The organism is Salinicola acroporae (assembly GCF_003206615.1).
GTDB lineage: Bacteria > Pseudomonadota > Gammaproteobacteria > Pseudomonadales > Halomonadaceae > Salinicola > Salinicola acroporae.
Map to the genome: position 1 here is coordinate 1 of NZ_PZJW01000018.1, position 54294 is coordinate 54294.

General features: G+C 59.6%; 47 protein-coding genes and 1 pseudogene. 36 read left to right on the top strand and 12 right to left on the bottom strand.

What is annotated here, in order from left to right:
- Positions 1 to 380 precede the first annotated feature (380 nt).
- Together tcuA and tcuB are read left to right on the top strand one after the other, a co-directional pair.
- Positions 381 to 1793: an FAD-dependent tricarballylate dehydrogenase TcuA gene (tcuA, locus tag DOM54_RS19140; protein ID WP_110717900.1), complete on the top strand. Its 1413-nt coding sequence runs from the start codon at positions 381 to 383 to the stop codon at positions 1791 to 1793.
- Positions 1780 to 2892: a tricarballylate utilization 4Fe-4S protein TcuB gene (gene tcuB / locus DOM54_RS19145; RefSeq protein WP_110717860.1), complete on the top strand. Its 1113-nt coding sequence runs from the start codon at positions 1780 to 1782 to the stop codon at positions 2890 to 2892. The genes tcuA and tcuB overlap by 14 nt, the downstream gene beginning before the upstream one ends.
- 130 nt (positions 2893 to 3022) lie before the next feature.
- Here the strand turns inward: tcuB and DOM54_RS19150 are convergent, their stop codons facing one another.
- The 8 genes from DOM54_RS19150 to DOM54_RS19185 all read right to left on the bottom strand — a co-directional run bounded on the left by DOM54_RS19150 (position 3023) and on the right by DOM54_RS19185 (position 12017).
- Positions 3023 to 3688 (bottom strand): GntR family transcriptional regulator, encoded by a 666-nt coding sequence (locus tag DOM54_RS19150; protein WP_162619940.1) that lies wholly within the window; start codon positions 3686 to 3688, stop codon positions 3023 to 3025.
- 199 nt (positions 3689 to 3887) lie between these two features.
- The gene (locus DOM54_RS19155; RefSeq protein WP_110717862.1) at positions 3888 to 5225 is read right to left on the bottom strand and encodes an MFS transporter; all 1338 of its coding nucleotides are present in this window, start codon (positions 5223 to 5225) and stop codon (positions 3888 to 3890) included.
- Between the two features lie 25 nt (positions 5226 to 5250).
- Positions 5251 to 6045 carry an alpha/beta fold hydrolase gene (locus DOM54_RS19160; RefSeq protein WP_110717863.1) on the bottom strand — a complete coding sequence of 265 codons (795 nt, stop codon included), beginning with the start codon at positions 6043 to 6045 and terminating at the stop codon, positions 5251 to 5253.
- Positions 6046 to 6047: 2 nt separating this feature from the next.
- A complete protein-coding gene (locus tag DOM54_RS19165) occupies positions 6048 to 6887 on the bottom strand; it encodes a MaoC family dehydratase (protein WP_110717864.1) in 840 nt (279 codons plus the stop codon).
- A gap of 131 nt (positions 6888 to 7018) precedes the next feature.
- The gene (locus tag DOM54_RS19170; protein WP_110717865.1) at positions 7019 to 8428 is read right to left on the bottom strand and encodes an aldehyde dehydrogenase family protein; all 1410 of its coding nucleotides are present in this window, start codon (positions 8426 to 8428) and stop codon (positions 7019 to 7021) included.
- Between the two features lie 17 nt (positions 8429 to 8445).
- On the bottom strand, positions 8446 to 9582 hold the full coding sequence (locus DOM54_RS19175; protein WP_110717866.1) for a zinc-binding dehydrogenase: 1137 nt from the start codon (positions 9580 to 9582) through the stop codon (positions 8446 to 8448).
- A gap of 13 nt (positions 9583 to 9595) precedes the next feature.
- Positions 9596 to 10396, bottom strand: a complete 801-nt coding sequence (locus tag DOM54_RS19180; protein WP_110717867.1) for a citryl-CoA lyase — start codon at positions 10394 to 10396, stop codon at positions 9596 to 9598.
- Positions 10383 to 12017, bottom strand: coding sequence for an AMP-binding protein (locus DOM54_RS19185; RefSeq protein WP_110717868.1), 1635 nt, complete (start codon positions 12015 to 12017; stop codon positions 10383 to 10385). The genes DOM54_RS19180 and DOM54_RS19185 overlap by 14 nt, the downstream gene beginning before the upstream one ends.
- Positions 12018 to 12366: 349 nt before the next feature.
- On the opposite strand from DOM54_RS19185, the gene pilL2 reads away from it, so the two are divergent.
- Genes pilL2 through traD form a run of 8 tightly spaced genes read left to right on the top strand, consistent with a single transcriptional unit; the run spans position 12367 to position 18153 of the window.
- Positions 12367 to 12990, top strand: coding sequence for a PFGI-1 class ICE element type IV pilus protein PilL2 (gene pilL2, locus DOM54_RS19190; RefSeq protein ID WP_110717869.1), 624 nt, complete (start codon positions 12367 to 12369; stop codon positions 12988 to 12990).
- Positions 12980 to 13894: a coiled-coil domain-containing protein gene (locus DOM54_RS19195; protein ID WP_110717870.1), complete on the top strand. Its 915-nt coding sequence runs from the start codon at positions 12980 to 12982 to the stop codon at positions 13892 to 13894. The genes pilL2 and DOM54_RS19195 overlap by 11 nt, the downstream gene beginning before the upstream one ends.
- 10 nt (positions 13895 to 13904) lie before the next feature.
- Positions 13905 to 14621, top strand: coding sequence for a TIGR03759 family integrating conjugative element protein (locus tag DOM54_RS19200; RefSeq protein ID WP_110717871.1), 717 nt, complete (start codon positions 13905 to 13907; stop codon positions 14619 to 14621).
- A 30-nt stretch (positions 14622 to 14651) separates the two neighbouring features.
- On the top strand, positions 14652 to 15398 hold the full coding sequence (locus DOM54_RS19205) for a lysozyme family protein (RefSeq protein WP_206019155.1): 747 nt from the start codon (positions 14652 to 14654) through the stop codon (positions 15396 to 15398).
- A 9-nt stretch (positions 15399 to 15407) separates the two neighbouring features.
- Positions 15408 to 15980 carry an integrating conjugative element protein gene (locus tag DOM54_RS19210; RefSeq protein WP_110717872.1) on the top strand — a complete coding sequence of 191 codons (573 nt, stop codon included), beginning with the start codon at positions 15408 to 15410 and terminating at the stop codon, positions 15978 to 15980.
- The gene (locus tag DOM54_RS20660) at positions 15977 to 16807 is read left to right on the top strand and encodes a P-loop NTPase family protein (RefSeq protein ID WP_476748604.1); all 831 of its coding nucleotides are present in this window, start codon (positions 15977 to 15979) and stop codon (positions 16805 to 16807) included. Before DOM54_RS19210 ends, DOM54_RS20660 begins: the two co-directional genes overlap by 4 nt.
- Complete coding sequence (locus DOM54_RS20665) at positions 16804 to 16965, top strand: hypothetical protein (RefSeq protein WP_425517762.1); 162 nt, start codon at positions 16804 to 16806, stop codon at positions 16963 to 16965. Before DOM54_RS20660 ends, DOM54_RS20665 begins: the two co-directional genes overlap by 4 nt.
- Before the next feature lie 12 nt (positions 16966 to 16977).
- Positions 16978 to 18153: a conjugative transfer system coupling protein TraD gene (gene traD, locus DOM54_RS20670; RefSeq protein ID WP_425517763.1), complete on the top strand. Its 1176-nt coding sequence runs from the start codon at positions 16978 to 16980 to the stop codon at positions 18151 to 18153.
- Between the two features lie 28 nt (positions 18154 to 18181).
- Here traD and DOM54_RS19220 read toward each other — a convergent pair.
- Positions 18182 to 18304: pseudogene (locus DOM54_RS19220) on the bottom strand (transposase); the annotation flags it as partial.
- 460 nt (positions 18305 to 18764) lie between these two features.
- Between DOM54_RS19220 and DOM54_RS19225 the strand changes: the two are divergent.
- The 7 genes from DOM54_RS19225 to DOM54_RS19255 all read left to right on the top strand — a co-directional run bounded on the left by DOM54_RS19225 (position 18765) and on the right by DOM54_RS19255 (position 24794).
- The gene (locus DOM54_RS19225; RefSeq protein ID WP_110717873.1) at positions 18765 to 19292 is read left to right on the top strand and encodes a TRAP transporter small permease; all 528 of its coding nucleotides are present in this window, start codon (positions 18765 to 18767) and stop codon (positions 19290 to 19292) included.
- On the top strand, positions 19289 to 20572 hold the full coding sequence (locus DOM54_RS19230) for a TRAP transporter large permease subunit (protein WP_110717874.1): 1284 nt from the start codon (positions 19289 to 19291) through the stop codon (positions 20570 to 20572). Before DOM54_RS19225 ends, DOM54_RS19230 begins: the two co-directional genes overlap by 4 nt.
- 35 nt (positions 20573 to 20607) lie before the next feature.
- Entirely contained in the window at positions 20608 to 21603 is a 996-nt protein-coding gene (locus DOM54_RS19235) for a DctP family TRAP transporter solute-binding subunit (RefSeq protein ID WP_110717875.1), read from the top strand.
- A gap of 25 nt (positions 21604 to 21628) precedes the next feature.
- Positions 21629 to 22453 carry a carbon-nitrogen hydrolase family protein gene (locus tag DOM54_RS19240; protein ID WP_110717876.1) on the top strand — a complete coding sequence of 275 codons (825 nt, stop codon included), beginning with the start codon at positions 21629 to 21631 and terminating at the stop codon, positions 22451 to 22453.
- A gap of 3 nt (positions 22454 to 22456) precedes the next feature.
- The gene (locus tag DOM54_RS19245) at positions 22457 to 23254 is read left to right on the top strand and encodes an HpcH/HpaI aldolase family protein (RefSeq protein ID WP_110717877.1); all 798 of its coding nucleotides are present in this window, start codon (positions 22457 to 22459) and stop codon (positions 23252 to 23254) included.
- The gene (locus tag DOM54_RS19250) at positions 23247 to 23942 is read left to right on the top strand and encodes an RraA family protein (protein WP_110717878.1); all 696 of its coding nucleotides are present in this window, start codon (positions 23247 to 23249) and stop codon (positions 23940 to 23942) included. Before DOM54_RS19245 ends, DOM54_RS19250 begins: the two co-directional genes overlap by 8 nt.
- A gap of 144 nt (positions 23943 to 24086) precedes the next feature.
- The gene (locus DOM54_RS19255; protein WP_110717879.1) at positions 24087 to 24794 is read left to right on the top strand and encodes a FadR/GntR family transcriptional regulator; all 708 of its coding nucleotides are present in this window, start codon (positions 24087 to 24089) and stop codon (positions 24792 to 24794) included.
- A gap of 434 nt (positions 24795 to 25228) precedes the next feature.
- Here the strand turns inward: DOM54_RS19255 and folE2 are convergent, their stop codons facing one another.
- Both folE2 and DOM54_RS19270 read right to left on the bottom strand, forming a co-directional pair.
- Entirely contained in the window at positions 25229 to 26143 is a 915-nt protein-coding gene (gene folE2 / locus DOM54_RS19265) for a GTP cyclohydrolase FolE2 (RefSeq protein WP_110717901.1), read from the bottom strand.
- Positions 26144 to 26359: 216 nt separating this feature from the next.
- Positions 26360 to 27244 carry a LysR family transcriptional regulator gene (locus DOM54_RS19270; protein ID WP_240613975.1) on the bottom strand — a complete coding sequence of 295 codons (885 nt, stop codon included), beginning with the start codon at positions 27242 to 27244 and terminating at the stop codon, positions 26360 to 26362.
- 148 nt (positions 27245 to 27392) lie between these two features.
- On the opposite strand from DOM54_RS19270, the gene DOM54_RS19275 reads away from it, so the two are divergent.
- The 16 genes from DOM54_RS19275 to DOM54_RS19350 all read left to right on the top strand — a co-directional run bounded on the left by DOM54_RS19275 (position 27393) and on the right by DOM54_RS19350 (position 44829).
- Positions 27393 to 28133 (top strand): SDR family oxidoreductase, encoded by a 741-nt coding sequence (locus tag DOM54_RS19275; RefSeq protein WP_110717882.1) that lies wholly within the window; start codon positions 27393 to 27395, stop codon positions 28131 to 28133.
- 17 nt (positions 28134 to 28150) lie between these two features.
- The gene (locus DOM54_RS19280; protein ID WP_110717883.1) at positions 28151 to 29071 is read left to right on the top strand and encodes an SDR family oxidoreductase; all 921 of its coding nucleotides are present in this window, start codon (positions 28151 to 28153) and stop codon (positions 29069 to 29071) included.
- A 68-nt stretch (positions 29072 to 29139) separates the two neighbouring features.
- Positions 29140 to 29358 carry a tautomerase family protein gene (locus tag DOM54_RS19285; RefSeq protein WP_110717884.1) on the top strand — a complete coding sequence of 73 codons (219 nt, stop codon included), beginning with the start codon at positions 29140 to 29142 and terminating at the stop codon, positions 29356 to 29358.
- A gap of 411 nt (positions 29359 to 29769) precedes the next feature.
- On the top strand, positions 29770 to 30276 hold the full coding sequence (locus DOM54_RS19290) for a DoxX family protein (RefSeq protein ID WP_206019156.1): 507 nt from the start codon (positions 29770 to 29772) through the stop codon (positions 30274 to 30276).
- Positions 30277 to 30418: 142 nt separating this feature from the next.
- Positions 30419 to 30994, top strand: coding sequence for a (2Fe-2S)-binding protein (locus DOM54_RS19295; RefSeq protein WP_240613976.1), 576 nt, complete (start codon positions 30419 to 30421; stop codon positions 30992 to 30994).
- Between the two features lie 3 nt (positions 30995 to 30997).
- Complete coding sequence (locus DOM54_RS19300; protein ID WP_110717886.1) at positions 30998 to 32002, top strand: FAD binding domain-containing protein; 1005 nt, start codon at positions 30998 to 31000, stop codon at positions 32000 to 32002.
- A complete protein-coding gene (locus DOM54_RS19305) occupies positions 31999 to 34182 on the top strand; it encodes a xanthine dehydrogenase family protein molybdopterin-binding subunit (protein ID WP_110717887.1) in 2184 nt (727 codons plus the stop codon). Before DOM54_RS19300 ends, DOM54_RS19305 begins: the two co-directional genes overlap by 4 nt.
- Before the next feature lie 436 nt (positions 34183 to 34618).
- On the top strand, positions 34619 to 34804 hold the full coding sequence (locus DOM54_RS19310; RefSeq protein ID WP_110717888.1) for a hypothetical protein: 186 nt from the start codon (positions 34619 to 34621) through the stop codon (positions 34802 to 34804).
- Positions 34805 to 35066: 262 nt separating this feature from the next.
- Positions 35067 to 36506: an arylsulfotransferase family protein gene (locus DOM54_RS19315; RefSeq protein ID WP_110717889.1), complete on the top strand. Its 1440-nt coding sequence runs from the start codon at positions 35067 to 35069 to the stop codon at positions 36504 to 36506.
- 203 nt (positions 36507 to 36709) lie between these two features.
- Positions 36710 to 37810, top strand: a complete 1101-nt coding sequence (gene bioB / locus DOM54_RS19320; RefSeq protein ID WP_110717890.1) for a biotin synthase BioB — start codon at positions 36710 to 36712, stop codon at positions 37808 to 37810.
- Between the two features lie 8 nt (positions 37811 to 37818).
- Positions 37819 to 39078 (top strand): 8-amino-7-oxononanoate synthase, encoded by a 1260-nt coding sequence (gene bioF / locus DOM54_RS19325; protein ID WP_343230615.1) that lies wholly within the window; start codon positions 37819 to 37821, stop codon positions 39076 to 39078.
- A complete protein-coding gene (locus tag DOM54_RS19330) occupies positions 39075 to 39818 on the top strand; it encodes an alpha/beta fold hydrolase (RefSeq protein ID WP_110717891.1) in 744 nt (247 codons plus the stop codon). The genes bioF and DOM54_RS19330 overlap by 4 nt, the downstream gene beginning before the upstream one ends.
- On the top strand, positions 39818 to 40654 hold the full coding sequence (locus DOM54_RS19335; RefSeq protein WP_110717892.1) for a methyltransferase domain-containing protein: 837 nt from the start codon (positions 39818 to 39820) through the stop codon (positions 40652 to 40654). Before DOM54_RS19330 ends, DOM54_RS19335 begins: the two co-directional genes overlap by 1 nt.
- A 3-nt stretch (positions 40655 to 40657) precedes the next feature.
- Complete coding sequence (bioD, locus tag DOM54_RS19340; RefSeq protein WP_110717893.1) at positions 40658 to 41359, top strand: dethiobiotin synthase; 702 nt, start codon at positions 40658 to 40660, stop codon at positions 41357 to 41359.
- A gap of 49 nt (positions 41360 to 41408) precedes the next feature.
- Positions 41409 to 42761 (top strand): adenosylmethionine--8-amino-7-oxononanoate transaminase, encoded by a 1353-nt coding sequence (locus tag DOM54_RS19345; RefSeq protein WP_110717894.1) that lies wholly within the window; start codon positions 41409 to 41411, stop codon positions 42759 to 42761.
- Between the two features lie 445 nt (positions 42762 to 43206).
- Positions 43207 to 44829: an isocitrate lyase gene (locus DOM54_RS19350; protein ID WP_110717895.1), complete on the top strand. Its 1623-nt coding sequence runs from the start codon at positions 43207 to 43209 to the stop codon at positions 44827 to 44829.
- Between the two features lie 118 nt (positions 44830 to 44947).
- Here the strand turns inward: DOM54_RS19350 and DOM54_RS19355 are convergent, their stop codons facing one another.
- A complete protein-coding gene (locus tag DOM54_RS19355) occupies positions 44948 to 49498 on the bottom strand; it encodes a hypothetical protein (RefSeq protein ID WP_110717896.1) in 4551 nt (1516 codons plus the stop codon).
- A 511-nt stretch (positions 49499 to 50009) separates the two neighbouring features.
- On the opposite strand from DOM54_RS19355, the gene DOM54_RS19360 reads away from it, so the two are divergent.
- The 3 genes from DOM54_RS19360 (at position 50010) to cysQ (ending at position 54082) form a co-directional block, all read left to right on the top strand.
- Complete coding sequence (locus DOM54_RS19360; RefSeq protein ID WP_110717897.1) at positions 50010 to 51218, top strand: aminoglycoside phosphotransferase family protein; 1209 nt, start codon at positions 50010 to 50012, stop codon at positions 51216 to 51218.
- A gap of 227 nt (positions 51219 to 51445) precedes the next feature.
- Positions 51446 to 53209, top strand: coding sequence for an SLC13 family permease (locus DOM54_RS19365; protein WP_110717898.1), 1764 nt, complete (start codon positions 51446 to 51448; stop codon positions 53207 to 53209).
- Positions 53210 to 53260: 51 nt separating this feature from the next.
- Positions 53261 to 54082 carry a 3'(2'),5'-bisphosphate nucleotidase CysQ gene (gene cysQ / locus DOM54_RS19370; protein ID WP_110717899.1) on the top strand — a complete coding sequence of 274 codons (822 nt, stop codon included), beginning with the start codon at positions 53261 to 53263 and terminating at the stop codon, positions 54080 to 54082.
- The last annotated feature ends 212 nt before the right edge of the window (positions 54083 to 54294 follow it).

The following is a 54294-nucleotide window of genomic DNA, read 5'->3' on the forward strand; positions in this document are numbered from 1 at the left end:
TTGCTGGGTAAGATCACTTGACACTTTCGCCACTCGTCCGATGACGCGGGTCGCGCTGATCTAAGTCGCTACCGAGACCACTCACCCATTGGGGTCACGCCCCGAGGGTTTCCTATCCGAATGATGAATCAAGTAGCAACCTACGAGTGACTATTTGACCTATCAGCTGGCCCCGTATGACTCGGATGTGATGGTAGCCGAGGTGAGGGGTATCGGGGCAAGGGTCTGGATATGGCTAATAGCTGGGGTCGCTTCATTGCCCGTAGTCAACTTGAAGTGACCCTGACTAGATAGCTTTGCCTACATCTTTGGGCTTATTGCCGCAGGAAATTTTATTGTATACGCTTGTGTTCAATTGCATTCCGAGGATGAGACTGACGATGGGTCTGCGTGATTTCAAGACAGGTGATCCCCTCTACACCGACATCCTGGTCATAGGTGGCGGGAACGCGGCGCTGTGCGCGGCTATCAGTGCTTCTGATGAAGGTAAGAGCGTGTTGTTGATCGAGCACGCACCAGAGTCCCTTCGAGGCGGTAACAGTCAGCACACGCGTAATTTCAGATGCATGCACGAGGCGCCAAAGGGCATTTTGGCTGGCGCCTATAGTGAGGAGGAGTATTACGAGGATCTCATGCGTGTGACCAAGGGAAAGACGGATGTCGATCTCGCTCGCAAGACGATTCGCGAATCATTCTCGGCCTATGACTGGATGGCGGAAAACGGCGTGCGTTTTCAGCCATCCTTAGGTGGAACTCTCAGCCTTTCCAAGACCAATGCCTTTTTTCTGGGTGGCGGCAGGGCGTTGGTTAACGCCTATTACAACACTGCAGAAAGTAAGGGAGTACAGTTTGTATTCGACGCTCAAGCGGTGCGTCTCAATATCGAAAAAGGGGAGTTTGGGTCAGCTATCGTTCTTTGCAAGGGTATCCGTCATGAGGTTTTTGCGAGTCGTGTCGTGGTCGCTTCGGGTGGGTTCGAATCTAATACCGATTGGCTGGAAGAAGCTTGGGGGCCTAGCGCCAAGAACTTCTTGATCCGTGGAACGCAGTTCAATCAAGGATTGATGCTGAAGGAGCTAATGCGTCATCGCGCGGTCATCGTCGGTGAACCAGATCAATGCCATGCCGTTGCGATCGATGGTCGCGCTCCGAAGTATGATGGCGGCATCGTTACACGTCTGGACTGTGTGTCTTTTGGTATCGTCGTTGATCGACACAGCCAACGTTTCTATGACGAGGGCGAGGACTTCTGGCCAAAACGCTACGCCATCTGGGGACGGTTGATCGCCAGGCAGCCGAATCAGGTCGGATACGTCATCATCGACAGTAAGGCGATAGGTGATTTCATGCCCTCGGTTTTTCCGCCGCTCGTGGCAGATTCGGTCGAAGAGCTCGCAACGACGCTGGGGTTAGAGCCCGCGTCTTTGAAGCAAACTCTCGATGCTTACAATGCGGCGATCGGAGATGCGCCTTTCGATAAGGACCGGTTGGATGGTTGTCGCACTCATGGATTGGCGGTAGACAAGACCAATTGGGCTCGCCCCATCGATACGCCCCCCTATTATGGCTATACCCTCGCGCCGGGCATCACTTTCACTTACATGGGAGTCAAAGTGACTGATCGTGCTCAAGTGATATTCGAGGAAAGCGGACCATCGAACACTATTTTTGCCGCTGGAGAAATCATGGCGGGCAACATTCTTGGACAAGGTTATCTGGCTGGTATCGGTATGGCGATAGGAACGGTATTCGGTATTACTGCAGGTAGGGAGGCAGCTCATGGAATCGATTAGTGTGCTTGATGTTACGCAGGAAGCGCGGCGCAATGTAGAAATCTGTAATTCATGCCGGTACTGCGAGGGGCTCTGTGCTGTCTTCCCCGCTATCGAGATGAAGCGGGAGTTCGACAAGTCATATATCGATCACTTGGCGAATCTATGCCATAACTGTACGGGCTGCTATCACGCTTGCCAATATACGACACCGCACGTTTTCGATATGAATGTGCCGAAAGCGCTCACACAGGTTAGGATGGCCAGCTATGAAACCTATGTCTGGCCGGCGTCACTGGGGCGTGTTTTTAAACGTAATGGAACGATTGTATCGCTTGTCAGTGCGTTGATTCTAACCTTGGTCATGCTGGCAGGTTTGCTGTTCGTCGATGCCAGCAGTCTATTTTCGGTGCAAAATGGGTCCGGGGCTTTTTATAAGATCATTCCTTACGAGCTCATGGTTGGTATTGCAGGAGCGATCGCGATTTTCGATGTGTTGGCTATTGCACTGGGGGTGCGAAAGTACTGGCGGGAGATCGGTGGAAAGTGGCATTACCTGTTTGCTTGGCAGCCGCTTAAGCGGGCGTTTCACGATGCAATGTCCCTGAAAAATCTCGGAAGTGACGGTCAGGGATGCAATGATGAAAGTAGCCGTTTCAGCAACCGTCGCCGACGATTCCATCACAGTATGATGTACGGATTTTTGCTGTGCTTTGCGGCGACATCGGTAGCGACGATTTATGATCATTTTTTTGGCTGGGTGGCACCCTATGCCTATACCAGCTTGCCGGTACTACTGGGAACGGTTGGTGGTATTGGTATTATTATTGGTACCGCCGGGCTGACCTGGGTTAAGCTTAAAATGCACGACGGGCCAATGTGGAAAGCTGTTTTCGGAATGGACTATGCATTTCTGAACTTGCTGTTCTGGGTTAGTGTGACGGGTATTGCGTTGTTGGCGCTGAGGGAAACTTCTGCCATGGGCGTTCTACTCATTATTCATTTAGGGGTAGTGGGTGCACTATTTGCAATTTTACCCTTTAGTAAGTTTATTCATGTTTTTTTTCGAATCGCCTCGCTGATCAAATATCACAATGAGAGATATGCCCAATCCGCATGATTGGTAAAGATGTTGTCGCAAAGAGTTCGAGTTTTAAGGACTTCTCCTGATCAGAAGACTCGGCGATAATGCTCGTCGAGTCTTCTGCGTGATCGCTCGGCATTTGCGGGGTATGAAATGAGTGGCGATCTCAGGACGATGAGGGTTGATAATCGTCGAGTTCATCGCCAATCATCTGGATACGTGCCTTCTGTGCTTCCAGGATATGATGGGTGGCGGCTCTCTGTGCACGCTCCTCGTCCCTCGCGGCAATGGCATCGAAAAGTTCCTTGTGCTCATCGACGACTTCCTGAGAGCGCCCAGGAACCTCGAAAGTTGTCTTGCCCAAAAGTGCCATCGAATCGCGTAGGGAGTTCAAGGATTTAAGCAGGTAACGGTTATGAGCGGCATGGAAGATGGCGTTGTGGAAAATGCGGTTCTGGCGCGCCTGCTCCGCTGCCCCCTGAGCGGACTCGTAGCGTTTCTGTATTTCGTTGAGCGAAAAGATCTCCGCGTCACTGGCGTGCCTGGCAGCGAGGCCGGCAGCAGAGGCTTCCAACACCACGCGCATGTGATAGAGCTCCATCACTTCCTGATAGCCTAGTTTCACAATCTGCATGCCGCTGTAAGGTGCCACAACCAACAAGCCGGAAGCTTCGAGGCGCTTCAGCGCCTCCCTGACAGGAGTGCGGCTGAAATTCATCCACTCGGCAATAGCGGATTCCTTGATTCGACTCCCTGGCTTCAGAGAGCCTTCACGAATGCCTTCCAGAATCTTCTGGTAGGCTTGCTCCGAACGAGAGGATTTTTCGCTCACGTCATATCTCCAACTCAAAAGCTAAGGATGATGGCAGCGTATCCTCTAACCACTTATGTGGCAATATCGATTCCTATAACCAAGACTTTTGTCTGTATTTCAACCTCATTTTGGTCTTCTTGAGATGGTGTGTGTTGTGTTTTCAAGATAATAAAAAAACACCGCGCGATTGCGCGGTGTTGTAGTCGATTAACTATTATCATTGATATCTGTCTTCTCTCAGATCTATGTGTCGAGTCTCTGGTCCGAGTATAGCTCCGATTGTGACTAATAGCCCTCCAACTACGTAGAGAGTGATAGTAGTGTATTGGAGTGGCATGAAAGCCGATAGCCAATTTTCGTAAATGTTATAAAAGGCCGGGATAATGATGGCCACGCTATAGGCAACACCATAACCAGATGATCGCACTGAGGCGGGGAAGCGCTCCGACAGATAGGAGCCAGTGCAACCGAAAGTGCAGATCGAACACGTCACGAGAGCGATCGTCAAGATCAGGTAACTGACATTGCTTTCCAAGCTTCCGCTAATGATGATGGTATAAATGATGGGTGCTGCCACCATACCTAGTATACCGGTGATGATGAAAAACGTTCTGCGTCCGACTTTTTGGCTTAGCGCACCGGCCAGCGGGTAGATAATTATCAATGCAATTTGATAAAGGACGATCAGCAGTGTCGCGCGGGTATTGCCCATGCTTTCCAATGATCGTAGCGTGCCGGGAAATGACGCACTGGTGGCGTTGGATAGCAGCCAGACACCGGTCATAAGAATAAATACCTGGCGCAGGCTTCTAGAGTTTTCCCCAGAGAATAGCTGGATAAAAGGGCTTTTTTGCTCGGTTTTTACTACTGGATTTCTGGCTTTTTCTACTACCGTCTGATGGTAATATAACGTGAATGATAGCGTGGCTATGGCTCCGATGAGGAATGGAATTCTCCAACCCCATTGATGGTAGAAGTCATCCGTTGATCCATCGGACGGTCCTGACAACGTCAGAATGATATAGGTGATGGCGGAGACGACGCAAAACGCGATAGGAAAGCCCATGGAAATCAGTCCACCGTAAAGGCCTCGCTTCTGTGGCCCCGCGCTTTCCATGGCCAATGGTACTGCGCCCGTATATTGTCCACCGAGAAAAATTCCGGTTAGAAAGCGCAAGACGATGATGCTGGAAATAGCGCCAAGGCCGATGTGTTCGTAGCCAGGAATCGTTGCCATTATCAAAGTGCCAATCCCGGAGCCAAACATGGCAATGACAGTCGCTTTTTTTCGTCCGGAGCGGTCGGCGATATTGCCGAACATCACTGCACCCAATGGGCGCCCCAACAGTGTCGCGGCGAATATCAGGCCATTGATGAGTGCAAAATCGGCAAGGCTGGTGTTTGGGGGAAGGAAGTAGGCGATTGCCGGCGCCAAGGCGATGATCGGCAGATAAATATCATAACAGTCGATCGCGAAGCCTAGCGATGCGCCTCGAACGGCTTTCCGGGCAACCGATCTGTCTTGGACTTGCTGAGAGGGTGCGGGCGTACTCATGGTCACTCCTGAGTCACTTGAGTTTTTATAGTTCACTTAGCCATTTGACGAGTTGGCTGCCAAAGTCGGCAATTTCTTCCATGGGATAATGGCCAATGCCTTCGAGTCGTGTATAGCGGCCATGGGGGATTTCTCTGGCAGTGGCCTCGACCGTCTGTGGTGAAAGCCAGAAGTCGTCGTCACCGACGATTAGGTGTGCCGGACAGGTAATACGGTCAAGCTGGCCGGAGATATCGTGACGTGCCCAGCCAATGAGGTCACGGAGGGCGACCTGCGGATCTTCTCGACGATGGCGTGCTGCGATTCGCTCGACGCGTTTTTTCGAGACGCTTGCGCCACACGCGGCGAGGGTGCCGTAATAGGTTCGATCCGAACGGCTGGGGGATACGCTGTCTTGGAGGTTCTTGCGCAACGCGCGTTCGCTTTGGCCATCATTGAGGGCATCGGCGGCCATAGCGACGATGCCCGATAGCTTGGCGGCGTAACGAACGCCTAGGCTCAAGGTGATCTTGCCACCAATCGAGCAGCCCACCACATAGGGGCGGTCAAGTTCCAGACGCTCGATGACTTCGATGATCCAACTGGCGTAATACTCCAGGTCTTCCACTGGACCGGTCGCTGGTTCCTCGGAATGACCATGCCCCGGCAGATCGGGAATGATCGCTTGGTATCCGCCCTCTACCAGCCCCTTGATGCTCTCTTGCCATTGCAATGCGCTTTGGCCGGCTGTGTGGATACAGACGACGGGCTTGCCGCTGCCGAAAGTCATGACAAAACCCGGCCGGCCATCGATATCCAGATAGTGTGCTGAGCTATTCATGGTTAGCGATCTCCTGCCGGTATAAGCGTCTTGGCGACTTCGACGAGTTGTACGATGGCGCTGGTGATCTGCAGATAGACGAACACGTTGCCCGACACATTGAATTCGCCATGAGTGGCCCTTGCGACGAAGTCGACACGATCACTACGAAACAGCTCGACCCAGGCGAGCTCTGTGCCGGAAAGCGTGAAATCCGCTCCCTTGGGTGTACGTCGGCCTACATCGATAACTCGACCTTTGTAGATACGCAATTGGGTCGTGTTGTACTCACTACTTAGCGCGATGCAGCCATCAAACAGCTGTAGGGATTCTCTGAATTCGTCGAGCGCATTTAGCTTCTCTGCCAGTACTTTGCACCAGGCCACACCCAACAAGTCCTGATCGGTCTGCTTACTGGGATCCGGCTCATGGCGTGTTCTGACCATTGCCGAGGAGGTGCCCTCCTGCATCACCTGATCGTCGGCGTCGAGCAACCGGATGCAGCGGCGGACGATGCCACGGTCGCGTTTTGATGTCAGGCGAGTACCGGTGATGACGGTTTCATAATGAAGAGGCTGATTAGGCTCTAGCGGCCGACGATAATGCCAATGCGTATCGAGCAGGGCGATGATGGATTTTTGTAGAAACCCCATCTCGTTCAGCGTGCCGAAATAGCGCGCCAATCCCAGCGGCCCATGGCCAATCAAGGGTTCACCGTTGCGATCCGCCTGTGGCATGTGCATGGGATGGCGATCACCGGATACATGGCCAAAATCGGTGAAATCCTGAGCCGAGAAGGAAAATGTATCGCTCAGGAAGCGTTGTCCAGCTCTGAAGTCTTCCCAGTAGAGCGTGTGATTCATGAGTGCATACCTTCGAACTCCGGCTTGACGGGGCTGGCGAAGTCGCTGCGACCTCACCAGCCCTGTGCATGCCAGTCACGATTGGAAAGGGCGCGTTGGCGGGCGCCTCATGGATTGCCGGTATTGATCGATCAGTAGGCGATCGTGATCAGCTTCTCGTCGGTCATGTCTCGGATCGCGTAATGCGGGCCCTCTTTGCCGTACCCGCTATCCTTGACGCCGCCGAATGGCATGACATCGAGTCTGGAACTGGAGGTTTCGTTAATATGTATGCCGCCAAAATCCAGCCGATCGGCAAGATGGAAGGGAAGATCCAGGCTATTCGTGAAAACGCCGACGGCCAAGCCGTAAGGGGTGGCATTGGCAGAGTCGATTGCCGCTTCCAGATCATCGTATTCGACCAGCGACACGACCGGGCCAAAAACTTCCTGCGAAAAGAGACGCGCGTCGGTTGGCACGAATTCAAGCACCGTTGGCTCGACCACGTTATGGTGGCGCCGACCACCGCACAATAGCGAGGCTCCGGCGTTCACGGCCTCCTCGATCCAGCTATGCACACGTTTAGCGTTGTCGAGGTTGATCATGGGGCCGACGACCGTCTCGCTTTTCTCGGGGGATCCCCAAGGCGTACTTTCGACCAAGGGTAGAAAAGTCTCTTTGAACTTTTGATAGACGTCTCGGTGGACATAGAGACGCTGGACCGAGGTGCACACCTGCCCCGCCTTGCGAAAGCAACCTGAAATCAACTTTTTGGCGGCCTTCTCTAGATCGGCATCGGCGCAGATGATGGTGCTGGCGATACTGCCGAGTTCCAGTTGGGTGCCGCGAATGCCTGCTGCGTCTCGCACCTTCTTGCCAACGGCCGTGCTACCGGTGAAGGTGTAATAGTCGATACGCGGATCTTCCAGCAGCTGTTGGCCAACCGTTTCACCAGGACCGTGAACGACGCTGATCAGCGCTGGTGGTAAGCCTGCATCAAGAAGGGCCTGGACCAGCGCCAGCGTGCTGCCCGGCGCGACCTCGGACGGCTTGACGATAACTGCATTCCCCCCGGCCAGCGCAGGGGCAATCTTGTGGGCCACGGTATTGAGCGGTGAGTTGAAAGGGGTGATGGCGCAAACGACGCCCTTGGGCACACGGACCGTGTAGCCGAAGCGAGGCGTGGGACCAGGCGTCGCCTGGATGGGCACGAGTTCACCGAGAACGCGTTTGGCTTCTTCTGCGGACAGCGCCAGCGTGCGGGCACAACGGTTGATTTCATTGATTGAGTCGACGTCGGGAAAACCGACTTCATGGCGTAGCTGCACCTGGAGCGAATCGCGCCGGCTTTCGAGAATCTCGGCGGCCTTAAAGAGAATCTCGGCGCGTTTGATCGGCGTCAGCTTGTTCTCCTGAAAACCCCGTCTGACGCCGGCGACAGCCGCATCTATCTGTTTGTCAGAGGCCACCGGAATCTCGCCGTAGGCTTGTCCGTCGTAACAATCATGCAGCGTTTGCTTTTCCTCGCCGTCACGCCATTGGCTGTCAATAAATAATTGCATGTCAGGATCTCGCAGAATCAGGAAGGAAAGATCAGCAGGTCGCGAACCGATTTGCCCTTGGCGAGGCGATCAAAGCCCTCATTGATCGTGTCCAAGGTCACCGTGCCAGAGCGAAGTTTGTTAACCGGTAGTTGTCCGGACTGATACATCGTCAGAAAGCGCACGATGTCACGGCGCGGCACACTGCTACCCATATAGCTACCAACGACTGCAATTTCGTTGGAAGCCGAAAACTCGAGCGGCAACTCAAAGCGCGTGGAGGGATCTGGCAAGCCAGCAAGAACCACCTTTCCGCCTCGTCTGACGACGCCGTATGCGGTCTCCGTTGCGGCGGGCACTCCGGCCATTTCGAACACGAACTGCAAGCCGCCCCGAGATGCCTCACGGGCTCGCTCGACGTGATCGGGGTCGGTAACGTTGAACACCTGCGTCGCCCCCAGGGTCAGGGCCAGATCCAACTTGTCGTTGCTGACATCGAAAGCAAAAATTTCTGCAGCACCCGAGGCTTTGGCGCCTAGCACTGCACTGAGACCGACACCGCCCAAACCCACTACTGCAACCGTGCTGCCCAACGCGATCTTGGCCGTGTTGACCACCGCACCAACGCCTGTCAGCACCGCGCAGCCGAAGATGCAAGCATCTTCTAGTGAAATAGCGGGATCGATCTTGACCAGCGAATTTTTTGACACCACTGCATATTCGGCGAAAGCCGAGATGCCGCTGTAGTGGTTTAGCTCTACGCTATCGCTGGCGCGCTGGATATAACGCCCTCCACCCTGCAGAGTGCCATTCTTGCGAGACTCCCACGACGAGCCGCAGAGATTGGCTCGGCCATCCTGGCAGAATTCACAGCATCCGCAGCTCGATACGAATGCCATGACGACGTGGTCGTCGGCTTTCAGCTCAGTGACGTTGCTGCCAACTTCTCGGACGATACCTGAGCATTCGTGTCCGACGACGGCTGGCAGTGTGCGTATCCGTGAACCGTTGATTGCGGAGAGGTCCGAGTGGCAAAGGCCGGCCGCAGCAATTTCGACCAGGACATCATCCGGGCCTGGCGGTGCCAGCGTAATCTCTTCCACTACCAAGGGATGCGACTCGGCGTAAGGAGCAGGTTTGCCCTGCTCATACATGACAGCAGCACGACATTTCATGATGGTTCTCGACTCAATTCGATGGGTCAGTGTCTTCGTTGCACTCGCGTTCGGCGCGATTCCATATTTTCTGGGCCGTGGGGGTCCGAGTCTCTTCAAGGATGTGCCCGACCAGACCGATTGCACGAGCCATGACGCCCAGCCCGCGGGTAATCTTCCAGTCGATGTTCATGGAGGTAGCGATAGCGCCGATGGCACCGGTCACGTTGACCGGTAACGTTTTGTCGAAGCGCCTTGATGCTTGCTCGGAGATAGCCTGCATCAGACGAATCGGGGTATCGTCGAAGCCCTGTTCCACGGCGATTGCCATCAGCTTGTCCGCGCGCGGATCGCGAGGTTTGTGCACAGGATGGCCGATTCCCGGAATGACCTTTTTCTGCTCGCGGTAGTGGGTGATGATGTGCTCGGCCGCTGCCTCGATGTCAGTTTCGGGACCGGCGCCTTCCGCCATGAATTCCTGACAGAGTCGTGCCGAGCCTTCCATCGTGCCTACGAAAGTATTACCCAGCCCTAGAAGCCCAGCGCTGACGGCGCCTTGAATCGACTCGGGGGCGCCTAGATAAGTCATTCGCGTGGCAATAGCGCTCGGCATCAGACCATGTTCTACCAGAGCCACAACAAGCGCATTGAAAACAATCGACTCCCGTTCTTCCGGCAAGCGTTTGAAAAGTTCTAGAAAGGCGAAGTCACCGAGATTGACGTTTCCCAGCATGGCGATTAGGTCGATACCATGGATATGCACGGAATCATGAGTGACTCTCGAGATATTCGAGACTGCTTTCTCATCATCATGAGATGTATCATGCTGAGACATGATCACTCCCTTCTTCGTTTAAGTGGCTGAGGATGTCGCGGGCCTGCTGCCGAAGCGAATCACGGCGAACTTTGTCGCCATTGGCGCTGGGTGTTGTGGGGTATTGCGCCACGATTTCGACATGTTTTGGCACTTTGAAACTTGCTAAATTGGCTTTGCAGTGGGTTATTATCGATGATGCATTCGGCGTGTTTACGCCTTCGGCCAAGACGAAAGCTACAGCAATATCGTCCCCGCTGCGCTCATCCTTGACGCCCACGACTTGCGCTTGCTTGACGCCGCTCATGGACTCGATGGCACTCTCGATTTCGACGAAAGCCACCGAGTAGCCACCGAGACGGAGAGTGTCATTACCTCGAGAGAGGTATTCGAAAGTACTTTCGGCCAGCAATTTGGCGGCATCGTTGGTCTTGAACCAGCCATCCTCGGTGAACGCTTTTTGCGTGGCCTCTGGATTATTCAGATAGTGCGTGAACAGACTTCCTCCCTTGAACTGGAGCTCGCCGACTTCACCCACTGGAAGTGTGTTACCGGTCTCTCGGTCGATGACGCGAATACGCATGGATGGGTTGACCACGTCGCCGCCCGGCAGACAGCGGTGCTCCCGGTCCGTGCTCACCAGCGCCGATCCAGCAAAAGCGAATACCTCGCTTGAGCCGTAGACGTTTCTGGCAGTGATGTTCAGAGCGCTTGCCTTATCCACGATGTCCTGAATAGCGAGCCCGGCGGTGATCAACTGGGCTAGGCCCCCGCAATTCTGGGGAGTCAGGGTATCGAGGAGATCGCGTAGTGACCCTTCAGCAGCAACGATGAGATGAATGGGCAACGTCGCGATACTCTCCAACACTCGCTCGGTGTTGTAGATCGGCAGTAGTGCCAAGGGGATGCCATGGAGGAGACCCGCCATGGCCGGGACGAAGCCGAAGGTGCCCGAGAGCGATAATACCGACAACTGGAAGCGACCCGGTGGTACGTCGAAGCACGCCGTTGACGCACGCAAATGCGGCAGGGTGGTTTCGTTGGTGTGGATGGCTAGCTTCGGCGCAGAGGTAGTCCCAGAAGTCCCGAACACGATTAGCGGATTTGACGTCCCGACGCTGGCCGAGCTGGACGTCGGCTCCCTGTTCAGAGGCGACGTCGACGCGTGCAACGTAATGCCTCCGGGGAGATTGTCGAGCGTATCGCTGTAATCGACTACGTGCTCGAGGCAGGATGGTAGGGAGCCATCACTCAGTGCACCATGCAGACGATCGGTGAAATCGACACTTTCGAACTGGGCCGCTGTGAACAGGATCTTGGCCTTGCTGGTCTCCAGAAGGTGGTGAATTTCATTTTCGCGATAACGAGTGTTGAGTGGCACCAAGAGTGCCCCGGTCCTGGCCGCTGCGAAAAAAACATCCAGCCAGTAAATACAATTGGGGATCAGCAAGGCAACGCTGTCGCCTGCCTTTATGCCGTTTGACTCTAGAAACGCAGCTGTTCTCAAGGCCCTGTCATGCAACTCGCGATAGCTGAAATCCTGCCCTTTACCGATATCACTGGCGTCGTGGACAGCCAACCCACCTGGATGCTTCCCCGCTTGCTCCTCCAGCATTGCCCAGACCGTTTGGGGTGTTGCCATCTCGATTCTCCATCAATATTCAGTGACTCATGCCATGCGTTGTATCCAAGAGTATGCAATCACATGCAAATAGGGGTATCCGACGTTAGTCGCAATTAAAAATTTCGGGAGAAAATGTTGACCTGAAAATTATCCAGGGGCTGATGACGAGTGCCCTCTGATCAACCAGGACTAAGCAATTACCGGATCAAGGCTTTTTTCAAATGAGTATCGTCACTAGGTAGGGCCTCGATAGAGCTAAGAAATCCCTGCTGGTGCAATTAACATTTCCCGTCGCGAGTACCCTCGGCCTTCGGCACGGTGAACCCGATCACGATCATTCAGGTTCCCCCGCGCGAGGCCAAACTCGATGTATCCCTTCCAGAAAACCCGTGTCGTCCCGTTAGCATTCTTCATTGCGCTGCTCGCCGGTTGCGCGCATCAGCAACCTTCCCAGCAGCCAAGCGAGAGCGAGCGCCTGGCCGCCGACTATCCCGACGCCGAGAAGATGGCCCTTGCGGGAAACAAGAAAGGGCATCATGCCCGCGTCGTGGCCACCGGTCTGGATCAGCCCACCCACGATGTCGAGCCTGATGTCTACCGTGATCGCAATGCGTCACGAGTCGAGGTGATGCGAGGCGGGCGCTACGCCTTGGTCACGGCCAACGCCACGTTGCAGCAGCGTAACCTCCTCGAGCAGACCGTCAATGTCTCGATCCCTGCCTCCATGAGCCCATCGGTGGGGGATGGCTTGCGCTACACCCTGCAGCACACCGGTTACAGCCTTTGTGCTCCCCAGGGTGAACCGCAGCAGATGCTCTACAGCCGACCCTTGCCGGCGGCGCATTTCCGTCTGGGGCCGATGCCGCTTCGCGAGGCCCTGCAGGTTCTCGCCGGTAGTGCTTTCGAGGTTCAGGCCGACCCCATTGCGCGAACCATCTGCTACCAGGTACGCGATCAGCGACTGATCGAGGAGACCGGTCATGACGGATGATCGCCAGCGGCCCGTCGATTCCGGTGATCCGGAGCAGGAGCCTCGATCGGAAGCGCCAGTCGATTCGGATACGGGAAGCGTCGGTCGTCGCGAACCCTCGTTCTCCCATCACGATGATGACGACAGACAGGACTTCAGTGACGCCAACCGCGAGGAAACCGGCCACGAGGTGCCAAATTACACCCCCTACGCAGAGAGTCGCAGACGTTGGAGCCCGCTACGGTTGACGCTCCTGGGGCTTGGGACTCTCGCCGTTTTGGGGCTCATCTACTTCGTTCTATTTGCCGGTTCGGAGCCGGAGGGGCCGACGCTGGAGTCTCGGTTGCAGTCTCAGCAGCAGGTCATCGACCAACTGCGCGTGCGGGTCGAAGAGCTGCAGAGCGGACAGGACGAGCGGCGTAGTCAGGCCGAGGGCACCAGCAACCGCCTTGGCGAAATCGCTTCACGCCTCGACGATCTCGAGACGAGCCGACAGGATTCGCCGCTGCAGGCATTGCCCGAGCGCGTCCAGGCGCTCTCTCAACGCCTCGATGAGCTGTCCAGCTCCGTGGACGTGCGATTCAGTGCGGCGCAGGAAAAAGAGCAGTCGCTCGAGTCGTCGATCGAGGAGGTGCGCAAGCTCCGAGCCAGCCAAAAGACCAGCACCCAGCAAAGCCAGCCAAGCCCTCAACGTCAGACACGACGTCAAACCGAGCCGCCGTCACCGCCGTTCTCGGTGTCGGGCGTCGAGCTGCGTGGCGGGCGCAGCTATCTCGCCGTGGCATCCGGGGCTGCCGGGCGCTTGAGTGATCTACGCCTGGTAGGTGAGGGGCAGAGGATCGGGCAGTGGCATCTGTCGTCGATCGAGGGTCACTCGGCGGCGTTCATCATCAACGGCCAGACCGTGGTCGTCCCGGTTCCTTGAGGAGAGCCCCATGACGCTGAATTGCAATCGACGCCTGGCTTACGTGCTGCTGCTGTTTACGGCCTTGCCCGTATGGGCTCAGGAAGGGCAGGAGAGCGAGTCGACGCGTATCGATCAGACGCGCCTGGAGCAGAGCAGTCCACGGGCTGCCGAGGCCTGGGGCCTGAATCAGCAGGAGTACCGACGCTATGAGTCGATCATGGAGGGGCCGCGTGGCACCTGGTCTCCCGATCTGGATCCGCTGACCGCCTTGGGATTGGAAGCTCGCAGTCAGGCCGAGCGTCAGAAGTACGCCGAGAAGTTGGTGGAAACCGAGCGCGCCCGCGTCGAGGCGGAACTCGCGTTTCAACGCGCCTACGACGACGCCTGGCAGCGGCTTTATCCCAACGACATGCCGGTCAATTCATTCTCCACAAGAGATGGTGAAGACGCGACCCGATCGGTGTTCGGTAGCGACCCGGGAGCCTCCAGTCAGCGTCTGAATGTGGTCGTGGCCACCGAGGGGTGTGACCAATGCGATGCGACTGTGAAGCGTCTGCTGAGCAGCGGTGCGGCCATGGACATCTGGGTCCTGGACTCCAACGGAGACGACGATCGCATTCGCAGCTGGGCGGCTCAGGTCGGCATCCCACCGGCGAAAGTGCGTACCGGCACGGTGACGCTCAACCATGGCGGATCGCTGGACGTCGACAGCAGTCAGCTGCCACGTGTTGCGCCGAGGGGCTGAGCGATGATCTCGCGCGCGTTGAAGTCTGCAATGACTGGGCTGGTGACGGCGGTAGTTGCCGGCCTGGCTCACGCCGAGCAACCCGACATCCCGTCAGCCTATGTGGTCGCCGCCGAGGATCATGGTGTACCGCCGGCGGTGCTCTACGCCGTGGCCAGCGCCGAGTCGGTGGTGAGTCTCGACGCGCGTCGTCGCCCCTGGCCCTGGACGTTGAACGTCGCGGGAGAGTCGATGCGCTTCGGCGATCGAACCTCCGCGTGCCAGGCGTTGACTGATGCGCTCGAGACAACGCAGATCGTCGACGTGGGGATCGCGCAGCTCAACGTGCGCTGGCAGCCGCAATTGTTCGGCGCTGGCCAGCGTTTCGCGGATCCCTGCGATGGGCTGAATCCCTACGCCAATCTCGATGAAGCGGCGGCACTCATACGCGCCCACTTCGATGATGCCGGTGACTGGTTGATCGCTGCCGGTCGCTATCACCGTCCAGCAGGTGGCCGTCCCGCCGAGCGCTACCGCGCCGTGGTGAGTCAGGAGCTGGCTCGGCTCGGCACATCCCCCTCTCTAGAAATTGACTCGCCGGCACGGATGGCTGCACGTCAGACGCCGGTCTCGAAGCGATCCCATCGACCAACACTAGCGTCAGTGGAGAGTGGCCACTCAACTGCGTCGGATGAGGGGCTGACCTGGGTGACCCCCGGTCCACGTACGCCCGACACCGACGTCACCTGGGTAACGCCGGAGCAGCGTCCCTGGATGGCCGAAGTCGCCATCCGATAGGAGATCCCGATGAAACAATCACGCTGCCTCAGCCTGCTGTCAGTGGGTGCGATAGCGCTGCTGTCGACATCTGCATGGGCTCAGACTTCTGCCAAGCGCCCCCCTGGGTTGCCTCAGCTGACGGTGATCGCCGATCACGGGGGCGAGCCGGCCCGACCTTACTATGTGGCGATCAAGGGCGCCGGGGTCGGTGAGGAGGAAGGCTACTCACCGCAGTTGGGTGGCGAGGCGCGTCCTGCCCGCCCCTTTGGGGAACAGGACATGCTGCCGCTCGAGAGCGAGCAGTTGACGCCTGGCACCGTGACGCCGCGTCAGTTGGACCTACCTGGCGGGTTCACGCCCGTCTTTTTGGTTGGTGATGACGACTTGTCTCGTCAGTGGCTTGCCCAGCGCGGCGATATCCTGCGCAAGATGAACGCGGTGGGGCTGGTGGTTCAGGTATCCAATGAGCCGTCCCTGCAGGCTCTGCGCGATGCAGCCCAGGGGCTCGAGCTTCGCCCCGTTTCCGGTGATGGACTGGCCGAGCGACTTGGCCTTCGACATTACCCCGCGCTGATCAGCCAGCGGGGCATCGAGCAATGAGCAGCAATCACCCCCTCGAATCCCTACTGCGACCCGCCGTCGAGCTGTACACCGTCTGGATCTGCGCCGGCTGCGTCGTCCTGTGCATCTGGGCACCCTGGTCGCTGGCACTGGCGCCCAGTGTCGGCATCACCACGGCAGCGGGCTTTGCCGCGTTCGTCGCCTGGCGCTTTCGTCAGGCATGGGTCGTGCTGCGCTATCGCCGCAACATGCGCCGTCTGCCGCGCTTCGCGTTGCCGGCGCGCAAGGTGCCCTTGAGCCGGCGGAGCTTGTGGCTGGGCAAAGGCTTCAAATGGGATGCCCAGCACACCCAGCGGTTGCATGAAGCGGCTCAGCCGGCTGCCAAGAGCTACGTCCAGCCGAGCCCCTGGTATCAGCGCGCCCGCCGTCTCGAGCAGTCGATGGAGGGCGGAGCGGTCGGCCAACATATCGCCGCGCTGCTGCGCTGGGACTCGATGCTCAATCCGGTGCGGCCGCTACCACCGGTCGGCGGGCGTCCGGCGCTGCATGCCGTCGAGTGGCGAGAGCACGACGTCTGGATGCCGCTCGGTGAGCGGGTGGGGCACACCCTTGTTGAGGGAACGACCCGCGTGGGCAAGACGCGTCTGGCCGAGATTCTGATCACCCAGGACATCCGGCGTGGCGACATCACGATCTGCTTCGATCCCAAGGGGGACGCGGATCTGATGATGCGCATGTACGCCGAGGCCCAGAAGGCTGGACGGGGTGACGAGTTTTACATCTTCCATCTGGGCTGGCCGGACGTCTCGTGCCGCTACAACGCCGTGGGCGCTTTTCGCGCCTATCCGAAGTATCGACCCGCGTGACCGGTCAGCTCTCCGGCGAGGGCAACTCTGCCGCGTTTCGCCAGTTCGCCTGGCGTTTCGTCAACATCGTGGCACGCGCTCGGCATGCCCTGGGTGAGCGGCCGAGCTACGGCCAGATCCTGGCCGATGTGGTGAACATCGATGCGCTGTTGATGTAGTACGTCCAGCAGATGCTGGAGCAGCAGCTTCCAGGGTCGAACCAACAGATCACCGACATCGAGGGGAAGACCAACGACAAGAACACGCCGCGTAACCTGCAGGGTCGCCACAAGCGGGTGGTCGCGATCGTCCAGTACCTGCAACAGCCCGATGTCATCGAATCGTTGAGCGACCCCGTGCTCGATGGCTTGCTCTCTGCGGTGCGCTATGACAAGACCTACTTCGACAAGATCGTGGCGTCGCTTCTACCGCTGCTCGAGAAGCTGACCAGCGGCAAGATCGCCGAGCTGCTCTCGCCGGACTACGACGACATCGAGGACGAGCGTCCGATCATCGATTGGCAGCAGATCATTCGCAAGAAGGGAGTGGTCTACGTTGGGCTCGACGCGCTGAGTGATTTTGAGGTCGCTCAGGCGGTGGGCAATTCGATGTTCGCCGACATCGTGTCGGTCGCCGGTCACATCTACAAATTCGGGTCCGAGGATGGCCTGCCCGGGGAGGGTGGGAGCCAGAAGCTGCCGATCAACCTGCACTGCGACGAATTCAACGAGCTGATGGGCGGCGAGTTCATCCCGTTGATCAACAAAGGGGGCGGCGCCGGCATCCAGGTGACCGCCTATACCCAGACGCTCTCGGACATCGAAGCGCGGATCGGCTCCACGGCGAAGGCCGGCCAGGTGGTGGGCAACTTCAACAATCTGATCATGTTGAGGATGCGCGAGGAGCGCACCGCGCGATTGCTGACCGACCAGCTGGCCAAGGTGAACGTCTCGACCCGGCTGATGGTGTCGATGGCCAGTGACAATGCCGACGTGAATAGCGACCAGGACTTCAGCTCCTCGGCAGGCGACCGCATCGGCACCGAGTCCGTGGAGATGCTGACGCCCAACGATGTCATCAATCTGCCCAAGGGGCAGGCCTTCGCGCTGCTCGAGGGCGGCCAGCTCTGGAAGATCCGCATGCCGCTACCGTTGCCGGACAAGACCGAGGACGTGCCGAGGGACGTGGGTGACATCGCGGGTCGCATGCGCGCCAAATACGCCACGGGCGATCAGTGGTGGACGGGCGTCATGCCGTCGCCGATCCATGTGGATTTCAGCAACCCGCCGAGTCTGCATGAGCCGGTCGAGCGTGATGCCGCCGTGGTGGATGGCGGAGCCGGGGAGGTGAGTCATGGCGAGGGATGAGGCACCGCAAACTCCAGCTAAACGTAGTCCAGTTTTCAGGGAGCAGAGCAGATATGCCGTGCTTGCGACATAGATCGGCACACTTCGCCCCTGCTTCGTGCTCAGCCAGGATGCCGATGATCTGTTCTTCGGTGAATCTCGCGCGTTTCATGGTCCGTCCTCTGGTGAGGTCGGGCCCTAGTTGACGATGGAGGAAAAAACCCGTGGCAGGTCAAAGCTGACCCTGCCCATCGCCGAAGGCGGCTGGCACTGGATTATGCTCCAGCCGGACGGTAAGACGCTCGCTCTGAAAGTCGATGGCTAATACCTGATTAAGAGCATGATATGGACCTGCCGCTATGCGCGTTTTAGCAGCCTAAGGATTTCTCGTTACGTAATTTTTGGTTGGAGATCGCCGAAATTCTTGCCTAAGCAGTCAACGCTGCGACCCGCATCATGTCGCCGTATGGAAGGGGAAAGAAGAAGAGGTGAGCCGAGGATTAGACTAATGTCGAAGTTGTCAGTCATCCGTCAAGACGCTAGATTCATGCCTCATGTGAAGTGGTTAAATAAGTTGAAAATGCTTCCGGTTCGAAGCTGGATATAAACACAATACCAAGAGGCTATATCGCATGACGATGTTAAACGTCGGTCTCAAGTCTATGCGCTACTTTATGATTTTATGTCTAGCCTGCATGGTGCTGCTTGTCTTTGCGAATGTCTTATTACGTTATCTTTTCGATAGCAGTATTTACATTGCGGAGGGAGGGGCATCACTGCTATTTGTTTGGATGACCTTTGTGGGCGCGGCCCTTGTTGTCTATGAACGAGGGTTGATAGCTGTCGACGTTGTTGTCTCTAAACTACCTTCTATTCCAAGAAGTTTATGTGAGATATTAATTAATATTGCGATGTTGGGCGTTTCGGTTATGATTTTCAGAGGAAGCTGGCATCAAACCATTTTGAACCTAAACGTCATTTCCAGTTCAACTCTACTTTCCTCCGCCTTACTCTATGCATCAGGAGTGTTTTTTTCCATTATTAGCGGCGGTATTATGATTGTGAGACTAATTAAGTCGGTGTCGAAGAGCTTTGAGCGAAAATCAGCTCTCCATGAGGGCGACGTAAATCATTATGACCAAGCAAGGAGCTCGAAATGACCGTTTTATTATTTGGGGCGTCTTTGCTAGGCTTCTTGGCGATTGGCACACCGATAGCATATGCGCTGATCATTAGCGGTATCGCTCTGATGTGGCAAATGGGCCTGTTTGACGGTCAAATTATTGCACAAAATATGATTAATGCTGCCAATAGCTTTCCAATGTTGGCGATACCGTTGTTCATACTGGCAGGGGAGGTGATGAATGCAGGAGGGCTTTCTAAGCGCATCATCAAGCTAGCGCAAACACTGGTTGGGCACCGAAAAGGGGGACTTGGCTATGTCGTCATATTTGCTGGCGTATTGCTGTCCAGTCTCTCTGGTTCTGCTCTTGCCGATGCTGCGTCATTAACGGCTCTATTGTTGCCTATGATGATAAGTGCTGGATATCGACAAGGCACATCAGCCGGGTTGGTTGCCTCAGCCTCCATTATTGGCCCTATCATACCACCGAGTATTGGCTTCATTGTCTTTGGCGTTGCTACCAATTTGTCGATCAGTAAACTTTTCCTGGCCGGTATCGTACCTGGCATAATAATAGCGTTGGCTCTTTGCATCGCGTGGAGCATCGTAGCGTATCGTGACGATCTGGAAGTTTCGGCGAGAGCATCATGGTCGGAGAGGGGTAAAGCTTTGGTCGACGGATTTTGGGCACTGATGCTGCCCGTGATCATCTTAGTCGGTCTTCGCTTTGGAATTATGACTCCGACTGAAGCCGCCGCCGTTGCCGCTGTATATTCCGTCTTCGTTTCATGTGTCGTGTACCGCGAGCTTTCACTTTCTCATCTATCGGATCTTGCCTTCAACGCGGCAAAGACCTCAGCGGCCGTCATGTTTCTCGTAGCCGCCGCAGCAATTCCTGCTTGGATGATTTCGATTGCTGACATTCCAGATCAAATCATTAGTTTGATAGAACCAGTTATGGATCATCCCAAACTCCTCGTCGCGGTAGTGGTGCTACTAATCTTGTTGATAGGGACTGCAATGGATCTGACACCAACGATTCTTTTACTCGCGCCCATCCTCGTTCCTGTCGTAACTAATGCTGGGGTAGACCCGATCTACTTCGGAGTCATCTTTATGATAACGGGTGCAGTTGGGCTAATAACACCGCCAGTAGGAACCGTACTCAACGTCGTTTGTTCTGTGGGGAAGTTAGATTTCACGGCGCTGACTCGAGGTGTCACGCCTTTTCTGATTGCCGAGCTCCTCGTATTGGCGCTCATAGTGATGATACCGGAAATAGTTCAAGTTCCGGCAACTTGGCTATCTGGTAAATGAACGTACGTAACATCAACACAAACACAAGGTGATTCATGAAAAAAATTCTTATCGGGCTGATGGTTTTAGGGTTTGCCTTGACTGCACAGGCTCAAGAGTATCGTAGTCATACGATTAAATTCGCTGCTACTGGGCAGGAAGGAACCCCGCCAGTCCAAGGGATGCATATTTTCGCCAAGAAGCTAGAGGATCAGAGTGATGGGAAAATAAAAGTCAGAGTTTTCTCGAACGGCAAGCTCGGAGGTGACGTCCAAGTTCTATCTTCACTTAAAGGTGGGGTCGTGGAGATGATGGTCTGGAATGCGGGTAATATGATCAGCGAGGTTCAGGATTTTGGTATCCTAGACCTGCCGTTTATTTATCAGGACCCCGAAGTGATGGACCAACTTCTTGATGGCGACGTGGGGGAAAAACTAACCGACCAGCTACCTGAGCACAACGTAGTCGGACTCGCTTTCTGGGAGCAAGGATTTCGACTCCTGACAAATGACAAGCGTGAAGTTAAAAGTCTAAAGGACATTTCAGGTCTGAAAGTTCGTGTTCAGCAAAACCCCTTGTTGGTAGACATGTGGGAAGCATTGGGTGCCAACGCAACTCCAATGCCTGTCACGGAACTATATACGGCATTGGAGACAGGTGCTGTCGATGGGCAAGAAACAACAGCGCCTTTTATTTGGGGGTCTAAATATTACGAAGTTCAAAAGTATGTGACCGTGACTCGTCACAATTACAACCCTCAGATCGTGTTGATCGGCAAGCCGTTTTGGGATCAGCTCAATGCTGATGAAAGAGATTTATTGGTTAAAGTAGCAAGAGAAACTGCTAAAGAACAACGGGATATTTCTCGTAAAGCACAGCTGGAGGCGCTAGACAAAATTCGTGATGCAGGAAATGTTGTTACTCAAATATCCGATGAACAGCGCCAAGCAATGCTGGACGCAGAATCTCCAGTTATCAATAAATATGTCGAAACCTTTGATTCTGATTTGGTCGAAGAAGTTTTCGATGCGGTTGGTTATCAATTGAACTGAATTTTAAGATTGGATCGAGGTTTTTATGTTAGTTTCATTCGCACAGTTTTCGCCTAAGCATGGTGATACGAAAGCAACGATAGACCTGGTGGCCGAAAAGGCAAAAGAGGCGGCGAAAGGTGGGGCCCGCCTCATTGCATTTCCCGAGTGCTTTCTAACTGGTGGATCTTTTGATTCAAGAGAGCAGCTAAAAAAATCCGCCGTCGATATTGCACGTGGGGATTTAGACCCTATCGTTCAAGCGTCTAAGAATAGTTTGATATATGTCGTCGTTGGCTTTTACCAAACTATGGGCAACAAGGTTTTTAATACAGCCGCGTTAGTAGGGCCACAGGGCATTATTGGCTTGCATCATAAGATGCACCTACCTTTCATGATAGGCGACCGGTTTACGGATATTCCCGATACTTATCAACCCCCGATTTTTGAGACGGAAATCGGTAAGATCGGCCTCGCCATCTGTTATGAAATTCGCTTTCCTGAAGTGTTTCGGGCCCTGGCTTTGGCTGGAGCAGAGCTCATCGTCCTACCGGCTGCTTGGCCAGAAGCAGCCCGCCTGTTGCCAGACATTTTTAGCAAGGTGCGCGCGGCGGAAAACTTCACATACTTCTTATCATCTAATCGAAATGATCTGGACGACGGCATGGAGTTCATGGGGGCCAGCCATTTGATTGGTCCGGATGGTGCGGAGTTGATCAATGCCGGGAAGGCCGATGGCATCTTTTACTATGAAGTTGATCTTTCTTCCGCGCGCAACAAGTCCATTATTCGTGATCCGGGTGTGTATGAGGTTCACCCTTTTCAGGATCGCCGCCCTCAGGATTACAAGCTGCTGTCAGAGAAGGTGTGATCCATGTATCTGGATAGCTTATTGAATCTCGACAAGGATGTTTTCGGTATAAACGTCTATTCTGCCTCACCCGCCGCGATTGAGATCGCGGCCAATTGGGGGCTAGATTTCGTATTCATCGATACGGAGCACAGCCCCGTAGGTGTCGACTCGGCACTTGAACGACTGATCTTGGCATCGCGAGCGGCCAAAATCGCACCACTGGTCCGCGTCCCAGACAGTAACCCGGTTTTGCTACGCAAAACCGTCGAGATGGGAGCCGAGGGCGTAATCGTGCCTCAGATCCGTTCAGCCGAACAAGTTGCCAGCGTCGTCGATTCCATGAAATTTCCGCCTTTGGGAAGAAGAGGCGGTGACGGTTCCGTCAGGAGTGCTGTCTACGCAAGCCGTGATTTTGGATGGGCCGACTATATCCAGCAGGAGAACCAGCGCTGTAAAGTAATACCAATGGCCGAGAATATCGAATTTTTTGATCAGATCGATGAAATCCTGGCTGTTCCTGGCATCGACGCGATTCATTTTGGCCCCGCAGATTTTGCGTTGTCATATGGATGCGCTGTCGACTATACCATGGATACTTCCTCACTCCGCGATGTGGTAGAGCTATTGGCCGCAAAGTGCAATGAAAGAAAAATAAAAATTATGTTGGGCTGCTTTCCTACTAATCGTACAAAACTGGAAATTTTGCGGCGGTTAGGGGCTTCCATGTTCTTGGTAGGAAACGACATTGCTTTCATTAATCAGGGTCTCGCAAAAATTACCGACGATTTGGAACTGCCGAAGGAATCCAATCATGCGTGATGTTTTTAATAAATTCCGGGGAAAGAGCGCCGAGCGCTTGATCGCTGCGTTGTCTGGCCTTCAGCCGGCTTCACTTGGGCACTATCTTGATGTCGCACTGCCGTATGATATTAAGGCATTGAATAATTTCTGTCGGTGTATTGGCACGGCGCTTACAGTGCATCAGCCGACCTCCGACTCTACACCTGTTCATCTGGCGATCGAGTTGCTACGGCCAGGTGATGTGTTGGTCATAGATAGAGCCGGTAATACTGAGATGGCATGCGTAGGAGAAATGGTTGCGACTGCTGCCCAACTCAAAGGCGCCCAAGGCATCATTGTCAATGGCGTTATCACTGATTTAGAGGAAGTTACCGCACTTGGTATGCCGTTGTACGCAAAAGGCACTACGGTTGTTACGACTCGTGCTTCATACGCCCCCGGCGCACGACTGACATCCGAAATAAAAATTGGTCGTGCGACTGTTAAAACTGGCGATGTGATTTTTGGTGATCTCAATGGTGTTTTGTGCATCGATCCTCTCGAGGATGAAATCTGGAAAATTGTTGAGAAAGCCAAGGCGGATGAAGAGAAAGAAATGGACTGGAAAAATATGCTTAAGGGGGGAGCTTCGCTTGCAGACCTTAATGGAGTAGATCGAGATAGGTTCGAATTAAATGTGTGCTCAATTCCTGAGATGGCTTGGTAGCAAGCCGTTAGGATTAAAAGCAAACGATTTCAAAGAAATCTTCGCACTTTGGGCAGGGAGGCAAGCGCATTGTAGCGATTTTTTGTCCAAAGTAGTATGATGAACTGATGGACGGTATTTAGCTTATCTTATTTTGAGAATGCTATGAAGAAAAATCGCAACAGCTTGTCTTCCTCTGTCGCTCTTGGAATTGCCCAAAAGATTTCATCTGGCGAGTATTCAGTAGGAGATCAATTGCCGGTGGAGTCCCGACTGGTTGAAGCCTATAATGTAAGTCGAAGTGTAGTTAGAGAAGCGGTGGCACTACTTCGTTCTGAAGGACTGGTCATTTCAAGACAAGGTAAAGGCGTTTTTGTTGCCAGCAAAGAGCGCTCAGTTCTTAAAATTAGAGCCGAAAAGCTTGGAGAGATTTCGGAGATCATCGATATTTTAGAGTTACGACTTGGCGTTGAGGTTGAATCTGCTGGCTTAGCTGCAGAACGTCGCGATGAAGTAGCAATTTCTCGTATATTCGATGTCTTGGATAAGGCGCGTGATATCGATGATTTCATGCTTAATCCACGCCAACTTGATTTCGATTTCCACATGGCGATAGCTGTGGCTAGTGGTAATAGTTATATGCCAAAGTTTCTGGATTTTATAGGCCCGGTCATTATCCCACCTAGCCAGCTAATTCACGATTGGCAGCCTAAGCTCTCTCGCGATTATCTGAAAAAAATGTTCGGTGAACATGAAAAAATTGCCCATTCCATCAGAGAGGCTAGTGTCGAGAAAGCACGTGAGGCTATGAGAGTTCATCTCTCCACCAGTTTGGAACGGTATCGAAATCTTTCTAACCCTGGTGTTTTATAACTTGGCCTGTTGTTTGAATATTAGTAGCATTGTTGGAGTGAGCTGATTAGGGGAGTGTTTTTTTTAAACTTAATTGGCGGTTTTTTAGTTTTATTGCTTTGCGCACTAAGCTCTGTCTGAAAAATCGGCGAGCGATGGCCAGACAAGGCAAAAATTGACGAAAAAGCGGAGTTTACGAGGTGTAAATGAGCATTTTGAGTCAATTTTTAACGCCGTATGGGCGAGCGCAGGCATTTTTCAGACAGAGCGTAGAGTCTTAAGCGTCACTCTGGTTTCTCCGACAAGCGGCCGCTAGTACGCCTAGGTGGCTTATGACCTGCCGCCGTGGCGCTGGAGGCGGCCTTTCTCACTTGAGGAATTGACGGCCTCGGGACGGCTCGATGGAGAGCGATCGTCGCGTGACGCTCTCCCGACGAGGCGCGAGTCGGCTCGACTCAGCGCGTGGCGAAATTGTGTTCGATCCGTGCAACCGCATCGTGGGCGTGCAGACTCTCGGCATGAGTGATATCGACGCGATAGCCGTCGACACCGGGTTGGTCGTGGCAGCAGTCGCCGAGGCGACGCGCGGCGTCTTCGCAGAACATGAGATTGGCCCCATTGCGCTCGGCGAACGCTTGTTCATCGACCCGCTTGACCAGCGTCTGCACCGGTGTCTGCAGCGCCTGCTCGAAGTCGTCGATACGGGAAGCGAAGTCCAGCGTTGCCGACTCGGCGAGCATGAGGGCAATGCGTGCCCGGCTGCGCTGGCTATGCGGCGTGGGGAAGCTGCCATCCTGCTCGATCCAGCGGGCTAGCGTGTCGGGGACACGCGCGGCGTCCGGATGCTCGTCTGCCCAGGCACGCCAGTCCCGCGCCATGGCGTGACGCGCGAGGGCCGTCGAGCAGGGACAGGTGGATGAATAGTCGAGCGACAGCGTCAGCACCGTGTGCCGATCACCGCGCATGCCGCCGAGCGCGAGCGTGATCGGATAGTGTCGCCAGCCACTGGCGTTGCTCAAGAGCGCCGGTCGACGCAACGGCAGATCGAAATGCAGCGAGAGCTCGAGGCGTTCGCTGATCCCTTCCTGACTGTCGAGCAGCGCAACACCCAGGTCGCGGAAGTTATCGACGCTTAGCGGCGTTTCGTCGAGCCGGTCGAGCAGGCGGTAGAGTCGCGACATGTGAATGCCCCGATGGCCGGCTGCCAGATCCACGCCGACGTCCACGGTGACGGGAAGCCGGGCGCCATCCTCCAACAGCAGGCGAGACGCGATGCCACCCATGCCGACATGTTGCAGCGCGCGAGGCGGATGACTACCCGTCGTGCCGGTCTGTCCGGCGACATCGGGAAGTGGGCGAAGTGAAGTCATGGCCAATGGTTATCTCATGAATGTGTTACATTATAACATACCTTCCGCGGGCGTTGCCGGCAATCTGTCGTGTCTCGAGATTCGGTCTCGATGAGAGAGTCATCCCGCCTCACGCACAAGCGGGGCTCGGTGACACAGGAGGGGATCGGCCCGCACAGGCTGCCGGGGGGATCGACTTCCGCTTCCCTGAAGGTCAAGGGTGAGGAGAGGGGGCGCCTAACCGAGCTGACGCTCGGCGTAGATCGACGTAAGCCAATCCAGGAAGACCTTTACGCGGGGCGAGAGTTGGCGACGCTGGGGGTAGACCACGTAGAGAGGCAAGGTGGGTTTGGGCCAGTCGGGGAGGATCTCCACGAGCTCGCCTGTCTCGAGCTCGGGGGCGACGTGAAAGCGGGGCAGCTGGATCATGCCGCATCCCTGTCGGGCGCATTCGACGTAATTGGCGGCGTCGTTGACCGTGATCCAACCGCTGGCCTCGAACATCTGCGGCTGGCCATCGATGACAACCTCCAGTGTGGCGTCGATGGCGCCGTTGCCTGAGAAAAAGCGAACGACCCGGTGTGACCGTAACGCTTCGGGGTGGTCGAGGTGGCCGGCACTTTCCAGATAGGCCGGGCTGGCGCAAATGACCTGGGACATTTCGGCCAACTTGCGAGCAATCAGGCTCGAGTCGTCCGGGATACCGGCACGTACCGCGCAATCGACCCCTTCTCCGATCAAGTCGACTCGCCGGTCCCCGCTGGTCAGGATCAGGTTCAGCTTGGGTTGAAGCTCATGAAACGCCTGGATGCGAGGCAGTACGATCAATTGCGCATGGGCGCCATGCATCTCGACCCGAAGCACGCCGGAGGGCGTGGTGGAGACCGGTCGCAGGATCGCTTCGGCATCCTCCAGCTCCGCCAGTAAATGCACGCAGCGTTCATGAAACGCCTCGCCTTCCGGCGTCGGGCGGACTTGACGCGTGGTGCGTTCCAACAGTCGAACGCCAAGGCGACTCTCCAACTGTTGGATCGCGAGTGTGGCGGTAGCCCTGGGAATGTCGAGCGCATTGGCCGCCTTGGTAAAACTACCGCTCTCGACGATGCGTACGAAGAGCGTCATGGCATCGAGTTTGTCCATTTTGATTGTTTGTCGGAGGTGAATGGTCTTGTCAATCTAGCTGATTTATTGATCCACGGCGAACATCAATACTGCTCCTGCTCGTATCGTGTGGCAAAAGGCCATACTCACTCGGACAGGAGGAAGACGCATGACGGATATCACCCGAAAGATCGCGCTCGTTACCGGTGCCTCTCGCGGTATCGGTCGCTCGATCGCCTTCAAGCTCGCTGATGACGGTTTCACCGTTGTCGTCAACTACGCCGGTAACGCCTCATCGGCTGCCCAGGTCGTTGCCGACATCGAAGGCAAGGGCGGCCAGGCGCTGGCCGTTCAGGCCGATATCGCCGACCCACAATCCGTCGCCCGGCTGTTCGACAAGACATTGGAGACGTTTGGGCGACTGGATGTGGTGGTCAACAGTGCCGGCATCATGGATCTGGCACCGATCTCGACCGCCAACATCGATCTTTTCGACCGTATGCTGGCAACCAACCTGCGCGGTAGTTGGCTGGTCATGGCGAAAGCCGCGGAGGAACTGCAGGAAGGGGGGCGCATCATCGCGCTTTCCTCGTCAGTGCTAGCGAAATCGTTCCCCGGTTACGGGGCCTACATCGCCAGCAAGGCGGGGGTCGAGGGATTGGTGAAAGTGCTCGCCAATGAACTGCGCGGGCGCAATATCACCGTCAACGCGGTGGCGCCCGGGCCCGTGGCGACCGATCTGTTCCTCGAGGGCAAGAGCGACGAGCAGATCCAGTCCATTGCCGCCATGGCACCGTTGGAACGACTCGCCCAGCCGGAGGACATTGCCGGTGTGGTGGGGTTCCTGGCAGGGCCGAACGGAGGCTGGGTCAATGCCCAGATTCTCCGTGCCAATGGCGGCTTCGCGTGATCGACACGGAGAGGTCAATGATGAGTCAAGTCATCCTGGTGACCGGTGCGTCCAGCGGCTTTGGGCGTCTGATGGCCAACGCGCTCGCCGCTGCCGGCCATGTTGTCTACGCCTCCATGCGTGGGCTCGATGGCAAGAATGCCTCGCGTGCGGAGGAGATCGCGGCCCATGCCGAGCGACACGCGGTCGATCTGCGTGTCATCGAGCTGGATGTCCAGTCAGCGGCTTCCGCCCAGCGCGCCATCGACAGAATCATCGCCGAGCAGGGGCGCATCGACGTGTTGATCCACAACGCTGGCCACATGGTGTGGGGCCCGAGCGAAGCCTTCACGCCCGAGCAGCTCGACGAACTCTACGACGTCAACGTATTGGGCACGCAGCGGGTCAATCGAGCCGTACTTCCCCATATGCGCTCGGCGAGCAGAGGTCTGGTCGTCTGGATCGGCAGTAGCAGCGTGGCTGGCGGTGTTCCGCCCATGCTCGGGCCCTACTTTGCGGCCAAGGCGGGAATGGACGCCCTCGCTGTCAGCTACGCCCGTGAGCTGGCGCCTTTCGGTATCGAGACCTCGATTGTGGTGCCGGGTGCCTACACTCGCGGCACCAATCACTTCGCGCACGCAGGCTCGCCGCTGGACACCCGGCGGGAGCGCGAATACGAGGCGGGTCTACCCGATGGGTTCGGCGACACGATGCGCAAAGCCCTCGCGGATACTGTCCCAGAAGAGGCCGACCCCCAGGCGGTTGCCGATCAAGTGGCCGAGATCGTCGCGACGCCGTTCGGCCAGCGACCGTTTCGCGTGGTCATCGATCCCGCTGACGATGGTTCCGCCGTTTCCTACGGGGTTATCGACCGGATTCGCGAGGAGTTCCTTCGTCGGATCGGCTTTGGCCAGCTGCTGAAACCGAAACGTTTCCAGAAGGGGGGCGTCGTCCTATGAGCTCGGTTGGATCCGCCACTTATCGTGTAGAGAACGCCATTCTTATCTTTAATTGAACAGGAAATATCATGCCATTTGCCAACTATAAGTTCCCGGAGGGCATCGTCGATCATGCCCGCAAGGAAGAAATCATTCACCGTACTACCGAGATGTTCGTCGAATATTTTGGAGAGGACGTTCGACCTTACACCATGGTGCTGGTGGAAGAGGTCGCCGACGGCGGCTGGGGCCGGGCGGATGAAACGCTGACACGGGAGAAGATGGGCTTACCGTCAAAAAGTGCCTGACAGTAAACGGTAGCGGTCGTCGCCGGACTGGCGCCGGATGACGGCATCGGCCCGGCACGGGCGTGGAAATGGGCCCGCTTTCAATGATCTCTTTCGAGGTGGATCCGTGTGCTGGTCACCGCTACGGAAACGAACCGGCGATAAGCGGAATGGGTCGGACCCGAGGGATAGAGTCTCCATCGATATCGCATCATGTGACTGAAGCTACCGAGTGGGGTGGGATGAAAGCGGCGATATTCAATGGTGTGGCTTTCGCTCACGACGGTGCCGAGTTGGCTATTGAAGTGGCCTGATTTTCAATCCAAATCCTGTTGTTATTGATTTCTGAATTCTGAAGTCAGCATGGGCGTAATAGCCTCTGTTTGGCATCGGTGCCATGATCCCGTCGAATCCTAAATCAAGGAGACTCGAATGTCTGACAATTCCCATTTCAGAGGCCGGGCTGGCGCGGGCATGTCATTGTCCGCGGTAATGGCATTCTTACTGGAGCGCAGGTCAAGCAGTCTTCTGTCGGCGACCGGCTACACCGTTCTCCGCATCGTTTTCGGGCTCGTCTTGCTGACCCATGGCTACCCTAAATTACTGGGCCTACCCCATGGCGAGAATCCGGATCCTTTTTCTAGCGCGACCCATTTGATCGAGTCATCGTTCGGTCTGCCGGCCGCGCCTGTCTTTGCCTTCGCGGCGGCGATATTGGAGACCTTCGGTGCGCTGGCCATCGCGTTGGGACTCCATACCCGCCTCATCGCCCTGGCGATAGCCGTCGAGATGGTCTTCATCTGTTATATCCATGCCCCCACCTTCGTATGGATCGATGGGGGATACGAATATCCCCTGATTCTCGGCGTGGTGGCACTTTGTTTCGCCGCAGGTGGACCGGGGGCTTTCTCGCTCCAAAGCGTTCTGAGACGCAGCTAGGTGATGGGTAGCCAAGCCAGAGTGCAGTATTGAAACCCTAGAGGAGGCCGCGGTAATGGACCCTGAATCAAGCCCGCCGGGCTGGAAAGCGCCTTGCCAATCATCGGGCGTGACACGACGTACCGTCATGAAGGTGGGGGCCATGTCAGCCACCATGGTGCCCTTGGGTGTCATGGCCCCCTGGAAGGCCAATGCGCAGCAACCCGACGCGGCCGGGCAACCGGCGCCGGGGCTGGCGGCCGGCAACGTCATCGAGATTTCACCGCGAATCAACGGCACTCGCCGGACGCTGCGGGTGGATGCGCGCACCTCGCTGCTCGATCTGCTGCGCGAGAGGCTGGACCTGGTCGGGGCCAAGAAAGGCTGCGATCACGGCCAGTGCGGTGCCTGTACGGTGCACGTCGACGGGCGCCGGGTCGCTTCCTGCCTGACCCTCGCGGCAAAGACCGATGGCGCGGAAGTGCTGACCATCGAGGGCATTTCCGATGGGCAGACGCTTCATCCCATGCAACAGGCCTTCATCGATCATGACGCGTTGCAGTGCGGCTACTGCACGCCGGGACAGATCATGGCCGCCATCGCCTGTATCGAGGAAGGTCACGCCTCCGATACCGCCACCATTCGCGAATACATGAGCGGCAACATTTGCCGTTGCGGTGCCTACAACGGCATCGTCGCCGCGGTCGAGCAGGTCGCCAAGCACCTGCGGGAGGGCTGAAACATGCGTGCGTTCAGTTACAGCCGCCCCCGGAGTCCGGAAGCCGCCGTGGCCGCCTTCACCGATGCCGGAGAGGGCGCGCGATACATTGCGGGCGGAACGACGCTGTTCGACCTGATGAAGCTCAATGTCGAGCAACCCGCCCATCTCGTGGACGTCTCCCAACTCGACGGAAGCGATCTGATCGAAACCTCCGGCGACAAGCTGCGGTTCGGTGCCGGCGCGCGGATGGCCGATATCGCCGACGACGAGACGATCAACAGAGAGTATCCGCTGCTGGCGGAGAGCCTCTGGCGGGCCGCCTCGCAGCAATTGCGCAACATGGCCAGCGTTGGCGGCAACCTGCTGCAGCGCACCCGCTGCCCCTATTTCCGCAACGGCGCGGGCGGCGTCTATCCCTGCAACAAGCGCGAGCCGGGAGCGGGATGCGCCGCCATCGAGGGGCTGGACCGCGGCCAGGCCATCCTCGGGACCAGCGGCGCTTGTACCGCGGTGTCGCCCGGAGACTGGCCGGTGGCGTTGACCGCGCTCGACGCCGACATCGTCGTGCTCGGGCCGCAGGGCAACCGCACCATTCCGATCGCGGAGTTCTACCTGTTGCCCCAGGACACGCCGGATCGCGAATTCTCGCTGGCGCCCGGCGAACTGATCATCGAGATCCGCGTGCCCAAGACGGCTGCCGGTCGCGCCTCGACCTATCACAAGGTGCGCGACCGGGAATCCTACGCCTTCGCGCTTGCCTCCGCCGCCGTCGCCCTGCGGATAGAGGGTGGCCAGGTCCAGAAGGCCCATATCGCGCTGGGGGGCATCGCCACCAAACCCTGGCGGTCGGAAGCGGCGGAAGCGGTGTTGCGGGGCAAGGCGCCGACCCGGGAGAACGCACTGGCCGCGGGACGTGCCGCGATCGCCGACGCCAGGGCCGGCCGACACAACGGCTTCAAGATCGATCTCGCCACCAACACGATCGCCGATGCGATCACGATCGCTGCAGAAAGGAGCGCATCATGACCCTGTCGCCCAACCCGGATCGTCCACGTGTCGACGCGCGTCAGAAAGTGCTCGGCGAAGCGCTGTTCGCGGCCGACCAGCGGGTCGAGAATCTACTCCACGCCATGACGGTTCCGGCCTCCATCGCCAAGGGCCGGATTCGCGCTATCGACGCATCCGCCGCGCTGAAGGTGCCCGGCGTCGTCAGGGTCATGACCTTCGAAGACTTCGCGGACATCCAGATCACGCCGGCGTCGCGGGGCGCCTACGGGCAGCCGGGGAAAGGCTACCAGCCGATGACCGGTCCCGATATCGTCCACCGTGGCGAGCCGGTCGCGCTGGTACTGGCCGAAACCCTGGAGGCGGCCATCGAGGGCGCCGAATCGGTGTCGGTCGAGTATCACGAGGCGGCGGAGTTCACCGCGCTGATGGAGCAGGGCGGAGCCGAGGAAGCGCCAGAAGTCTTCACCCGCCTTGGCCATGGCGACGCGGAAGGGGCCTTCGCAAGTGCCGCCCACAAGGTCGATGTGACGTATCGGCATCCCCAGCAGCATCACAACCCGATCGAATTGATCTCGACGACGGCGCTCTTCTCGGAGGGCAAGCTGCGCATCTTCGAGGGCACCCAGTGGAGTTCGGCCCTCGCCGGTGGGTTGGCGGGCATGATCGGCCGTGACCCGCAATCGGTTCGCGCCTCCAGCCCCTATGTCGGCGGCGGTTTCGGGCAGAAGAACGGGATACAGGAGCAGAGTGCGCTGGTCGCCCGCGCCGCCACGATCATGGCGCGCCCGGTCAAGCTGGTGATGCCGCGCGGCCAGCTCTTCCACACGGCGTCGTATCGGCCGCGAAGCCTGCATCACGTGCGTCTGGCGGCTGACGCCGGTGGCAAGCTGGCGGCCGGCCTCTACCGAACCGAGCAGCAGAACAGCCGCTATGACGGCTACAACCCGCTGTTCGGCGAAACCCCGCCACGCATGTACGGCTACCCGAACTGGGCGGGCGAGGATCGCGTGATTCGCGTCGACACCCAGACGCCGGGTCACCAGCGCGCTCCCCACGAACATCCGTCCAGTTATGCCACCGAGTGCGCTCTGGACGAACTAGCGCATGACCTGGGCATGGACCCCGTCGAGCTGCGGCTGGCCAACGACACCGACAAGGACCCCATCACCGGCAAGCCGTACTCGTCGCGGCATTTGGCGGCGTGTCTGCAACGCGGCGCCAGGATGATCGACTGGGGCCGCCGAAGACGGGAGCCTGGGAGGCTGCGGGCCGAGAACGGCGACATGATCGGGCTCGGCGTGGCCTGCGGCAGCTACAAGGCGGCGATGAGCCCGGCGATCACGACGCTTCGGCTCCAGGCAAACGGCGCCTGCCGTATTTCGCTGTCGGGTCACGAAATGGGGCAGGGGCTACGCAGCGTGATCGCGGCAGAACTGATCGATGTTCTGGGCGTCGATCCCGCCAAGCTCGACATCAGGGTCGGCGATACCGGTTTTGCCCCGCAAATGCTCACCGCCGGCTCCTGGGGTACCGCCAGCGTGGCGCCCGCGGCGCGGGCTGCCGCGCTCAAGCTGCGTGCCAATCTGGTCGAACTGACCGGGCGTGACGATTTCGAAGGTCCGGCTTACCTGCAACTGGCGAGGACGCGGCGGCCCATGCTGAAGGTCGAGATCGACACCATTCCGCTGGGCGAAAATCCACAGGCGATCGACGATCTGCGCAAGGGGCGGCCGGTCGCCGCGGGCCCCGAGTACACCGACTTCCTGGCCTTCAGCTGGATCGCCCATTTCGCCGAGGTGCATGTCGAGCCCTCGACGGGGCGGGCCCGAGTGCGAAGGTTCGCCAGCGTCATCGATTGCGGTCGGGTGATGAACCGACGGACAACGGAAAGCCAGGTCAAGGGGGGCGTCGTCTGGGCTGTCGGCGCTGCGTTGCGCGAGATCGGTGAGACCGACCCCCGCTACGGCCGGGTCCTCAACAACGATCTCGCCGAGTACCTGGTGCCCGTCAACGCCGATATCGACTGGATCGATGTCGACGTCATCGATGAACCCGACACCCGGTTGAACATATCGGGTGTCAAGGGGGCGGGTGAGGTGGCGATGGTCGGTGCGACCGCAGCGATCGCCAACGCCGTCTTCAACGCCACCGGCAAGCGTATCCGCCACCTTCCGATCAGAATCGAGGACCTGCTTTAGGCGTTGTCTGATAAAGTCGACGAGCGAAGGCCAGACAAGGCAGAAATCGGTGAATTACGGACCGGGCTGGCGCTCCAGCCGATTTTTAACGCCGTATGGGCAAGCGCAGTGCTTTTCAGACATGGCCTGGTGCCTTGTGGAGATCCCTGCCGTGGCGGGGTCGTGCCGGGCGGTCGTGCGGGAAATCCCGACAGGCCCTCACAGTCGGCCCTGTCGTCACAGCGGTCTCGGGTAGGGTCAGCCCCGAGACCTTCCCGCAGGCCTTTTCTTGAAGGTCTCGAATCTCCAGGCCCGGACAAGTCCACGGTCGTGTGTCTCCGCAAGATTGTCTTTGCTGGTTCTCCCAAACATCACGAGTCTGTCACGGTGCTGACATATTGGCCCGCGATACTCTGTCGACGCAGAAAGACAAATCTCGACAAGCGGAGAGCATGTCATGGGCGAAACGATCAAGCCGCAGGATCTCAAGCGCTACAGCATCGAGCTGACCGAACGTCCGGACGGTTCCTTTGGCGTCGTCGTCGCCAACGACGAGTCGGACGACAACCTGGAGCTGCTGGCTGGCGCGCTCTGTCGGGTTGCGCTGGATCTCTACCAGCGGGCCAGGGCGGAAACCCACTGAAGACCGATTTCCCGCCGAATCAACCTGGAACGACGGCCGATCAACGTCGGACGGCCTCGCTCGTCATCTCTCGACGCTATTTCCCTGTCGACGATGATCCCGACGTTGATGAAAACGTTACGTAAATGACGTCGACGGACAACGTTAAGACAACACACCCCGCTGAACCTCCCCATCGCCATCTCGCTCTAAGACTCGTCCGAAATCGACGAGCGACGGTCCAACCGCGCTCCACCTGGAAACCATACAGGATGGTGGAATCATGGATTCGCCCAAGACGCCCGAAAAGCGCCCGGTCCGGCAGGATGCCGACACGTTCACCGATAAACTCTTCAAGACCTTCTCGATCATCGCGGCTCTGGTGCTGGTGTTCGTGATCGGTGCCTTTTCGGTGGTCACCGAGATCTTTCCCGGACCGCAGATTCAACACGCCTACCAGGCGGGGCAGGCGCTCTACCATCAGGCGACCGACTACAACGACGTCTACAAGGGCGATATCTGGCGTCCCCAGCGCACCGATGCCAAGGGCGTCACCCAGTATGATCCCCGGCTCGCCCGCAATGGCCTGACCCTCTACACCGTGGGCACCGAGCCGGCTGCCTATCTTGTCGACATGCACGGCAAGGTGATCCACGAGTGGCGCAAGCCCTACAGCGAGGTGTGGGCCGACGGGAAGGGCGTGGCCAATCCGCGGCCCGACGAGTTCATCCACTTCCGCAATGCACAAGTGCTGCCCAACGGTGACCTGATCGCGCTCTACGAGGGCAACGGCGATACCCCCTACGGCTACGGGTTGGTCAAGCTGGACAAGGACTCCAACGTGATCTGGCGCTACGCCGGTCGAGCCCACCACCAGTTCGCCGTCGCGCCGGACGGCAAGATCTATGCTTTGATTCACGGCATCTTCGACGACGAGATCGAAGGGCTGGACTACCTCAAGCCGCCGCGTCTCGAGGACTCGCTGGTGGTGCTGTCGCCGGAGGGCAAGGAGTTGCAGCGCACCCGCCTGCTGCCGACGGTCCAGCACTCGCCGTTCAGCGAGTTGCTGAACAACGTGCCGGGGATCATGCTGGGAGACCCCATCCACGCCAACGCGGTGGACTACCTCACCGACGCCAAGGCTCGCAATTTCCCCTTCGGCAACCCGGGTGACCTGCTGCTGTCGTTCCGCGAGACCAGTTCCATCGCGGTGTTCGACCCGCGCTCGCAGAAGATCACCTGGGCAACGCGCGGCCCATGGATTCGCCAGCACGACCCCGACGTATTGCCCAACGGCGATATCGTGATGTTCGACAACCGCGGTCACTACCATACCCCGGAGGGCGAATCGCGGGTCGTGGAGTTCGATCCCCGCACCCTGCAGGTCGTCTGGCAGTACGCCGGCACGCCGGAGCGGCCGCTGGAGAGCGAGATCCGCGGCGACCAGCATCGGCTCGACAACGGCAACACCCTGATCAGCGAATCCGATGGCGGTCGCCTGGTGGAAGTGACCCGGGAAGGCCAGATTGCCTGGGAGTATGTCGTGCCGACGCGGGGAGGTCCGAACGACGACATGATCCCGATCATCGGTTGGTCGCAGCGGCTCGATCCCGCAAGCTTCGACAGCGACTTCGCCCGGTCGCTGGATCTCGGCGACGATGGTGGCCCCGAGGCGCGGCCGGCGCAGGACGATGACGCCGGGGACGGCGTGCCGGCTCGCTGAGATGACGAGCCGGCGCTCGTCGCCCGCATCGCGGGGCGCCATGCCGACGCCGGTGCCGTGTCCCCGCGTTTAGTCAACCTGGTTTTGATTTGAAGTTGACCAGTGGTCGTGCCACCATTCCGTCAACTTATTAAACGATAAAGGTTGACTGGCCCATGGCAACGCCTCTTTCTCAAACGCAAAGCAGCACGCTGTCGGCTCGAATGGAAAACCGCGCACTGCCGGCAACCCAGGGCGGGTCACTTTCCGCAACGGAAACCACGCCGCTGCGCCACGACTGGCAGCGGGCGGAGATCCAGGCGTTGCTGGAGCGCCCATTCAACGATCTGCTGTTCCAGGCGCAGGGCGTGCACCGCCAGCATTTCGATCCCAACGCCGTCCAGATCTCCACGCTGCTGTCGATCAAGACCGGCGCCTGCCCGGAGGATTGCAAGTACTGCCCCCAGTCCGGGCACTACAACACCGGACTCGAGCGCGAGAAGCTGTTGCAGGTCGAGGCCGTGCTCGAGGAAGCGCGCAAGGCCAAGGCGATCGGCGCCAGCCGCTTCTGCATGGGGGCGGCCTGGAAGCATCCCAGCGCCAAAGACATGCCCTACGTGCTGGAGATGGTCCGGGGCGTGCGGGCCCTGGGGCTGGAGACCTGCATGACGCTGGGCATGTTGAACCGCGACCAGGCCGAGCAGCTCGGCGAGGCCGGGCTCGACTACTACAACCACAACCTCGACACCTCACCGGAGTACTACGGCGAGATCATCACCACCCGCACCTATGCCGACCGCCTGGAGACCCTGGACCACGTCCGCCAGTCCGGCATGAAGATCTGTAGCGGCGGCATTCTCGGCATGGGCGAGAGCGTCGGCGATCGAGCGGGGCTGTTGCAGCAGTTGGCCAACCTGCCCGAGCACCCCGAAAGCGTGCCGATCAACATGCTGATCCGGATCCAGGGCACGCCGCTCGAGCACGTCGAGGATCTCGACCCCATCGATTTCATCCGCACCATCGCCGTCGCGCGCATCCTGATGCCGCGCTCCCACGTGAGACTGGCCGCCGGGCGTGAACTGATGAGCGACGAGACCCAGGCGCTGGCGTTCCTCGCCGGCGCCAACTCCATTTTCTACGGCGAGCGCCTGCTCACCGCGGACAATCCCCAGGCGGGCCATGACCAGCGGCTCTTCGATCGCCTGGGGCTGCATCCCGAGCGCCGCGAGGACGTCGACGACAGTGTCCACGAGGCTGCCCTCCGGGAGCAGGTGGCCCGGGCCCGGTTCGACGCCATGGTCACCGACGCCACGGCCCGGGCATGAGCGAGGCCGTGGGGACAGCGCCCGAAGCGCGGGACGATTCGCTGGATAGCGTGCTGGCGGCGCGGCTGGCGCGCCAGCGGCAGCACCAGCGCTATCGCCGGCGGGCGACGACGACCGGCATCGGGCCACGCTTTCAGTGCCGGGGGCGCGAGATACTGGCCTTCTGCAGCAACGACTACCTCGGGCTGGCGGGGGATCCGCGCCTGGCCGAGGCGCTGGCGGAAGGGGCCCGGCGTTTCGGCACCGGCGGCGGTGCATCGCACCTGGTCTGCGGCCATGGCGAGGCCCACGAACGGCTGGAACGGCGCCTGGCCCGGTTGACCGGCTATCCGCGGGCACTGCTCTTCTCCAGTGGCTACCAGGCCAATCTCGGCGTCGTCTCTGCGCTGCTGGGCCGCGGGGACGTGGCACTCCACGACCGCCTCAACCACGCTTCGCTGCTGGACGCGACACGGCTGGCCGGTGCCCGGCTGGAGCGCTTCGCCCACCGCAATGCCGACGATTGCGGCGAACGGCTGGCGATGCTGGCCGCCCAGAGGCGCGCGCTGGTCGTCAGCGATGGCGTGTTCAGCATGGACGGCGATGTCGCCGACCTGGAGCCGTTGGCGGCTCAGTGCGAGCGCCAGCGGGCGTGGTTGATGATCGATGACGCCCACGGCCTGGGCGTGCTGGGCGAGGAGGGCGGTGGGACGCGCCAGGCGCAGGGGATCGCGCCGGACCGGATCGCGGTCACCGTCGGCACGCTGGGCAAGGCGCTCGGCACCCAGGGTGCGTTCGTCGCCGGCAGCGAGGCGCTGATCGAGGCACTGATCCAGTTCTCCCGCCCCTACGTCTATACCACCAGTCTCTCGCCCGCGCTGGCGTGGGCGACGCTGACCAGTCTGGATATCGTCCGCGACGAGCCGGAACGCCGTGATCATCTCGCCTCACTGGTCCGGCGCTTCCGTCGTGAAGTCGCCAGCCTGAGCGAATTCGATCTACACCTGATGTCATCGGATACGCCGATCCAGCCGCTGGTGGTCGGGCCGAGCTGGAGCCGGGTGCCGGGCGAGCGCGGTGGCAATGAGGCCGCGGCGCTGACGCTGGCGGCGGCCTTGCAGGAGGCCGGGTTCTGGTGCGGCGCAATCCGTCCTCCCACGGTGCCCGAAGGCACCTCGCGGCTGCGCTTCACGCTCTCGGCAGCCCACACCCATGACGATCTCGACCGGCTGCTGAGCGCGCTGTTCGATGCCGCCCGTCGGCTGTTCAGCGCGGGTCAGTCGGCATGAGCGTGCAGACTATCGTGCTCCTGCCCGGGTGGGCGCTAGGCTCGGCACCGCTGGCGCCGTTGGCCGAGGCCCTGCATCGGCGGCTGCCTGCGTGCTATCGGGTCGAGTGCATCGACTATCCCGGGTTGACCAGTCATCGGCCCGAAAGCTGGGTGGCGGCGCTCGACCATGCGCTGCCCCAGGACGCCTGGCTGGCGGGCTGGTCCCTGGGCGGGATGCTGGCCACCTCGCTGGCGCAGTGGCGCGGTCGCCGGGCGCGGGGCCTGATCGCGCTGGCTGCCAATGCCAGCTTCGTCACTCGGTCTGGCTGGCCGCAGGCGATGACGGGTGAGGCGCTGGAAGACTTCCGGTGCGGCCTGCGGGCATCGCCCACTCGGACCTTCAAGCGGTTCTCCCGGTTGAGCGCCCAGGGGGGGCGGGATACGCGTCGGCTGGGGCGGGAGCTGCTGGCGGCGCTGGAGACGACGCCACTCGATCAGGCCCTGGCCGGACTGGGGGTGTTGTCCGCCCTCGATCTGCGTGAGGTCCCGGCAACGCTGAAGATCCCGCAGCTCCATCTGTTCGGGGAGGATGATGCCCTGGTGCCGGGGGCCGCGCGCCACGCCATCGCTGCGCGCCTGCCCCGCGGTGGCCGCACGGCATCGATCGCGGAGGCGGGCCACGCCTTTCCGTTGGAACGCGCCGACGAGACCGCGGCACTGATGGCAGCCTTCATCCTCGCCGCCGACGAGGCCGTCTGATGACCGCGATGACGCCCCCACGCCGCGCCGCTGTCGCCGGGGAGAGCCGTCGCCGGCGGATCGCCGACGCTTTTTCCCGGGCCGCGTCCGGTTATGACGGCGCCGCCCAGTTGCAGCAGGCCGTCGCCGACGACCTGCTGGCGCGGCTGCCGCAATCGGCCTCCCGCCGCGCGCTGGTCGATATCGGCTGCGGCACCGGCTACCTGGTATCGCGCCTGGTCGAGCGCCACGGTGGGCCCGCCATCGGGCTGGACATCGCCCCCGGCATGCTGGATCAGGCCCGGCGCCGGCACGCCGGCCGTTCGATCCACTGGGTGACCGGCTGCGCGGAGTCGCTGCCGCTGACCGCCGGCAGTGTCGACCTGGTGGTATCGAGCCTGGCGGTGCAGTGGTGCGATTCGCTCGAGGATTTTCTGCGCGAAGCCGCCCGGGTGGTGGCGCCCGGCGGTTGGCTCGGCTTCACCACCCTGTGCGAGGGTACGCTGGCAGAGCTGCAATGGGCGTGGCAGCGGGTCGATGGCGCGGTCCACGTCAACGAGTTCCTGGCGGAATCCCGGCTGGTCGAGACGCTGCGGGCCCCCGGCTGGCGACCGGCCGAGGTAACCATGACCACGCGCCGAACCCACCATGCCACGCCGGCGGACACATTGCGTGCGCTGAAGCGTATCGGTGCCAACACGATAACGGCGTCGGTGGCGGCCGGTGCTGGCCTGTCCGGCCGTCGCCGCTTCGACCGGCTGGCCCAGGCGCTGGAGCGCTGGCGCGAGCCGGCCGGGATCCCTACCCGCTACCGCGTTGCCACCGTGCTGATGCAACGTCACACCCTGCAGGATTGAGCCATGAGAGCCTATTTCGTCACCGGTACCGACACTGACGCCGGCAAGACCGTGATCACCACGGGATTGATGGCCGCCGCCAGACGCCGGGGGCTGACCGTCGCGGGCGGCAAGCCGGTCGCCTCTGGCTGCGAGCGCACTCCGCAAGGCTGGCGCAACGCCGATGCGCTGGCCATCCAGGCTCAGTGCCACCCGGCGCTGCCGTATGACGCCATCAACCCCTTCGCCTTCGAGCCCGCCATCGCGCCGCATATCGCTGCCCGCGAAGCCGGCGTCGTGCTTGACATCCCGCGGCTGACCGGGCCGATGCGAAGGCTGCGGGAACGCGGCGCCGATCTCACCCTGATCGAAGGGGCGGGCGGCTGGCGCGTCCCGCTCAATGAGCGCGAGTCGATCCCGGAATTGGCAATGTCGCTGCAAATCCCCGTGGTGCTGGTAGTGGGCGTGCGCCTGGGTGCGATCAATCATGCCCGCCTGACGCTGGAGGCGATCCAGCGCGACGGGGTCCGTGTCGCCGGCTGGGTCGCCAACACGCTCGAAGCCGCAACCCCGCGCCTTGAGGAAAACCTCGAGGCGCTGACGCACTGGCTCGGCGGGCAGGGCGGGGTCCCCTGCCTGGGGGTGGTGCCCTGGCTGGAGGCACCGGATGCCGAGACCACCGCCGACTTTCTCGATCTCGCGCCGCTGCTGAACGACCGTGCCTGAGTGGCACGGGCGAACCCAGGCAAGGCTTCACACCGCAAAGAGACGACACATGGACCGCAATCGCGACTGGATGCAGCGTGACCTGGCCAGCCTCTGGCATCCCTGCACCCAAATGAAGGACCACGAGACGCTGCCCGTCGTGCCGATCCGGCGTGGCAAGGGTGTATGGCTGGAGGATTTCGAGGGCAAGCGCTATCTCGATATCGTCAGCTCCTGGTGGGTCAACGTCTTCGGCCATGCCAACGACCGGATCAACGACCGGATCAAAAGCCAACTCGACGAGCTGGAGCACGTGATCCTCTCCGGTTTCACTCATCAGCCGGTGATCGAGCTGTCGGAAAGGCTCGGCCAACTGGCGCCCGCCGGTCTCGGCCACTGCTTCTACGCCGACAACGGCTCTTCCGCCGTCGAGATCGCGCTCAAGATGAGCTACCACTACTGGCGCAACGTCGGGCGGCCGGAGAAGCGGCGCTTTCTGACCATCACCAACGGCTATCACGGCGAGACGCTGGGGGCCCTGTCGGTGGGAGACGTGGCGCTCTACACCGACACCTACCGCTCGCTGCTGCTGGACGTGATCAAGGTGCCGGCGCCGGACGGCTTCGGCCTGCCGCGAGACCAGTGGGTCGACCAGGCGCGGGACGCCTTCGCGCAGATGGAAGCGGCGTTGGCGCGCCACGCCCATGAACTGGCGGCGGTCATCGTCGAACCGTTGATCCAATGCGCCGGCGGCATGCGCATGTATCCGCCGGCGTATCTCACTTGGCTGCGCGAAGCCTGCGACCGCCACGGCGTGCAGCTGATCTTCGACGAGATCGCCGTCGGCTTCGGCCGCGCCGGGACCCTGTTCGCGAGCGAGCAGGCCGGCGTTCGCCCCGACTTCCTGTGTCTCTCCAAGGCGCTCACCGGCGGCTACCTGCCACTATCGGTGGTGATGACCACCGACGAGGTCTACGCCGCCTTCTACGACGACTACTCGACGCTCAAGGCGTTTTTGCACTCCCACAGCTATACCGGCAACCCGCTGGCCTGCGCTGCCGCACTGGCGACGCTGGATATCTTCGAGCAGGACGATGTGATCGCCACCAACCGGGGCAAGGCCGAGGCGATGGGTCGGCTGGCCGAACCGCTGCGCGACCATCCCCACGTCGGCGACGTTCGCCAGACCGGCATGGTGGTGGCGATCGAGATGGTCGCGGACAAGCCCAGTCTGACGCCTTACGACTTCCGCGAGCGTCGCGGCCTGCGTGTCTACGAGCACGCGCTCTCGCGCGGCGTGATGCTGCGGCCGCTGGGCAACGTCATCTACTGGATGCCGCCCTACGTGATCTCGCCGGAGGAGCTGGCCCTGGTGGCGGAGGTCACCCACGAAGGGCTGGAACTGGCTACCGCGGATGAATAATTTGAAACCCGGCTAACTCCCTGTCGACGAAAGTCGAAGGTTCGTCGGCCGTCGCCACGGCGTTCGGCAGCCGCACCGGGCTCGAGACCCTGGCGTCGCGATTCCTCCAAGGTGATGAAACTGCGGGGGTTTTGGAACCCGTTGGAAATCTGGCAGGGCGACAGCGGTTTTCCGGCGAATGATTTCCCTGCGTTGGAACGATCCGCATCATACGTCATACATGACTACAGGATTCATCCATAAGCGCCATTTTTGGTAGAAGTCTTACCCTGATGGCGGCTAAGTACGGATTGTTGTCGTGGCACCGTTTCTTACATAGTGAGTTCGCCGATGGGGCTTTTTTCTTTTCATTGTCAGAATTAAAACGGCCGTTTTGGATCGTTGAAAATGACAGGGCAAGAAGCCGGCCCCAAGAGAGTATTCCCATTCCTGTGTGGAGACTGCCATGTCCATCTATCAGAGCGATATCGATTCACTCGAGCGATTGCGTCTGGAACAGAACGGCCGCTGGAACAACATCGATCCCGAAAACGTGGCACGGATGCGGGCCCAGAACCGTTTTCGTACCGGCCTCGACATCGCCCGCTACACCGCCGCCGTGATGCGCCGCGACATGGAGGCCTACGACCGGGACCCTTCCCGCTACACCCAGTCGCTGGGATGCTGGCATGGTTTCGTCGGCCAGCAGAAGATGATCGCCATCAAGAAACACCACGGTACGACGCAGGGCCGGTATCTCTACCTCTCCGGCTGGATGATCGCCGCCATGCGTTCGGAATTCGGCCCGCTCCCCGACCAGTCGATGCACGAGAAGACAGCCGTCCCGGCCCTGATCGAAGAGCTCTACACCTTTCTTCGCCAGGCGGACGCCAGGGAGTTGACGCTGCTTTTCCGGGAATTGGACAGCGCCAGGAAGCAGGGCAACGAGGTGATGGCACGGGGAATCGTGGAGAAGATCGATAACTTCGAGACCCATGTCGTGCCGATCATTGCCGACATCGACGCCGGGTTCGGCAACGAGGAGGCGACCTACTTGCTGGCGAAGAAGATGATCGAAGCCGGCGCTTGCTGCATCCAGCTCGAGAACCAGGTGTCGGATGCCAAGCAGTGCGGACACCAGGATGGCAAGGTCACCGTCCCCCACGAGGACTTCGTCGCCAAGATCAACGCGGTTCGCCATGCGTTCCTGGAACTCGGGGTGGAGGAGGGCGTGATAGTTGCCCGGACCGACTCGCTGGGCGCCGGCCTGACCCAAAAGCTGCCGGTCAGCAAGGAGCCGGGGGATCTCGCCTACCAGTACAACAGCTTCCTCTGCACCGTGCCGATCTGCTCGGCGGACGATGTCAACGAGGGCGATACGGTGATCAAGCTCGACGGCGACCTGCGCAAACCCCTGCGGCTTGCCAACGGACTCTACCGGTTCCGTTCCGATACCGGCGAGGATCGTGTCGTGCTGGACTGCATCAACGCGCTGCAGAACGGCGCCGACCTGCTGTGGATCGAGACCGAGAAGCCCCACGTCGGCCAGATCGCCGGCATGGTCGACCGTATCCGCCAGGTCGTGCCCAACGCCAAGCTGGTCTACAACAACTCGCCGTCGTTCAACTGGACGCTCAACTTCCGCCAACAGGTCTTCGACGACTGGGAACGAGAAGGGCAGACAGAAGAGCAACGAGAGGAGCGGTCGCTCTCCGGTATCGAGCGTGGCCAGCTGATGAGCGCCGCCTACGACGACTCCGAACTGGCGCAGGAAGCGGATCGCCGTATCCAGGCGTTCCAGCGTGATGCGGCCCGCGAGGCTGGCGTCTTCCACCACCTGATCACCTTGCCGACCTATCACACGGCGGCGCTCTCCACCGACGAGCTGGCCGAGGGTTACTTCGGCGAAGCCGGCATGCTGGCCTACGTCGCCGGCGTCCAGCGCCGGGAGATCCGGCGAGGTCTGGCCTCGGTCAAGCATCAGGACATGGCCGGCTCCAATCTCGGCGACGACCACAAGGAGTACTTCTCCGGTGCCGCAGCGCTCAAGGCCGGCGGCGGGCTCAACACCATGAACCAGTTCGGGTGAGCGTTGAGTTTGGGTGAGCCTCGCCGGTCAGCCCAACCTGCAACGACGGCGGGCCACGTCTCGAGGAGAGGCATGGCCCGCTTTTTATCGCCCGCAACTCGTGGCCCGTAGCTTCAGCCTACAGCTTGTACGACGCCGGGTTGTCCCAGATGCTGTCCTCCTCGGCGAAGGCCGGGTTGTCATCGGTGATCGCACGCTCGCCGATCAACTGCATCCAGGAGTCGATATCGGCGCTGCTGATCTTGCCGTCCGAGCCATCCTGCTTGTGCAGCGTATCCAGCAGGGCGAAGAAGTCCTCGTTGTCGAGCAGGAACTGCGCCGCGTCCCGCTCCTTCTTGGAGTGGCCGTTTTCCGGGTCGGCGATCTTCTCGAGGTCCGACTTGCTGACGATATCGTCGCCGCCCGTCCAGTCGTTGCCGCCATCGCCCTCGTCCCAGTTGAAGAGGATAGTGTCGATGGTCTCCTTGTTCTCCTGGTAGAAGTCCTGGCCGTGGATATTGAGCTGCATCTGGTCCTGGTCGAAGTCGAAGAAGAAGTCGTCGACGTTGCCGTTCTCCCGGATCTCCTGAGTGAACTTGTCGTACTGCTCCGGCTGCGCTTCCCATGCCGCCATGTCCTCGGGGAACCACTCCTTGAACAGAGGATCGGGCTCCTTGTCATCGTCGCCAGCGTGCACCATGTCCTTGAAACCATAGCTGGAGTTGATCAGGTAGTTGAACTTCTCGCCCCAATCGTCCTCGGTCACGCCATCGTCTGAGAACTGTTCGAACTGATCGCGTATCTTGCCTTCGGTCTCGGCGCCTTTCTTCTGAGCCATCACCATATTGAGGATCAGGCTGACGAAACCCACGCCCAGTCCGATCAGATTGCCGATGGGACCGGCCGCACGCAGGCCAGCGCCCAGCCCTGAAAGCACCCGGGACGCGGTCTGCAACGATGCCCCGATTTCGGCGGCGCCGCCGATGGTGAAGAACGAGCCGGAGACCACGCCTGTGGAATTGACGGCAAGCTCCATCGGGTCGCCGCCATTCTTGATTGCCTGATTCAACCCGATACCGGCGACGACGGTATCGAGGATACCGCCGGCAAAGTCAGTCATGTAAGCGAGTCCCTTGAAAGCCGGGCCGAAAATATTGGTCTTATTCTTGCTGCTGGACTGACCGTCACCACTGGAGCTGCCGGGGCCGTCGGGAGATTTAGCGCCTGGGTTTGATTCGCCGTTGGTCATCACGTCGGCCTCGGCATCCAGCGTCTGGTTCCAAGACTGCATGGCGGATTTCGACGATTCGCCGTTGGACGGGTCGAAGCGCTGGTGCAGGTCGTCGCTGAGGCTGTCGAGGTCGTCCAGCGCGTCGCTGGCGCCGCTGGGCAGGGCGCCACTCTCCGTTGGGCGCACGTCATCCAGACGGCTGGCGATATCGTCCAGCCGCTCGAGCTGTTGCGTGCGCTCGGCATCGGAGAGCGTTGGGTCGGATTCGATCGACGAGCGAATGGCTCGGTGCTTTTCCATGATGTCATCAAATAGTGCCGGCGCCTGTTCCGGCATCTTGCCCTTACCCTTGCCGTCGGCATCCAGCAGCTCGCGGTACTCCGCCACCGCCCGGTCGAAGTCGTCGATCTGGGCGAAGCGCTGCTCCGAGGGGGTCGCGGAGGAGGCGAAAGGCTGGATCTCCTCGAACAGGTCGTCGACGAGTCCCCTGAGGTCGTCCGCATTCTGGGGCGCCAGTCCCTCCTTCTTCATCTCGACCTTGTCGAGCCGATCCTCGATCGTATCCAGGCGCTGCTGGATCTCCTTCTTCTCGTCGTCGCTGAGCGAGTCGGACGCCTTAACGATGCGGTCGACCTCGTCGAGTTGACCCTGGATATCGTCGACCAGGCCCTGGGCCTTCTGCTCGAAGTCGGGAGCATCCCGCTGATCGAGGAGGGTGTCGAACGAATCAAGCTTGCCGCGAATGTCGTCCAGCTTGCCTCGCGCCTGCTCGCCCGGGTTGAGAGAGGGCGCCTTGTCGCCATTGAACTTGTCGGGGAAGCGCTCGCGCAGGACATCTCCCATCTCCTTGTCGAGACCGAGCGCCTGGGTGATGTTGGTGGTGCCGAACAGCTTGCCCAGCCGGCCGCCTTCATCGAGCTTGGGGCCCACCGCATCGGTGATGCCCTTGAGCGCGAAAGGCGTGGTGCCGATGAACACCAGCATGCCGCGCGCGACGGTCATGCGCTCTTGCCAGGTGTCGCCGAAATCGTCACCCGAGCGGCGATAGATGGCGTTGACCAGCGCTGCGGTGCCGCCGATCGCGAACATCGTGTTCGAGTTCATCAGGCTGCGGAACTGGGATTTCAGCGAGCCCTGCACGTTGGCGCGCTCGCTGTCGCTGAGCTCGACGATGGGCGGCTGGCCGTCGCGGCTGGTCGTCATATTGCGGAACTGCTCGTTCACCTTCTTCATGACATCGCGCATGAGAGACGAATCCTTCAGCGCCGTCTCGACATTGCTACCGCTCAACGCCGCCTTCTTGATGACCTCCTTGAGGCCGGCGGCGATTGCCATGATCTTGGTGAACTGCAGTTTCTCGTCCGCCGACAGATTGGGCGGTACCGTGCCCTTGGGATCTATCTTGTCGGCGGACAGAGCATCCTTTACCGCGTTCCAGACGCCATCGGTGGTCTGAATGCCGAAGGTGCTGTAGGTAATGCCGGTGAGGATGCCCGGCACCATGTCGGCGGCGACCTGCTCCGCGGCCTCTTCGCTCTCCGGCGATATATCGCCACTCTCATATTCGGCGTCGATATCGCTTAGCTCTTCCTCGACACCTCTGGCGGTACTGGCTGCCGTGATGCTGCCTCTCGCCTCGGCCGCGCGGTCTGGGTCGAGCGCTTGCAGCGTGTTCAGGTCATTGTTCAAACGGGTGGCGGCTTCGTCTCCAAAACCCTTGCCACGCAGTTCCTCAAGGGCGTCGAGATATTCCGCCCCCTTGTCACCAGTCAACGAGTCGTAAAGCTTGTCGGCGAGCCCGTCACGATCCTTGATCTTGCTCTGAGCCTCCGTCATTGCCTCGTCGGTGAACTGAGCGATTTCCTCGTCTTCAAGCAATTTCGAGAGTTCCTCGCCAAGCTTCTCTTCGTCGATCAAGCCGCGAAGATCGGCCGGGTCCATGCCTTGAGTATCGGTGCCGTAGTAGGTCCAGTCGCCACCGTGATTGACCGTCATGTAGGGCAGATACTGGAAGCTGCCGTTGTCCAGTTGGGATTTGAGTTCAAGAAGACGAGCGTATTTCTTGAAGTTCTCGTTGTCCGAGTTTTCCGCCTTCTCCTCGAGCTGATCCATGTAGAGTTCGCTGACCGTCTTCGCTTCGCCGTCGTCATTCTCGACGGTGGTCTCCTGGCTCATCAGACTGGTCTCTTCCGAGCCGGGCAGGTCGTGAGCGGCGAACACATCGTCGATGACATCTTCGCTCGAGGTCTGCTGGAAGCTGGAGGCAGCCTCGAAATGCTCCGGCGTCACCCCCTTGGAGACCACGAACTTTTCGCCATCGACTTCGACCAGCTTGAGCCCTTCGATGACGTCGCCGTGCTCGTCGGTGGCGCTCTTGACGCTGTCTCCCTTGCCCAACACCGGGATGTCGTCGTCGGCCGAGCGCAGCTTGTAGCCATCGTCCTCGAGCTCGTGGATTCGATCCCAGGTTTTCTGTGCGTTGGAAACCGTTTCGAACAACGCAGGCGTCAGGGCTTTTGAAACGACTACGTCCTTGCCATCGTGAGTGGTGAAGCGAATGACGTCGTCTCGCGCATCGGTTTGCCAGCTGAAATGCTTGAAATCGTTGAAGTCCGGTGCCTCGGACTCGGCACCGGCAATGATGGCGCCATCGTCGACCGCGCCATCGATGGCGTCCTGATGCTCGGCGTCGCCGGTCAATGTTGCATGCTGTTCGCTGAGATAGTCGTAGAGTTCCGGGTTGTCGCTGCGCGCGACGACGAACTTTTCGCCGTCATGCTCGTAGCGAATCACCTCCGGGCCCATCTCGCCGGGCGCGCCGACTTCGGTGTTGTAGTAGGGCGGTGGCGTGGCGTCGCCGGTGATGCGCTCGTAGCCATCCGACTCGCTTTTATTGATGCCGATCAGGCTTTCATAATCCTTCTTGATCGCAGCGAAGAGCTCTGGGTTGGCGCGTTCGGCAACCACGACACGGGCGCCGTTCTGCATCTCGTAGCGGACGATGCCCTTGGCGACTTCGTCGGGAGGGCCGATGAAGCGGTAGTCGCTCAGCTTGCCGGGAGGCTCGGCATCCAGCGGCAATACGCCGTAGCCATCCTCCCCGCTCTGGTTGAGCGCGGTCATCTGGGTGGCATCCTGCTTGACCGTCTCGAACAGCGCCGGCGTGGCGTGGCGGTCGACCTCGACGGTCTTGCCGCCCTTGGTCTCGTAGCGAATGAGGTCATCGCCGATAGTCACGATCTGGTTGTAGTCGTTCAGGTTCCTGGGGGCCTTGGTATCGCCGTCGGCGCGCTTCGCCGATTGGGTGTCGTCGTCACGGGTGGATGTGGATTTTCGACTCAGGGTCAGGGTCTTCGACAGCGTCGACTGCCACTGCCCGGTGCGCTGGCCGTCGGCACCCGGGTCGCCAGCATCCGGGAGAGGATTCGAGACATTCTCGCGCGTTATTTCCTGAGCCATGGGATGAGCCTCCGGTGGTTTTATTAAGTTCTGTTCGAAAAATCGACGAGCGACGGCCAGACAAGGCAAGAAACGGCGTTTACATGGAACAAATGAGCATTTTGAGCCGTTTTTTAACACCGTATGGCTGAGCGCAGGCAGTTCTCAGGCGGAACTTAAATACTCGTTCAATATCCAGCCTGATTCAGCGCCAATTCGATAAAAGACGTGTCACCCTGTCGTAGAGTCGTCAGTCGTTGTCACGACCACGTAACACGAGTGATCGGCAGAGGAGCGGGACGTTGGCATCGACACCCCAGGAACGAGACCGTCGCAGTGACCCGCGCGGATCGGCTCCGCTCCCCATTTTCTCTATGCTCCATGGCCCACCCGCACGTGTAAGGCGGCGAATGCAAAAAAATGTTGGCTTGTGTTGTGGGAGCGTTCCGCGCCGGTTGTAAGACGTTACGCAACCCGACCCCGGACATTGGTATAACAGCGGGGAGCAATAACAATAGGGGCGGGACGCGTCATGCCAGGGTTCGTGGATGAAGTCAGTCAGCAGGTAGTCCGTGGCTGGCATGTCGATGACCGCCGGGTCGGGCCCCGCGCGGTGCTGGTCTCGATCAACGGCGAGGCCCGCTATTGCGCGCTGTGCCAGGAGCCGAGACCCGATGTGGTCGAGGCGGGCATCACGACCCGGAGCGACGTCGGTTTTCTCGCGCCGATACCGCTGCGACCAGGGGATCTCGTTCGGGTCAGCGCGCTCGACGGCGGGCGACTGCTCAACGACGGCCTGGCCGTGGTGATGGAGGATGATGCCACCGATGGATTCATCGCTGTCGAGGCTGGCATGGCCAATCCCGTCCTCGGGCCCTGGATCGCGCCGCTGCGGCCCCATCTCGACGTTCGGGCGTTCCGCCCGTTGCCGGGCCATACCGGGCAGTTCTCCGCACTGGAGGTACGAACGGCGGATTCCCGCTATATCGTCCACTGCCAGCTACCGCGCGCCCACGCTCTCGGGCTGGAGCGACTCTACCGCCAGGTGCTCGCGCCCGCCGGTATCGCGGCGCCATCGCTGAAGGCAGTCATCGATCACGGGGAAACCGCCAGCCTGGTGGTGGAGCGAATCGAAGGGCAGCCGCTGGCCGCGTATCGCGAGGGCAGGGAGGCCGTCTTCCGCGATACGCTGGATTCGCTCGAGTGGCTCGTGCGGGTCGGCCGTCCCGATGGCTGGTCCGATCGTGATATCGGCCGGCGGGGGCGTCGCGCGCTGAGCCGGATGATCACGGACGTCTGTCTCGCCGCACTGAAACGGCGCCAATGGCGAGAACTCGAACGGCTGCTGACAATGGCGCTGGTTGTCTATCGACTGCCGCGGGTCTTCTCCCACGGCGACTTGCATCCTCAGAACGTGCTGGTTCAGGAGTCCACCGGTGCCCCGATCTTCATCGACTGGGATCACGCCGGGATGCTGCCGGTGGGTTGCGATCTCGCCCGCCTGTTGCTGAGCGTGCCGCCCAGGCTCGCCGAAGCGTGGATCGAGGAGGTGCAGGCTCGCGAAGGGGTCCCCAGGCCGGATGCGTTGCGTTTGGGATGGCTGATCATGACCTACTTCGCGCTGTCGCGGCGTCACCCCGATTTCCACGCCATGGAAGAGAGCAGGTATCTGCACCGGCGGTTCGCCGAGTCATGGGGTCGAAAACGCCCGGGATTCGGAGCCGTTTCCCAAGGACATTGAGTCCATTACGGCGCCTCGTCGATCCTCGATTCGCGGTTTCTCATGCCGTTCACCTCATTAACCGTGTCATTACCTTTCTTAGAAAAGCCGTGCTGGTGCCCGTTGCAGCGAGCGGCTTAGAATGCCTCGACCGAGGATTTTTTACCTTAGTAAGCTATTTTTATCGGTTAAATTACTGATTTATATAGGTTAAATCAGCGACATCCGGGCGTTTGGCAGGGGAAGGTATGGATATCGATGCCTGGTTGAGCATCACGGTAGTGTTGGCGGTTCTGGCCACGCTCGTTTTTACGCGGATCGCGCCGGACGCCATTCTGGTCGGGGCGATGGCGTTTCTGATTTTCACCAACGTGTTGACGCCCCAGGAGGCGCTGGCCGGCTTCGCCAATACCGGGGTGATGACCATCGCAGCGTTATATGTGGTGGCGGCGGCGCTGAAGGAGACCGGCGCGATCAAGTGGATCGCCGCACAACTGCTGGGGCAGCCGACGACGCTGCGTCGGGCCCAGTGGCGGGTGATGCTGCCGGCCTCGATCCTCAGCGCCTTCATGAACAACACCACGGTGGTGGCGATGTTCATACCCGCCATCCAGGACTGGTCCAGTCGCTTGCGGCTGCCGCCTTCCAAGTTGCTGCTTCCGCTGAGCTACGTCTCCATTCTCGGCGGTACCTGTACCTTGATCGGCACCAGTACCAACCTGGTGGTCGATGGCCTGCTGCAGAGCCAACTGGGCGTCTCCCTCGGCATGTTCGAACTGACCTGGATCGGCCTGCCGATCCTGCTCGTCGGCGGTGGTTTCATCCTGGTCTTCGCGACCTGGCTGCTGCCGCAGCGAGATGGCACCAACGCCCAACTGGACCAGATCCGGGAGTACAGCGTGGAGGTCACCGTCGAGACCGGCGGCCCGCTGGTGGGCAAGTCGATCGCCGATGCCGGGCTGCGCAACCTTCAGTTCGGCTATCTGGCCGATATCGAGCGCGACGACCACCTGATGACGGCAGTTCCGCCCGAAACCAAGCTGCTGGGCGGCGACACGCTGGTCTTCATCGGCGCGCCGGAGTGCGCCAGGGAGCTTCGCGAGATTCGGGGGTTGAGCCCCGCCAACGGCAACGTCCAGAAGCTCGATGTCGCCCACCACAGGCGCTGCCTGGTCGAGGCGGTGGTGAGCCCGGACTTCACCGGCATCGGGCAGACGGTCCGGGAGTCCCGGTTTCGCTCGCGGTTCCAGGCCGTGATCCTGTCGATCTCCCGCCATGGTCGACGCCTGAACGGCAAGGTCGGCGACATCGAGCTCCAGGTCGGCGACACCCTGCTGCTGGAGACCGGGCAGGAGTTCGTCGAGCAGTATCGTTACCGCAAGGACTTCCTGCTGGTCAGCCAGTTGAACGATTCGACGCCGCCCAATTTCCAGAAGGCGCCGCTTTCGCTGGGTATCCTCGGCGTAATGGTCGTACTCAGCGCAACCAACATGCTGTCGATTCTCGAGGCCGCCTTTCTCGCCGCCGGTGCGCTACTGATGACCGGCTGCCTCACCATGGGCAAGGCGCGGCGCTATATCGACCTTTCCGTCCTGATCGTGATCGCGGCCTCGTTCTCCCTTGGCGCGGCGATGACCCAGTCCGGCGCGGCCCGGACCATCGCCGAGCTAGTCGTCGGGCATATCGACTCGCCCTGGCTGGCGCTGGCGTTCATCTACCTGATGACAGTGCTGTTCACCGAAATGATCACCAACAACGCCGCGGCGGTGCTGATGTTCCCCATCGCGTTGGCGGTCTCGCAGCAGTTGGGGGTGGATTTCATGCCGTTCGTGATCGCCATCACCATCGCCGCCTCGGCCAGTTTCATGACCGCTCTTGGTTACCAGACCAACCTGATGGTGATGGGGCCGGGGGGGTACCGAATGCACGACTATCTCAAACTGGGGTTCCCCGTGAGCGTTCTGGTCGGGAGCACCTCGATTCTGCTCATCCCTTTCATCTGGCCGTTCTGACACGGCGCCACTGGCGAGCGGTCTGGCCGAAGGACTGAATGGAGACGCACCATGAAGATCGACGAAGCCACGAGACTGGCGCTGCTGAAAGGCGTGGTCGCCGCCGGTGAGCGGGTGCTGGAGATCTACGCCCAGGATTTCAGCGTCGAGACCAAGGCCGACGACAGCCCGCTGACCCAGGCGGACATGGCTGCCCACCGGGCGCTGACCGCGCTGCTCCGGCGCGTGACCCCGGAGATACCGCTGCTCTCCGAGGAGAGCGATGCGATCCCGTTCGAAACCCGTCGGGAGTGGTCGAGCTACTGGCTCATCGACCCGCTGGATGGCACCAAGGAATTCATCAAGAAAAACGGCGAGTTCACGCTCAACGTGGCGCTGATCGAGAACGGCGTGCCGCGCTTCGGCATCGTCCATGCGCCGGTACTCGGCATGACCTGGTGGGGGGATGCCGACAGCGGCGCATTCAAGATCACCGCCGACGGCGAACAACCGATTCGGGTGCGTGACCTGCCGGCGGCGGACGAGCAACCCTGGCTGATCGTCGGCAGCCGTTCCCACGGCGCCGAATCGTTCGAGGCCTTCTGCGCCCGGCTGCCGGCCCACGAACGGGTCTCCATGGGTAGCTCGCTCAAGCTCTGCCTGGTTGCCGAAGGCGCGGCCGACCTTTACCCGCGCCTGGCGCCGACCTGCGAATGGGACACCGCCGCCGCCCAGGCCGTCGTCACCGCCGCCGGCGGCCAGGTGCTCGACGCCGAAACCTTCGAACCCCTGCGCTGCAACCAGCAGGAAAGCACGCTCAACCCGTTCTTCATCGTCTGTGGGCAGCGTGATTCCCGCTGGGAAGAGGCCCTTCGGGCCAGTTTGAAGAGATAAGAGGAAAGAGATGAGAGGGAAGAGATGAGAGATAAGAGAGAAAAGTGAAGAATTTTCTTTCATTTTCTAGCCGCGTAGCGGCGCTTATCTCTTCCTTCTCGATGCCTGATCGACGCCGCTTTCATGGAAATCATATGACCAACATGACCCCCGAACGCCAGACCCATCTCAAGCAGCTCGAAGCCGAGTCCATTCATATCATCCGCGAGGTC

What these genes read in the sequence shown, in the direction of transcription:
- tcuA (WP_110717900.1), top strand. Translation starts at nt 381, where the DNA reads ATGGGTCTGCGTGATTTCAAGACAGGTGATCCCCTCTACACCGACATC.
- tcuB (WP_110717860.1), top strand. Translation starts at nt 1,780, where the DNA reads ATGGAATCGATTAGTGTGCTTGATGTTACGCAGGAAGCGCGGCGCAAT.
- DOM54_RS19155 (WP_110717862.1), bottom strand. Translation starts at nt 5,225, where the DNA reads ATGAGTACGCCCGCACCCTCTCAGCAAGTCCAAGACAGATCGGTTGCC.
- DOM54_RS19160 (WP_110717863.1), bottom strand. Translation starts at nt 6,045, where the DNA reads ATGAATAGCTCAGCACACTATCTGGATATCGATGGCCGGCCGGGTTTT.
- DOM54_RS19165 (WP_110717864.1), bottom strand. Translation starts at nt 6,887, where the DNA reads ATGAATCACACGCTCTACTGGGAAGACTTCAGAGCTGGACAACGCTTC.
- DOM54_RS19170 (WP_110717865.1), bottom strand. Translation starts at nt 8,428, where the DNA reads ATGCAATTATTTATTGACAGCCAATGGCGTGACGGCGAGGAAAAGCAA.
- DOM54_RS19175 (WP_110717866.1), bottom strand. Translation starts at nt 9,582, where the DNA reads ATGAAATGTCGTGCTGCTGTCATGTATGAGCAGGGCAAACCTGCTCCT.
- DOM54_RS19180 (WP_110717867.1), bottom strand. Translation starts at nt 10,396, where the DNA reads ATGTCTCAGCATGATACATCTCATGATGATGAGAAAGCAGTCTCGAAT.
- DOM54_RS19185 (WP_110717868.1), bottom strand. Translation starts at nt 12,017, where the DNA reads ATGGCAACACCCCAAACGGTCTGGGCAATGCTGGAGGAGCAAGCGGGG.
- pilL2 (WP_110717869.1), top strand. Translation starts at nt 12,367, where the DNA reads ATGTATCCCTTCCAGAAAACCCGTGTCGTCCCGTTAGCATTCTTCATT.
- DOM54_RS19195 (WP_110717870.1), top strand. Translation starts at nt 12,980, where the DNA reads ATGACGGATGATCGCCAGCGGCCCGTCGATTCCGGTGATCCGGAGCAG.
- DOM54_RS19200 (WP_110717871.1), top strand. Translation starts at nt 13,905, where the DNA reads ATGACGCTGAATTGCAATCGACGCCTGGCTTACGTGCTGCTGCTGTTT.
- DOM54_RS19205 (WP_206019155.1), top strand. Translation starts at nt 14,652, where the DNA reads ATGACTGGGCTGGTGACGGCGGTAGTTGCCGGCCTGGCTCACGCCGAG.
- DOM54_RS19210 (WP_110717872.1), top strand. Translation starts at nt 15,408, where the DNA reads ATGAAACAATCACGCTGCCTCAGCCTGCTGTCAGTGGGTGCGATAGCG.
- DOM54_RS20660 (WP_476748604.1), top strand. Translation starts at nt 15,977, where the DNA reads ATGAGCAGCAATCACCCCCTCGAATCCCTACTGCGACCCGCCGTCGAG.
- traD (WP_425517763.1), top strand. Translation starts at nt 16,978, where the DNA reads ATGCTGGAGCAGCAGCTTCCAGGGTCGAACCAACAGATCACCGACATC.
- DOM54_RS19225 (WP_110717873.1), top strand. Translation starts at nt 18,765, where the DNA reads ATGACGATGTTAAACGTCGGTCTCAAGTCTATGCGCTACTTTATGATT.
- DOM54_RS19230 (WP_110717874.1), top strand. Translation starts at nt 19,289, where the DNA reads ATGACCGTTTTATTATTTGGGGCGTCTTTGCTAGGCTTCTTGGCGATT.
- DOM54_RS19235 (WP_110717875.1), top strand. Translation starts at nt 20,608, where the DNA reads ATGAAAAAAATTCTTATCGGGCTGATGGTTTTAGGGTTTGCCTTGACT.
- DOM54_RS19240 (WP_110717876.1), top strand. Translation starts at nt 21,629, where the DNA reads ATGTTAGTTTCATTCGCACAGTTTTCGCCTAAGCATGGTGATACGAAA.
- DOM54_RS19245 (WP_110717877.1), top strand. Translation starts at nt 22,457, where the DNA reads ATGTATCTGGATAGCTTATTGAATCTCGACAAGGATGTTTTCGGTATA.
- DOM54_RS19250 (WP_110717878.1), top strand. Translation starts at nt 23,247, where the DNA reads ATGCGTGATGTTTTTAATAAATTCCGGGGAAAGAGCGCCGAGCGCTTG.
- DOM54_RS19255 (WP_110717879.1), top strand. Translation starts at nt 24,087, where the DNA reads ATGAAGAAAAATCGCAACAGCTTGTCTTCCTCTGTCGCTCTTGGAATT.
- folE2 (WP_110717901.1), bottom strand. Translation starts at nt 26,143, where the DNA reads ATGACTTCACTTCGCCCACTTCCCGATGTCGCCGGACAGACCGGCACG.
- DOM54_RS19270 (WP_240613975.1), bottom strand. Translation starts at nt 27,244, where the DNA reads ATGACGCTCTTCGTACGCATCGTCGAGAGCGGTAGTTTTACCAAGGCG.
- DOM54_RS19275 (WP_110717882.1), top strand. Translation starts at nt 27,393, where the DNA reads ATGACGGATATCACCCGAAAGATCGCGCTCGTTACCGGTGCCTCTCGC.
- DOM54_RS19280 (WP_110717883.1), top strand. Translation starts at nt 28,151, where the DNA reads ATGATGAGTCAAGTCATCCTGGTGACCGGTGCGTCCAGCGGCTTTGGG.
- DOM54_RS19285 (WP_110717884.1), top strand. Translation starts at nt 29,140, where the DNA reads ATGCCATTTGCCAACTATAAGTTCCCGGAGGGCATCGTCGATCATGCC.
- DOM54_RS19290 (WP_206019156.1), top strand. Translation starts at nt 29,770, where the DNA reads ATGTCTGACAATTCCCATTTCAGAGGCCGGGCTGGCGCGGGCATGTCA.
- DOM54_RS19295 (WP_240613976.1), top strand. Translation starts at nt 30,419, where the DNA reads ATGTCAGCCACCATGGTGCCCTTGGGTGTCATGGCCCCCTGGAAGGCC.
- DOM54_RS19300 (WP_110717886.1), top strand. Translation starts at nt 30,998, where the DNA reads ATGCGTGCGTTCAGTTACAGCCGCCCCCGGAGTCCGGAAGCCGCCGTG.
- DOM54_RS19305 (WP_110717887.1), top strand. Translation starts at nt 31,999, where the DNA reads ATGACCCTGTCGCCCAACCCGGATCGTCCACGTGTCGACGCGCGTCAG.
- DOM54_RS19310 (WP_110717888.1), top strand. Translation starts at nt 34,619, where the DNA reads ATGGGCGAAACGATCAAGCCGCAGGATCTCAAGCGCTACAGCATCGAG.
- DOM54_RS19315 (WP_110717889.1), top strand. Translation starts at nt 35,067, where the DNA reads ATGGATTCGCCCAAGACGCCCGAAAAGCGCCCGGTCCGGCAGGATGCC.
- bioB (WP_110717890.1), top strand. Translation starts at nt 36,710, where the DNA reads ATGGAAAACCGCGCACTGCCGGCAACCCAGGGCGGGTCACTTTCCGCA.
- DOM54_RS19330 (WP_110717891.1), top strand. Translation starts at nt 39,075, where the DNA reads ATGAGCGTGCAGACTATCGTGCTCCTGCCCGGGTGGGCGCTAGGCTCG.
- DOM54_RS19335 (WP_110717892.1), top strand. Translation starts at nt 39,818, where the DNA reads ATGACCGCGATGACGCCCCCACGCCGCGCCGCTGTCGCCGGGGAGAGC.
- bioD (WP_110717893.1), top strand. Translation starts at nt 40,658, where the DNA reads ATGAGAGCCTATTTCGTCACCGGTACCGACACTGACGCCGGCAAGACC.
- DOM54_RS19345 (WP_110717894.1), top strand. Translation starts at nt 41,409, where the DNA reads ATGGACCGCAATCGCGACTGGATGCAGCGTGACCTGGCCAGCCTCTGG.
- DOM54_RS19350 (WP_110717895.1), top strand. Translation starts at nt 43,207, where the DNA reads ATGTCCATCTATCAGAGCGATATCGATTCACTCGAGCGATTGCGTCTG.
- DOM54_RS19355 (WP_110717896.1), bottom strand. Translation starts at nt 49,498, where the DNA reads ATGGCTCAGGAAATAACGCGCGAGAATGTCTCGAATCCTCTCCCGGAT.
- DOM54_RS19360 (WP_110717897.1), top strand. Translation starts at nt 50,010, where the DNA reads ATGCCAGGGTTCGTGGATGAAGTCAGTCAGCAGGTAGTCCGTGGCTGG.
- DOM54_RS19365 (WP_110717898.1), top strand. Translation starts at nt 51,446, where the DNA reads ATGGATATCGATGCCTGGTTGAGCATCACGGTAGTGTTGGCGGTTCTG.
- cysQ (WP_110717899.1), top strand. Translation starts at nt 53,261, where the DNA reads ATGAAGATCGACGAAGCCACGAGACTGGCGCTGCTGAAAGGCGTGGTC.